The sequence below is a fragment of the Janthinobacterium sp. SUN118 genome, assembly GCF_030397695.1.
GTDB lineage: Bacteria > Pseudomonadota > Gammaproteobacteria > Burkholderiales > Burkholderiaceae_D > Janthinobacterium.
In genome coordinates, this window is the sequence record NZ_JAPUBV010000003.1 from 511,368 (window position 1) to 567,789 (window position 56,422).

51 protein-coding genes (2 of these 51 only partly in view) are annotated in these 56,422 nt (G+C 64.1%); 35 read left to right on the top strand and 16 right to left on the bottom strand.

The window, feature by feature from the left end:
* Positions 1 to 2,146 carry the 3' portion of a heparinase II/III family protein gene (locus tag O0880_RS21425; RefSeq protein ID WP_289888658.1) on the top strand. It extends 92 nt beyond the left edge of the window, so the window shows 2,146 of its 2,238 coding nt (coding positions 93-2,238); the start codon falls outside the window, past its left edge; it ends in the stop codon at positions 2,144 to 2,146.
* 144 nt (positions 2,147 to 2,290) lie between these two features.
* Positions 2,291 to 3,544, top strand: coding sequence for a glycosyltransferase family 4 protein (locus O0880_RS21430; protein ID WP_289888659.1), 1,254 nt, complete (start codon positions 2,291 to 2,293; stop codon positions 3,542 to 3,544).
* A gap of 8 nt (positions 3,545 to 3,552) precedes the next feature.
* Here O0880_RS21430 and O0880_RS21435 read toward each other — a convergent pair whose 3' ends face one another.
* Positions 3,553 to 4,803, bottom strand: a complete 1,251-nt coding sequence (locus O0880_RS21435; protein ID WP_289888660.1) for a hypothetical protein — start codon at positions 4,801 to 4,803, stop codon at positions 3,553 to 3,555.
* Positions 4,804 to 5,279: 476 nt separating this feature from the next.
* On the opposite strand from O0880_RS21435, the gene O0880_RS21440 reads away from it, so the two are divergent.
* The 8 genes from O0880_RS21440 to O0880_RS21475 all read left to right on the top strand — a co-directional run bounded on the left by O0880_RS21440 (position 5,280) and on the right by O0880_RS21475 (position 14,761).
* Positions 5,280 to 6,347, top strand: a complete 1,068-nt coding sequence (locus tag O0880_RS21440; protein WP_289888661.1) for a glycosyltransferase family 4 protein — start codon at positions 5,280 to 5,282, stop codon at positions 6,345 to 6,347.
* Positions 6,348 to 6,444: 97 nt separating this feature from the next.
* A complete protein-coding gene (locus tag O0880_RS21445) occupies positions 6,445 to 7,725 on the top strand; it encodes a nucleotide sugar dehydrogenase (RefSeq protein WP_289888662.1) in 1,281 nt (426 codons plus the stop codon).
* 54 nt (positions 7,726 to 7,779) lie between these two features.
* A complete protein-coding gene (locus O0880_RS21450) occupies positions 7,780 to 8,802 on the top strand; it encodes a DUF354 domain-containing protein (RefSeq protein WP_289888663.1) in 1,023 nt (340 codons plus the stop codon).
* Between the two features lie 74 nt (positions 8,803 to 8,876).
* Positions 8,877 to 9,968, top strand: coding sequence for a Gfo/Idh/MocA family oxidoreductase (locus O0880_RS21455; protein ID WP_289888664.1), 1,092 nt, complete (start codon positions 8,877 to 8,879; stop codon positions 9,966 to 9,968).
* Between the two features lie 47 nt (positions 9,969 to 10,015).
* Entirely contained in the window at positions 10,016 to 10,906 is an 891-nt protein-coding gene (locus O0880_RS21460) for a hypothetical protein (protein ID WP_289888665.1), read from the top strand.
* Entirely contained in the window at positions 10,903 to 12,012 is a 1,110-nt protein-coding gene (gene wecB, locus O0880_RS21465; RefSeq protein ID WP_289888666.1) for a UDP-N-acetylglucosamine 2-epimerase (non-hydrolyzing), read from the top strand. Before O0880_RS21460 ends, wecB begins: the two co-directional genes overlap by 4 nt.
* A gap of 149 nt (positions 12,013 to 12,161) precedes the next feature.
* On the top strand, positions 12,162 to 13,316 hold the full coding sequence (locus tag O0880_RS21470) for an NDP-sugar synthase (RefSeq protein ID WP_289888667.1): 1,155 nt from the start codon (positions 12,162 to 12,164) through the stop codon (positions 13,314 to 13,316).
* A gap of 14 nt (positions 13,317 to 13,330) precedes the next feature.
* On the top strand, positions 13,331 to 14,761 hold the full coding sequence (locus O0880_RS21475) for a mannose-1-phosphate guanylyltransferase/mannose-6-phosphate isomerase (protein WP_289888668.1): 1,431 nt from the start codon (positions 13,331 to 13,333) through the stop codon (positions 14,759 to 14,761).
* Positions 14,762 to 14,764: 3 nt separating this feature from the next.
* Here the strand turns inward: O0880_RS21475 and O0880_RS21480 are convergent, their stop codons facing one another.
* On the bottom strand, positions 14,765 to 15,343 hold the full coding sequence (locus tag O0880_RS21480) for a serine acetyltransferase (RefSeq protein WP_289888669.1): 579 nt from the start codon (positions 15,341 to 15,343) through the stop codon (positions 14,765 to 14,767).
* Between the two features lie 214 nt (positions 15,344 to 15,557).
* On the opposite strand from O0880_RS21480, the gene O0880_RS21485 reads away from it, so the two are divergent.
* The 3 genes from O0880_RS21485 (at position 15,558) to O0880_RS21495 (ending at position 17,947) form a co-directional block, all read left to right on the top strand.
* Positions 15,558 to 16,112, top strand: a complete 555-nt coding sequence (locus O0880_RS21485; protein ID WP_289888670.1) for an FxDxF family PEP-CTERM protein — start codon at positions 15,558 to 15,560, stop codon at positions 16,110 to 16,112.
* A gap of 78 nt (positions 16,113 to 16,190) precedes the next feature.
* Positions 16,191 to 16,769, top strand: a complete 579-nt coding sequence (locus tag O0880_RS21490) for an FxDxF family PEP-CTERM protein (RefSeq protein ID WP_289888671.1) — start codon at positions 16,191 to 16,193, stop codon at positions 16,767 to 16,769.
* A 155-nt stretch (positions 16,770 to 16,924) separates the two neighbouring features.
* Positions 16,925 to 17,947, top strand: coding sequence for a TIGR03790 family protein (locus O0880_RS21495; protein ID WP_289888672.1), 1,023 nt, complete (start codon positions 16,925 to 16,927; stop codon positions 17,945 to 17,947).
* Between the two features lie 54 nt (positions 17,948 to 18,001).
* Here O0880_RS21495 and O0880_RS21500 read toward each other — a convergent pair whose 3' ends face one another.
* Positions 18,002 to 18,742, bottom strand: coding sequence for a PEP-CTERM sorting domain-containing protein (locus O0880_RS21500; protein WP_289888673.1), 741 nt, complete (start codon positions 18,740 to 18,742; stop codon positions 18,002 to 18,004).
* Positions 18,743 to 19,208: 466 nt separating this feature from the next.
* Here O0880_RS21500 and O0880_RS21505 point away from each other — a divergent pair, with 466 nt between their 5' ends.
* The 4 genes from O0880_RS21505 (at position 19,209) to O0880_RS21520 (ending at position 24,428) form a co-directional block, all read left to right on the top strand.
* Complete coding sequence (locus O0880_RS21505; protein WP_289888674.1) at positions 19,209 to 22,205, top strand: ExeM/NucH family extracellular endonuclease; 2,997 nt, start codon at positions 19,209 to 19,211, stop codon at positions 22,203 to 22,205.
* Between the two features lie 10 nt (positions 22,206 to 22,215).
* Positions 22,216 to 22,854, top strand: coding sequence for an NF038129 family PEP-CTERM protein (locus O0880_RS21510; protein WP_289888675.1), 639 nt, complete (start codon positions 22,216 to 22,218; stop codon positions 22,852 to 22,854).
* 192 nt (positions 22,855 to 23,046) lie between these two features.
* The gene (locus O0880_RS21515; protein WP_289888676.1) at positions 23,047 to 23,748 is read left to right on the top strand and encodes a winged helix-turn-helix domain-containing protein; all 702 of its coding nucleotides are present in this window, start codon (positions 23,047 to 23,049) and stop codon (positions 23,746 to 23,748) included.
* Positions 23,745 to 24,428, top strand: coding sequence for a LuxR C-terminal-related transcriptional regulator (locus tag O0880_RS21520; protein WP_071324824.1), 684 nt, complete (start codon positions 23,745 to 23,747; stop codon positions 24,426 to 24,428). Before O0880_RS21515 ends, O0880_RS21520 begins: the two co-directional genes overlap by 4 nt.
* Here O0880_RS21520 and O0880_RS21525 read toward each other — a convergent pair.
* The 3 genes from O0880_RS21525 to O0880_RS21535 all read right to left on the bottom strand — a co-directional run bounded on the left by O0880_RS21525 (position 24,425) and on the right by O0880_RS21535 (position 28,970).
* Positions 24,425 to 24,889: a protease inhibitor I9 family protein gene (locus O0880_RS21525; RefSeq protein ID WP_289888677.1), complete on the bottom strand. Its 465-nt coding sequence runs from the start codon at positions 24,887 to 24,889 to the stop codon at positions 24,425 to 24,427. The genes O0880_RS21520 and O0880_RS21525 overlap by 4 nt on opposite strands.
* Before the next feature lie 128 nt (positions 24,890 to 25,017).
* On the bottom strand, positions 25,018 to 28,170 hold the full coding sequence (locus tag O0880_RS21530; RefSeq protein WP_289888678.1) for a S8 family peptidase: 3,153 nt from the start codon (positions 28,168 to 28,170) through the stop codon (positions 25,018 to 25,020).
* 41 nt (positions 28,171 to 28,211) lie between these two features.
* Positions 28,212 to 28,970, bottom strand: coding sequence for an NF038120 family PEP-CTERM protein (locus tag O0880_RS21535; RefSeq protein WP_289888679.1), 759 nt, complete (start codon positions 28,968 to 28,970; stop codon positions 28,212 to 28,214).
* A gap of 465 nt (positions 28,971 to 29,435) precedes the next feature.
* Between O0880_RS21535 and gspG the strand changes: the two genes are divergently transcribed.
* The 12 genes from gspG (at position 29,436) to O0880_RS21595 (ending at position 39,692) form a co-directional block, all read left to right on the top strand.
* The gene (gene gspG, locus O0880_RS21540; RefSeq protein ID WP_071324820.1) at positions 29,436 to 29,879 is read left to right on the top strand and encodes a type II secretion system major pseudopilin GspG; all 444 of its coding nucleotides are present in this window, start codon (positions 29,436 to 29,438) and stop codon (positions 29,877 to 29,879) included.
* Positions 29,880 to 29,914: 35 nt separating this feature from the next.
* On the top strand, positions 29,915 to 31,120 hold the full coding sequence (locus O0880_RS21545; RefSeq protein ID WP_071324819.1) for a type II secretion system F family protein: 1,206 nt from the start codon (positions 29,915 to 29,917) through the stop codon (positions 31,118 to 31,120).
* Positions 31,117 to 32,823, top strand: a complete 1,707-nt coding sequence (locus tag O0880_RS21550; protein ID WP_289888680.1) for a GspE/PulE family protein — start codon at positions 31,117 to 31,119, stop codon at positions 32,821 to 32,823. Before O0880_RS21545 ends, O0880_RS21550 begins: the two co-directional genes overlap by 4 nt.
* Positions 32,816 to 33,640, top strand: a complete 825-nt coding sequence (locus O0880_RS21555; RefSeq protein WP_289888681.1) for a hypothetical protein — start codon at positions 32,816 to 32,818, stop codon at positions 33,638 to 33,640. Before O0880_RS21550 ends, O0880_RS21555 begins: the two co-directional genes overlap by 8 nt.
* Entirely contained in the window at positions 33,637 to 34,185 is a 549-nt protein-coding gene (locus O0880_RS21560; RefSeq protein WP_289888682.1) for a hypothetical protein, read from the top strand. The genes O0880_RS21555 and O0880_RS21560 overlap by 4 nt, the downstream gene beginning before the upstream one ends.
* Entirely contained in the window at positions 34,182 to 34,766 is a 585-nt protein-coding gene (locus O0880_RS21565) for a hypothetical protein (RefSeq protein ID WP_289888683.1), read from the top strand. Before O0880_RS21560 ends, O0880_RS21565 begins: the two co-directional genes overlap by 4 nt.
* Positions 34,763 to 35,284: a hypothetical protein gene (locus tag O0880_RS21570; RefSeq protein ID WP_071324816.1), complete on the top strand. Its 522-nt coding sequence runs from the start codon at positions 34,763 to 34,765 to the stop codon at positions 35,282 to 35,284. Before O0880_RS21565 ends, O0880_RS21570 begins: the two co-directional genes overlap by 4 nt.
* Entirely contained in the window at positions 35,284 to 37,356 is a 2,073-nt protein-coding gene (locus O0880_RS21575; protein WP_289888729.1) for a secretin N-terminal domain-containing protein, read from the top strand. Before O0880_RS21570 ends, O0880_RS21575 begins: the two co-directional genes overlap by 1 nt.
* Positions 37,353 to 37,853, top strand: coding sequence for a type II secretion system protein (locus O0880_RS21580; protein ID WP_289888684.1), 501 nt, complete (start codon positions 37,353 to 37,355; stop codon positions 37,851 to 37,853). The genes O0880_RS21575 and O0880_RS21580 overlap by 4 nt, the downstream gene beginning before the upstream one ends.
* A gap of 3 nt (positions 37,854 to 37,856) precedes the next feature.
* The gene (locus tag O0880_RS21585; RefSeq protein WP_289888685.1) at positions 37,857 to 38,273 is read left to right on the top strand and encodes a prepilin-type N-terminal cleavage/methylation domain-containing protein; all 417 of its coding nucleotides are present in this window, start codon (positions 37,857 to 37,859) and stop codon (positions 38,271 to 38,273) included.
* Positions 38,274 to 38,278: 5 nt separating this feature from the next.
* Entirely contained in the window at positions 38,279 to 38,968 is a 690-nt protein-coding gene (locus tag O0880_RS21590; protein ID WP_289888686.1) for a type II secretion system protein, read from the top strand.
* A 226-nt stretch (positions 38,969 to 39,194) separates the two neighbouring features.
* Entirely contained in the window at positions 39,195 to 39,692 is a 498-nt protein-coding gene (locus O0880_RS21595) for an FxDxF family PEP-CTERM protein (protein ID WP_071324811.1), read from the top strand.
* Positions 39,693 to 39,824: 132 nt separating this feature from the next.
* On the opposite strand, the gene murJ is transcribed toward O0880_RS21595, so the two are convergent.
* Entirely contained in the window at positions 39,825 to 41,372 is a 1,548-nt protein-coding gene (gene murJ / locus O0880_RS21600) for a murein biosynthesis integral membrane protein MurJ (RefSeq protein WP_289888687.1), read from the bottom strand.
* A gap of 308 nt (positions 41,373 to 41,680) precedes the next feature.
* On the opposite strand from murJ, the gene rpsT reads away from it, so the two are divergent.
* Positions 41,681 to 41,947 (top strand): 30S ribosomal protein S20, encoded by a 267-nt coding sequence (gene rpsT / locus O0880_RS21605; RefSeq protein WP_010395935.1) that lies wholly within the window; start codon positions 41,681 to 41,683, stop codon positions 41,945 to 41,947.
* A gap of 181 nt (positions 41,948 to 42,128) precedes the next feature.
* Here the strand turns inward: rpsT and O0880_RS21610 are convergent, their stop codons facing one another.
* The 3 genes from O0880_RS21610 to O0880_RS21620 all read right to left on the bottom strand — a co-directional run bounded on the left by O0880_RS21610 (position 42,129) and on the right by O0880_RS21620 (position 43,686).
* Complete coding sequence (locus tag O0880_RS21610; RefSeq protein WP_289888731.1) at positions 42,129 to 42,539, bottom strand: DUF192 domain-containing protein; 411 nt, start codon at positions 42,537 to 42,539, stop codon at positions 42,129 to 42,131.
* Between the two features lie 190 nt (positions 42,540 to 42,729).
* Positions 42,730 to 43,014 carry a hypothetical protein gene (locus O0880_RS21615; protein WP_289888688.1) on the bottom strand — a complete coding sequence of 95 codons (285 nt, stop codon included), beginning with the start codon at positions 43,012 to 43,014 and terminating at the stop codon, positions 42,730 to 42,732.
* 108 nt (positions 43,015 to 43,122) lie between these two features.
* Complete coding sequence (locus O0880_RS21620) at positions 43,123 to 43,686, bottom strand: pseudouridine synthase (protein ID WP_289888689.1); 564 nt, start codon at positions 43,684 to 43,686, stop codon at positions 43,123 to 43,125.
* 299 nt (positions 43,687 to 43,985) lie between these two features.
* Here O0880_RS21620 and icd point away from each other — a divergent pair, with 299 nt between their 5' ends.
* Positions 43,986 to 45,239: an NADP-dependent isocitrate dehydrogenase gene (gene icd, locus O0880_RS21625; RefSeq protein WP_071324806.1), complete on the top strand. Its 1,254-nt coding sequence runs from the start codon at positions 43,986 to 43,988 to the stop codon at positions 45,237 to 45,239.
* 91 nt (positions 45,240 to 45,330) lie between these two features.
* Here icd and O0880_RS21630 read toward each other — a convergent pair whose 3' ends face one another.
* Positions 45,331 to 45,534: a cold-shock protein gene (locus O0880_RS21630; protein ID WP_010395943.1), complete on the bottom strand. Its 204-nt coding sequence runs from the start codon at positions 45,532 to 45,534 to the stop codon at positions 45,331 to 45,333.
* A gap of 56 nt (positions 45,535 to 45,590) precedes the next feature.
* Between O0880_RS21630 and O0880_RS21635 the strand changes: the two genes are divergently transcribed.
* The 4 genes from O0880_RS21635 to O0880_RS21650 all read left to right on the top strand — a co-directional run bounded on the left by O0880_RS21635 (position 45,591) and on the right by O0880_RS21650 (position 52,036).
* Complete coding sequence (locus O0880_RS21635) at positions 45,591 to 45,851, top strand: hypothetical protein (protein WP_289888691.1); 261 nt, start codon at positions 45,591 to 45,593, stop codon at positions 45,849 to 45,851.
* A gap of 4 nt (positions 45,852 to 45,855) precedes the next feature.
* Entirely contained in the window at positions 45,856 to 46,158 is a 303-nt protein-coding gene (gene clpS, locus O0880_RS21640; RefSeq protein WP_034751577.1) for an ATP-dependent Clp protease adapter ClpS, read from the top strand.
* Positions 46,155 to 48,455, top strand: a complete 2,301-nt coding sequence (gene clpA, locus O0880_RS21645; RefSeq protein WP_071324805.1) for an ATP-dependent Clp protease ATP-binding subunit ClpA — start codon at positions 46,155 to 46,157, stop codon at positions 48,453 to 48,455. The genes clpS and clpA overlap by 4 nt, the downstream gene beginning before the upstream one ends.
* A gap of 221 nt (positions 48,456 to 48,676) precedes the next feature.
* Positions 48,677 to 52,036 carry a S41 family peptidase gene (locus O0880_RS21650; RefSeq protein WP_289888692.1) on the top strand — a complete coding sequence of 1,120 codons (3,360 nt, stop codon included), beginning with the start codon at positions 48,677 to 48,679 and terminating at the stop codon, positions 52,034 to 52,036.
* A gap of 15 nt (positions 52,037 to 52,051) precedes the next feature.
* Here the strand turns inward: O0880_RS21650 and O0880_RS21655 are convergent, their stop codons facing one another.
* The 5 genes from O0880_RS21655 to prpR all read right to left on the bottom strand — a co-directional run.
* A complete protein-coding gene (locus tag O0880_RS21655) occupies positions 52,052 to 52,759 on the bottom strand; it encodes a LytTR family DNA-binding domain-containing protein (protein WP_289888693.1) in 708 nt (235 codons plus the stop codon).
* Positions 52,756 to 53,811 carry a histidine kinase gene (locus tag O0880_RS21660; RefSeq protein WP_289888694.1) on the bottom strand — a complete coding sequence of 352 codons (1,056 nt, stop codon included), beginning with the start codon at positions 53,809 to 53,811 and terminating at the stop codon, positions 52,756 to 52,758. Before O0880_RS21660 ends, O0880_RS21655 begins: the two co-directional genes overlap by 4 nt.
* 3 nt (positions 53,812 to 53,814) lie before the next feature.
* Complete coding sequence (locus O0880_RS21665) at positions 53,815 to 54,684, bottom strand: alpha/beta hydrolase (protein WP_289888695.1); 870 nt, start codon at positions 54,682 to 54,684, stop codon at positions 53,815 to 53,817.
* A gap of 101 nt (positions 54,685 to 54,785) precedes the next feature.
* Positions 54,786 to 55,709, bottom strand: a complete 924-nt coding sequence (locus tag O0880_RS21670; RefSeq protein WP_289888696.1) for a phytanoyl-CoA dioxygenase family protein — start codon at positions 55,707 to 55,709, stop codon at positions 54,786 to 54,788.
* A 35-nt stretch (positions 55,710 to 55,744) separates the two neighbouring features.
* A protein-coding gene (gene prpR, locus O0880_RS21675; RefSeq protein WP_289888697.1) for a propionate catabolism operon regulatory protein PrpR crosses the window boundary here: on the bottom strand, positions 55,745 to 56,422 show its 3' portion. It continues 948 nt past the right edge of the window; the window shows 678 of its 1,626 coding nt (coding positions 949-1,626); its start codon lies beyond the right edge, outside the window; its stop codon occupies positions 55,745 to 55,747.

A 56,422-nucleotide genomic window follows, 5' to 3' on the forward strand; every position in this document is an offset into this window, starting at 1 on the left:
GGACGCGCTGGTCGTGAAGGCGATGCCGACGAACCGCCAGCTGCAGGTGCAGAACCCGCCAACGTTTACGTGGGCGCCCTACGCGGCAAACACCACATCCTATACGCTCGAGATCCGCACCGGCACCACCGTGGTGCGCACCTACACGAGCAGCCGCAACTGGTATCTGCCCAGCGAGCCGCTTCCAGTGGGCAGCTATACCTGGCGCGTGCGCCCCACCAACAGCTCGGCATGGTCGGATGACCGCGCCTTCGAGATCGCTGGCAGCTCCAAGCAATTTCTTTTGCCGTCCAATGATGTCTTGCGTGCCAATATACTGAAGCGTCCGCGCCCGCGTGGCTTGCCTGCCAGCTTGCCGGCAGCGAGCGCCTGGACCGCTGCCATGAAGGCGGAGCGGGGGGCGGCATTGCAGGGGATGAGCAATGAGGTGGTCCTGCAAACGGCCAATGTCGCGGTGCCGGCCGATGCCAACTGGCCCCTGGTTGCCAGCAGCGTCATGACTGCCGCCTACGCGGCGCAGATGACGTCGGTTCGCAGCTCGATCCTCTTGAACAGCCGCCAGCTCGAGGCGTCCGCGCTGATGTTCCGCCTGACGGGCGAGCAGCGCTTCCTGACGGAGGCCTTGCGGCGCGGCGATGCCCTGGCAGCACTCAATCCGAATGGCCCGACCAGCTACGTCAACCAGGCGCAGGGCAGCCGCTCCATTTCCCTGGCGTTGAGCAAGGCGCTTGACGGCCTCGGTTCCAACCTGGACGCGACGCGGCGTGCCGCCTGGATGGCGACGGTCAAGACGCGTACCGCCGTGATCTACCAGGAACTGCTGACCAGCAATGGTGGGATCGAACAGAAGCCTTACGATGCGTTCACGGCCACCAATATCGGCTTCCTGGCGGCCATTTCCGCGCTGGTGCTGGGCGAAATCCCGGAAGCGACCACGTGGTTCGACTTCTCCGTACGTTATTTCTCGGGCTCCTTGATGGTGTGGAGCGGCCCGGAAGGCGGCTTCTCGGAAGGCACGGCCTACGCGGAGTTCAGCGCGGATAATGCCTTGCAGATTTGGCAGCCCTTGCTGCAGGCCAGCGGCATCGACTTGTTTGCCAAGCCGTGGTCCGCAGGGTTGGCACGTTTCTTCATGGAATTTGTTCCGCCTGGCGCCAAGACGCATATGTTTGGCGATGCCCAGGAGATCGAGCCGGTGTACCGTTTGCTGAAGGCCTATGTGTCGCGCTTCGCCACGCCGGAAGCGGCCTGGTACGTCAAGAACCTCACGGTGAACGAGGATATGCTGACCTTGCTGCAAGCGCCATATCCGCTGCCGGTATCGACCGTGACGGAAACGCCGCGTCCGCCAGCCAATGGCGCCCTGTTCCCCAGCATCGGCTGGAGCGCGATGCACAGCAATCTTGCTGATTTGAAACGCACTTCCGTGTACTTCAAATCCACGCCCTATGGTTCGTTCTCGCACAGCCACGGCAACCAGAATGCCTTCGTCCTGACGAGCGCCAACGTTCCCCTGCTGATCCAGACGGGCTGGTATGACTGGTTCGGTTCGCCCATGCACACGACGTGGTATCGCCAGTCGAAGGCGGCCAATGCGATCACCTTCGATGGCGGCGTCGGCCAGATGGTGGACGGCTACCGCGAAACCCTGGTGCGCAACGGCGCCATCACGGCTTTTTCCACGACACCGTCGGTGGACTACGTGGAAGGCAATGCGACCCCCGCCTATGGCGGCGCGCTGAGCCTGGCGGTACGGCAATTGTGGTACTTGCGCGACAGCGACGCCATCGTCGTGCGCGACAAACTGGCTGCGCCTGCCCAGCGCAGCTTCGAATGGAATCTGCATGCGGCGGCACCCATCTTGGTCGATGGCAGCGGCAATATCTCCATCGTCAACCAGGGCCGCTCGGTATGCATCAAGCCGATAGCCGATCCGGGCGTGCGCTATGAGAAACGCACGGGGCCGCCACCGAAGGCGGGCAGCTACGAAGAGCACGGCGCGCTGGTGCGCACGACCAAGGCCAGCAGTGCCGAATTCCTCGTCTTGCTCGACGTCGGGTGCAAGAACCTGCCCGTGAGCATCACCGCAACGGCGACTGGCAGGCAATTGACGGTCGGCACGCAGAAAATCACCATCGCCAACTAAACCGGACCGGCGCGTCCAGCAAGCCGCTTGCCGTCAAGGCAGGCGGCTTTTTTTACGCCCTGCCCATGGCGGCGCCAGCAGGAAAATCGGTCAATCATGGTATTATTGCAATAAATGCATTGATGTTATGAAGAGGTTCACTTGATGAGTACACCGGTAGCTGCAGCCCAGGACAGTGCTTCGACGCTGCGTCTCTTGCAATTGGTTCCCGAAGCCTTGCCCACGTTCCGCGTCGACGTCACGACCCTGTTTGGCGATTACCTGCCGCGCCATGGCATCGAATGCGACCTGGTCGGCAAGCCCGTGCTGGGCGCCTTGCCGGACCGCGGCGACGGGGTCCGATTCGCGCGCGTCAGGACGAGTAGCGCGCAGGGCGGACGCCTGCGGCGGGAAGGGGCTTTTTTGTTCACCTGCCTGCGGGCCTTGCTCAAGGCGAACCGCGCGAACTGCGACGTCATCCAGGTGCGCGACATGGTGTCGATCGGCTTGCTGGCACTCGTCATTGCCCGCATCAAGGGCATCCCCTTTGTCTTTTGGGTTTCCTTCCTCATGTGCGAGGCGCGCATTGCCCGTGCGCGGGCACAATTGGCGGCGCATGGCGGCTTGCGCAACCGCTTGATATTGTTCAAAGGTTTGTTGGAAGAGCGCCTGCTGTACCGCGTCGTGTTACCGGGGGCGCAACATGTCTTCGTGCAAAGCGCGGCCATGCTGGAGATGATGCTGGAGAAAGGCGTGCCGAAGTCGCGCCTGAGCGCCGTCCCCATGGGCGTCGATACGCAGGCGCTCGCGGCTGCCCCGGTGCAGGCGCAGCGCCCTGACGGTTGGCAGCATGGGCCGTTGATCGCCTATCTGGGAACGCTCGATCCCAGTCGCCAGATTGAACGCATGGTCGAGGCGCTGGCCAGCGTGCGCGCCAGTCATCCTGATGCGCGCCTGTTGCTGATCGGCAGCGCCGGCTCGCCGGCGGAGACGGCGGCGCTGCAGGCGCGGGTGGACGCTTCCGGCCTGGGCGCCGCCGTGCGCATTACCGGCTGGCTGCCATCGCGGCAAGCCTGGGCCTTGCTGGCCAGCGCCGATGCCGCCGTCTCCTATTTTCCCCGTGGCATGATCCATGACACCTGTTCGCCTACCAAGGTGCTGGAATACCTGGCGCTGGGCATGCCCGTGGTGGCCAATGACAATCCGGACCAGGTGCGCGTCCTCAAGGAAAGTGGCGCCGGTTGGCTGGTCGACAGCTCGACACCGGCGATGGCGCAGGGATTGCTCGACATCCTGGCCGATCCGGCGGCGGCGCGTGCCCGCGCGGCCAGCGGCCCGGCGTATATCGAAGCGGCGCGCAGTTATCGCGTGATCGCGGCGGCCGTTGCCGCACAGTACCGCCGCCTGCTGCGGCGCTAGGCGTTGCTTCAGGCGGCGGGGCGCCGGATCACGAAGCGGTGCTTGCCGTTCGCTTGCGCCAGGAAGGGCGCGTTGTGGATGAAGTCCAGCTGCTCAAATGCCAGCGAGGCGCCGATGCGGCGGCGATACTCGTCATCGAGCGCCTGCCTGCCATCTGCCGTGCCATGCAGGTTGATTTCCAGGCGCTGCTCGTCGAACACCACTTGAAACGCGTGGATATGCGGATCTTCACGGAAGAGGTGGGTGAAAAATTCCGAGTGGACGGCCGCGCCGTGCGGGTCGACCACCATGTCATTCTGCCGTCCGCCGACTTCATCGATCAGCGGCAGGCTGCGGCCGCACGCGCACAGCCTGCCCGACATGCGCACCAGGTCGCCCGTATCGCAGCGCGGCAGGAACATCGCGCGATTCGCCATGTCCGTCGATACCAGTCGTCCGTCGGGCAAGATTTCCGCGTGGCTACGCGACGAGATCAGGTGAAAACCGTCGCGGTGCTCGCACTCGAAGGCGGAAACGCCAGCCTCGTTGCAGCCATACTGGCTGTAGCAGGGCACGCCGAAGGCGGCTTCGATGTCGGCCCGCATGGCCGGCGTCAGCACTTCGGCCGTGCACACGATGCCGCGCAGCGCGTGGCGCGGGTGCTTGCCCGATGCCAGCCTGTGCCGGGCCAGCCGGTGGACGGCCGAGGCATAGCCGTACAGCAGCCGGAAGCCGCCCTGGCTCAGGGTGGCGTCATATTCATCCATGCGCGCCGGCGACATGTCGAACGCGGACAGGACGCTGACATTCAGCAAACGATAATAGATGCGCTGCTTGTAGCCGGTGCCAAACAGGGACGAGCCGGCAAGGAAGGCGACCTTGTCGCCCAGCTGGTAGCCGGCCGCCTCCCAGGCAAGGAAAATGCCGGCCCACAGATAGGACTGGGCTTCATTGCCCGTGTAATACACGAGCGGCTCGCCCGTGGAGCCGCCCGTTTTCTTGCGCACGACCTTGCCCTTGTAGTGGGGATTGATCAGCTGTTCGCGATGGGTATTGATAAAGCGCTTGTCCAGCACGGGCAGCGCTTCAAAATGGCTGACGTCGCGGAACAGGGGCAGGGCGTGCCGCATTGCATCAAAGTAGTCGTCGAGCTGGCGGCGTTCCCTGGCCTGCATGGCGGCATGGTCATCGTATTGCCAGTGGCGCAGCGTCTTGAGCAAGCCGATCGAATCGGTGCCGCGTGCCAGGTCGATCAATTTGTAGCGCAACGCTAAAGTCATTCTTGTACTCTCTATTCTTGCGCCGCGCGGGAACGCTGTCCCCACGTGCGGCTGGCTTGCGTGTCTTGGGTCGGGTGTCGCTTGTCTGCATGCCGGATGCGTGATTCTTCCGCGCATGACATGACAATTATTCATAATACAATATTTTTTTGACTGCTGTATGCATTCTGACGTATCGAGGCCAAGATGTCGCGTTCCGCGATTCGATTGAAAAAGTTAATTTTAAAGAAGTATTTTCGTTGTACAATAGTCACTCTTTATGAGCACAACAATAACAATTTTGCTGTGTTGCAAAATGTATCGCGTGCGCGCCGCAGGAATATGTAAGAATGGAAAAAATGCAATGGTTTTGCGCGCGACGATGCGCGGGAACGGTGAGGCCAGGTTTTTATCTGCGTCCTGTGGCACGACATGCAGGCTGCGGCAGACTGCTTGCCCGGGCTTGACATGATGCTTGATAGAAAATTGGGGGCTGGATGAAGGCTGGATGCAAGGTACTGATGGTGGGCACCCATCCTGGCGGCAAGGGCGGCATCGCCACCGTTGTCGCTGTGCTGCAACAACAGGGTTTTTTTGAAGACAACGCGGTGCGCTATATCGCCACGCATGCGCAGGGAAGCGCCGTGCGCAAGCTGGGTACGGCCATCGGCGCGGTGAGCAGGGTGGCCTGGCTGTGCCTGACGCAGCGCCCGGCCATCGTGCATGTGCATTCCGCCTCGCGCGCCAGTTTTTACCGGAAATCATTGATCTTGCTCACGGCGCGGCTGCTGGGCCGCAAGACGATCTTTCATTTGCATGGCGCCGAATTTCGCCAGTTTGCCAACGTCGAATCGGGGCCGCTGGCCCGCTGGTGGATACGCCGTACCCTGGCCAGCAGTTCCGTGGTGGTGACCCTGTCGGAAAGCTGGAGTGGTTTCCTGCGTGAACTGGCGCCGACGGCCCGCCTGCGGGTGGTGGCCAATTCGGTCTCCATGCCGGCGCTGCGGGAGCCGGGGCGGGAAGAGGCGGGACGCATCCTGTTTCTGGGACGTGCTGAAAAGCGCAAGGGCATCTTTGAATTGCTCGATGCCATCGCGCTGCTGAAGCAAGAGTATCCTGAAGTCATGCTGGTGATCGGCGGCGACGGCGACCTCGAGGAGATCGCGCGCACGGTGGAACGCTTGCAGATCGGCGCGCATGTCAGCATTCTCGGCTGGATCGGCACGCAGGAACGCGACGAGCAATTGGCCCGCGCGGCGGTCTTTACCCTGCCATCGCACGACGAGGGCTTGCCCATGTCGATGCTGGAAGCGATGGCCACTGGCAAGGCGATAGTCGTGACGCCGGTCGGCGGCATTCCCGAAGCCGTCGAGGATCAGGTCAATGGCTTGCTGGTGCCGCCTGGCGACGTCGAGGCGCTTGCCGGGGCATTTCGCAGTTTATTGACGGATATCACGCTGCGCCGCCGCATCGGCGAGCGGGCGCGCGCCACCGTCGCCGAGCGTTTTAGCACTGAAGTGGTGATGGCGCAGCTGGCCGGCCTCTACCGGGAGCTGGAAGGATGAGTCAGCTGGATCGGCTTGCCGGTAAAGCGTAAGACCGCTGCCGGAACGGCCAGGTGTATGCCTGGCACATATTTGAATTTTCTTCGAAGGTTTTGTTATGACAACAATTGCAGTGATTGGCCTGGGCTACGTAGGCCTGCCCCTGGTCGTGGAGTTTGGCAAGCTGGGGCGTACCATCGGCTTTGATATTTCCGTCGAGAAGGTTCAGTCCTGCCAGCGCGGCACGGATCCTTCGCGCGAACTGAGCGACCAGCAAATGGCGGCGGCCGTGCAGGCCGAGTATTCGTCCGAGCCGCAGATACTGGCCGAGGCCGATATCATCATCGTCGCCGTGCCGACCCCCGTCGACCAGGCCCACAACCCGGATTTCTCGCCCCTGATCGGCGCCAGCCGCACGGTGGGCCAGTACCTGAAAAAAGGCGCCACCGTCGTGTATGAGTCGACCGTGTATCCGGGCGCGACCGAAGAGGTGTGCATCCCCGTGCTGGAAGAGGTTTCCGGCCTGAAGTGGATGCAGGATTTCTTTGTCGGCTATTCCCCCGAGCGTATCAATCCGGGCGACCGCAAGCATATGTTGACGAATGTCATCAAGGTTGTCTCTGGCGACACGCCGCAGACGCTCGAGCGCGTTGCCGCCATGTATGAAACCATCGTCGAGCCGGGCGTGCACCGCTGCTCCAGCATCAAGGCGGCGGAAGCGTGCAAGGTGATCGAAAACACCCAGCGCGACCTGAATATCGCGCTGATGAACGAGCTGGCGATCATTTTCGACAAGATCGGCATCGATACGTCGGAAGTGCTGAAGGCGGCCGGCACCAAGTGGAATTTCCTGAAGTTTTCCCCGGGCCTGGTGGGCGGGCACTGCATCGGCGTCGACCCGTACTACCTGACGCACAAGGCGGAAATGCTCGGCTATCACCCGCAGGTGATCCTGGCAGGGCGCCGCATCAACGATGGCATGGGCAAGTACATCGCCGAGCAAACCATCAAGAACATGATCGCGTCGGGCAGCTACATCAAGGGCGCCCGCGTGAATGTGCTGGGGCTGACGTTCAAGGAAAACTGCGCCGACCTGCGCAACTCGAAGGTGGGCGACGTCATCCGTGAACTGAAGACCTACGGCGTGGAAGTGTTCGTGCACGATCCATACGCGGAACAGGAAGAGGCGATGCACGAGTATGGTGTGCGCCTGTTCAGCTGGGAAGAGTTGCCGCGCGCCGACGCCATCGTGGCGGCCGTGTCGCACCAGCAGCTGCTCGACCTGCCCGTGGAAGAGCTGCAGCGCAAGCTGATCAAGAGCGGCTGCTTCATCGACGTCAAGGCGTGTTTCGACCAGCAGGCGCTGGAAGAGGCCGGCATCAAGGTCTGGCGCCTGTAAGGGCCGGCGCCGCGCATCGGCGCGGCATTTTTTTTATTGTTGCAAGGGTAATTCATGCGTATCTGGTTTGAACTGACCAACTCGCCGCACATCAATATGTTTGGGGCCATGATCCGCGAACTGGAACGCGAGCACGAGGTCGTGATCACGTGCCGGCCGCTGGCCAATACGGTCGAGCTGCTCGACTTGCATGGCTTCAAGTACACGGTGGTGGGCAAGCACTATGGCGGCCAGCTGTCGGCCAAGCTGTTTGGTTTCCCCGTGCGCGTCTACCAGCTGTGCCGCTTTCTGAGTGGCAAGAAGATCGACGTGGCGATCTCGCAGAGCTCCTTCCATTCGCCGGTGGTGGCGCGCCTGATGGGCATCCGTTCCATCTACATGAACGACAACGAACATGCGGTAGGCAATATTCCCGCGTTTCTATTCGCCAACAGCATCATGGTGCCGGAGTTTCTCGGCATGGATAAACTGAAGAAGCAATGGGCCAATCCGCGCAAGGTCCTGCACTATCCGGGCGTCAAGGAAGGCATTTACCTGTGGGAGCTCGACCAGCGCCTCGGCGCCAAAGCGGTGCAGCAGCGAACGGGGCGCGCGCGGCCCGTGGTGTATATCCGTCCGGAACCCTGGACGGCCCAGTATTACAAGGGCAGCCGCAATTTTCTCGATGAATTGCTGTTGGGCATGAAAGACCGGGTCGACATCGTGCTGTTGCCACGCGGAAAAGCGCAGGGCGAGCATTACCAGGACCCCAAGTTTGCCGGCGTGCGCGTGGTCACCACCGCGCTCGACATCGCCGATATCGCGCCCGACTGCGACCTGTTCATCGGCGCCGGCGGCACCATGACGCGCGAGATGGCGGTGCTGGGCATCCCCACCATTTCCGTCTACCAGGATGCCTTGCTCGACGTCGACCGCCACCTGCTGGAAGTGGGCGCCTTCGAGCACTGGCCCGACCTGACGGCTGCGCAGGCGCTGGCCTACCTGGACAGCGCCACGCAGAAACCACCGAATCGCAGCCTGCTGGAAAAGGGCCGCGCCGCGTATGACCTGGTCAAGCGGCAACTCGTCAACGGCTAAATTTGATCAACAACATCCGGGACGAAGGCGGCACAGGCCGTCATCGTTCCGGCAGCGCTAAAGGACAGGACAATATGATACGCCTCGCAGTAGTAGGCTTGGGCAAGATGGGCTTGTCCCATCACTCCATGATCAATGCACATCCCGGTGTCACGCTGGCGGCCGTCTGCGACGCCACCGGCTACATGCTCGACATCCTGGGCAAATATACGGGCGTCAAGACCTATACGGACTTCGACCTCATGCTCAATGAACTGGAACTCGATGCCGTCATCATCGCCACGCCATCCAGCATGCACGGCAAGATGGTGCTGGCCGCGCTGAACAAGAATATCCACGTATTTTGCGAAAAGCCGTTCTGCCTCGACACCGAGGAAGGCGAGCAGGCGACGCGCCTGGCGGCGGAAAAAGGCCTGGTCAACCAGGTCGGCTACCACTACCGCTTCGTCGGCGCCTTCCAGGAAGTCAAGCGCCTGCTGGACCTGGGCGTGATCGGCGAAGTGACGCATATGCTGGCCGAGGCCTACGGCCCGGTGGTGCTGAAGCCGAAGGGTTCCACCTGGCGTACCCAGCGCTCGGAAGGCGGCGGCTGCCTGTATGACTACGCGGCCCATCCGCTGAACCTGCTGAACTGGTATTTTGGCGCGCCGCGCGGCGTGGGCGGTTCCGTGCTGAACAAGATTTTCTCGGCCGACACGGACGATGAAGTGTTTTCCACCCTGTATTACCCCGATGGCAAGAGCGCCCAGCTGTCCGTCAACTGGAGCGATGAGTCCTACCGCAAGATGTCGACGAAGATCAGCGTGTGGGGCAAGAACGGCCGCATCGCCGCCGACCGCCAGGAAGTCCAGGTCTACCTGCGCGACGCCAGCGGCGCGCCGGAAGGCTACGGCGAGGGCTGGACCGTGCGCAACACCACGGAATTGACGGAACCGGTCGACTTTTACCTGCGCGGCGAGGAATACTCGGCCCAGCTCGATTATTTCGTCCGTTGCATCGTCGACAAGCGCGCGGACGACAATGTCAACTCGTTCGCTTCCGCACTGGCCACCGACCGCGTCATTTCGATGCTGATCGCCGATGCGGAAAAAGGTCCTGGCGTGCTGTCCGGCGATGCCTTGCCGGAACTGCCGAAAAAGAAAAAAGGTTTCTTTTTCGGCCGCTGACATGCCGCGCAGCAGGATTTCGATACGAAATATGAATGGAGCAGGAAATGGATCAACTCGATCGTTTGTTATTTGGTGATAATCAGTTCTTCGGCGTGAATCATATGTCGGAGGAAAAAGCGCGGGCCCAGGCCATGCGCTTCCAGGATATCAAGGCCGTTATCAAGGTGCTCGATAATGCCTACGATGAAGGGGTGAAATCCTTCATGTGCACGACCCATGACCGTATCGCACAGGTGTGCGATCACATGCGCGCCGACCCGGTGCGCTACAAGGACTTCAAATTCATGCCTTGCATGCCGTATGCCCACAAGTATGCGAATGCCGTCACGGAAGACGGCATCATGGGCGCGCTCAAGCGTTTTACGCCCGATGAAGGCTTCCTGAATGCCGCCTTGCGCGGCGGCAAGGCCTTGGCGACCAAGGATATCGAAGGCATCATCACCCTGCTGGTGGATGCGGAAATGAAGATGTTCGCCGGCCTGAATACGCCCGTGATCTTCCTGCAGAACGTGGTGGTCGACCTGTTGCTGGGCCTGGGTTTCAAGGACGCCTTCTCGATCTTCGCCAACCACGTGCGCAAGCGCTACAACGCCGAGCCCGGCTTCATCACGATGAATCTGCCGATGCTGCTCGACGTGCTCGAAGAGCAGGGCATCGACAACCCCATCGTCTGTTCGAACATCAACAAGGTGGGCTTCCGCATGTCCGGCGGCTTCGACGCCTACCAGAGCGCCTTGCGCGACCGCAAGTTCCGCGCGATCGCCATGTCCGTCTTCGCCTCGGGCGCCATCGCTCCCGAAGAAGCGATCGAATGGGTGTGCCAGCAGCCGAACATCGAGTCCATCGTCTTTGGCGCCTCCAGCCGCGGCAATATCCGCAACACGCGCGAACTGGTGGACCGCTACTGGCCGGCGGTGCAGGAGCAGGCATCATGAAGACGATCTACCTGGTGGCCGGCGCGCGGCCCAATTTCATGAAGATCGCGCCCATCGTGCGCGCGCTGCAAGGCCATGCGCGCCTGGCGTTCAAGATCATCCATACGGGCCAGCACTACGACCGCGAGATGAACGACGTGTTTTTTGAGGAACTGGGCATCCCCGAGCCGGACGTCTTCATGGCGGCAGGCGGCGGCTCGCATGCGGAACAGACGGGCAAGATCATGCTGGCCTTCGAGCAGCTGTGCCAGGCCGAGCGCCCGGCCGCCGTGCTGGTGGTGGGCGACGTCAATTCCACGCTGGCCTGCTCGATCGCGGCGAAAAAGCTCGGCATTCCCGTGGCGCACGTGGAGGCCGGCCTGCGCAGCGGCGACATGGGCATGCCGGAAGAGATCAACCGTCTCGTGACGGACAGTATCTCGGACTGGTTCTTCGTCACGGAGCCGAGCGCCGTCGAGCATTTGCGGCGCGAAGGCAAGCCGGAGTCCGCCGTGCACTACGTGGGCCACGTGATGGTCGACAACGTCCTGTACCAGGCTGAAAAACTGGGCCGCGAGGCGCCGCAGCAATTTGAAACGTCGGCCTTCAAGACGGCGCACAGCGGCGCGGGCGCGCGCTATGGCGTGGTGACCCTGCACCGTCCGAGCAATGTCGACAGCGCCGAAGACATGCGCAAGGTGGCGGGCGCCCTGGTCGAGATCGCCGCCGACCTGCCCCTGATCTTTCCCGTGCATCCACGCACGCGCGCCAACCTCGACAAGTTTGGCATCGACCTGGGACCGAACATCACGCTGGTGGGGCCGCAAGGCTACATGGCCTTCCTCGACCTGTGGAAGGATGCGGCGCTGGTGCTGACCGACAGCGGCGGCCTGCAGGAAGAAACCACGGCGCTGGGCGTGCCCTGCATCACCATCCGCGACAACACGGAGCGTCCCGTCACCGTCGACGAGGGCAGCAATGTCCTGGCCGGCACGGATCCGCTGCGCATCGTGGCCGAGGCGCGCAAGGTGCTGCGCGGCGAAGGCAAGCAGGGCCGCCGTCCGCATCTGTGGGATGGCCAGGCCGCGCAGCGCATCGTGGCGCAACTGGACCAGGAACTGGCATAGGCAGCAAGGGATAGGCTGAAAGAGGACTGGACTGGCGCACAGGGCGGACACGGATAGCGCCGCCCATGCGCTCGCAAGACGGCCGATGGCTGGCGGCACGCCAGCCGGACGCCGCATCCACCCCAAACAACGATGGAAAGCGATCGACGATGAAAGCAATGATACTGGCTGCAGGCAAGGGCACCCGCGTGCGCCCCCTGACCTATGATTTACCGAAACCGATGATACCCATCCTGGGCAAGCCGGTGATGGCTTACCTGGTCGAACATCTGTCCCGCTACGGCATTACCGAAATCATGGTCAATGTCAGCTACCTGCATGAAAAAATCGAGGAATATTTCGGCGAGGGGCACCAGTTCGGCGTGCAGATCGGCTATTCCTTCGAAGGCTATACGAATGACGCGGGCGAAGTCGTGCCCGAGCCGCTGGGTTCTGCCGGCGGCATGAAGAAGATCCAGGAATTCGGCAACTTTTTCGATGAAACCACCATCGTGCTGTGCGGCGATGCCTTGATCGACCTCGACATCAAGTCGGCCCTGTTCGAACACCGCCGCAAGGGCGCGCTGGCATCCGTCATCACGCTCGAAGTGCCGTGGGACAAGGTGTCGAGCTATGGCGTGGTGGTCAGCGACGCCGACGGCCGCATCCGCGCCTTCCAGGAAAAGCCGGCGCAAGCCGATGCGCTGTCCAATTGCGTCAGCACGGGCATCTATATTTTCGAACCGGAAGTGCTGGCACTGATCCCCAGCGACCGGCCGTTCGACATCGGCTCGGAACTGTTCCCCCTGCTGGTCGAGAAGGGCTTGCCTTTCTATGCGCAAAAACGCGACTACAACTGGATCGATATCGGCAGCGTCAAGGATTACTGGGAAGTGCTGCAAAGCGTGCTGATGGGCGAAGTGGCCCAGCTGGACGTGCCCGGCATCCAGATCGACGACGGCCTGTGGGTTGGCTTGAATACCAGCATCGACTGGGGCGGCGGCACGCGCATCGAAGGCCCCGTCTACATCGGTTCGGGCAGCCGCATTGAGGCGGGCGCGACGATCATCGGGCCGACCTGGATCGGCCACGGCAGCCACGTGTGCGCGGGCGCCGAAGTGGTGCGCAGCGTGCTGTTCGAGTACACGCGCGTGCTGCCGGGCGTGGTGCTCGATGAAATGATCGTCTTCAAGGATTACAGCGTCGACCGGGCCGGCGAGATGCGGCACGCGTCGCAGTATGACCCCGACGCCTGGGCCAATGCGCGCGACCGGCGCAACCGCCGGCGCGCCGACATGTCCGTGGAATTACGCGCAGTCAAATAACCAGGAGCCCCGACATGAACATCTATCCAGTGATCTTGTCGGGAGGCTCCGGTAGCCGTTTATGGCCGCTGTCGCGCCAGGCGCTGCCCAAGCAATTGTTGCCGCTGGTATCGAGCCAGACCCTGCTGCAGGAAACCGTGCTGCGCGTGCGCGACCTGGGCGCCGTCGGGCTGACGGTCATGCCGCCGCTGCTGGTGTGCGGCAACGAGCACCGTTTCATGGTGGCAGAACAGCTGCGCCAGATCGGCGTGGCGCCGCTGGCCATCCTGCTGGAACCGCTGGGGCGCAACACGGCGCCGGCCATGGCGGCCGCCGCACAGTATCTGCTGGCGCGCGATGCCGATACCCTGATGCTGGTCTTGCCGGCCGATCACCTGATCGGCGACGTGGCCGCGTTTCACCGGGCGATCGCGCAGGCCGCGCCGCTGGCGGCCGCGGGCGCCCTGGCCACCTTCGGCATCGTGCCGACCGCCGCCGAAACGGGGTACGGCTATATCCTGGCCGGCACCGCGGTGCCCGGCTCGGCGCAAGGGCGGCAGGTCGAGCGCTTCGTGGAAAAGCCGGACTTGCCCACGGCCCGCGCCTTGCTCGCCGATGAGCGCTACCTGTGGAACAGCGGCATGTTCCTGATGCGCGCCGCCGCCTGCCTCGGCGAGTTGCAGGCGCTGGAGCCGGCCATGCTGGCCGATTGCGAGCTGGCCGTCGCGCACGGCTGCCGCGACCTCGACTTTTTCCGCCTGGAGCCGGCCGCCTTTGCCCGCTGCCGCAGCGTCTCGATCGACCATGCCGTGATGGAGCACACGCAGCGCGCGGTGGTCGTGCCGGCCGCCATCGGCTGGAGCGATATCGGTTCCTGGTCGGCCCTGTGGCAAGCCTTGCCCGGCGATGAGCATGGCAATGTCGTGCGCGGCGATGCCTATCTCGATGGCGCGCACAATTGCCTGGTACGGGCCGGCAGCCGCATGCTGGCCGTGCTCGGGGTGGACGATCTGGTGGTCGTCGAGACCGATGACGCCGTGCTGGTCGCGCACCGCGACCAGGTGCAGCGCGTGCGGCAGGTGGTCGAGCACCTCGAGCGGCATGCGCGCACCGAGCATGTCCAGCATCGCCTCGTGTACCGCCCCTGGGGCAGCTACGAAGGCATCGACATGGGCGAGCGCTTCCAGGTCAAGCGCATCGTCGTCAATCCCGGCGGGCAGCTGTCGCTGCAGATGCACCATCACCGCGCCGAACACTGGGTGGTCGTGCGCGGCACGGCCCGCGTCACCTGCGGCGAGACTGTCAAATTACTGACGGAAAACGAATCCACTTACATTCCCATCGGCATGACGCATCGCCTGGAAAACCCGGGCAAGCTGCCGCTGCACCTGATCGAGGTGCAGACGGGCAGCTATCTGGGGGAAGACGATATCGTGCGCTACGCCGACGCCTACCAGCGCGCCTGAGGTTCAGGGCACGCGGTGCATCACGTCCGGCGTGCAGCCGCTCTTGACGACCTTGCCCGGGTTGCCTACGACGATGGAATACGGCGGGATGTCTTCCGTGACAACGGCGCCACCGCCGATGCGGCTGCCGCGCCCGATGGTGATGCCGCCCGTGATGATGGCGTGCGGGCCGACCCACACCTCGTCTTCCAGGGTCGGATAGCCGGTCACGCGCTGGCCATCCTTGGCAATGCGGTCGCGGCGGCCCAGCGTGACGCCATGGAACAGCGTGACATTGCGGCCGAGGACGGCGCCCGGACTCATGACCATGCCCCAGCCGTGGGTGAGGGCAAAGCCGGCGCCGATCTGCGCCTTCCACGGAAAATCCACGCCCGCCCCGTTGGCCGCACAGCGATGCACGAGCTTGCAGAAGGGCAGCAACATGGGCCACAGGCCGCCCGCCTGCGATACCGCCTGGCAGAGGCGGGCGGTGGCGACGACACGGAAGGTTCTACTGCGCAAGATTTCCTTGAAGGTCAAGCGCCAGCTGCTGCGGCCAAATACACGATACGTATCCGCCTTTAATGCTGTCCATGTTGTCATGCATTCACCATGCTTCCCATCCTGTTGTCGTTGGCACCGATTATATCTTTACTATGTTTGCACATGCCACGTATCCGAATTTGATGCCATAAAGAAATTATTCATTAAAAAAAGAATAATGAAATAAATTGCTTTATGATATCATTCTCACTGGTTAAATTAATTCAATACTCGTGGGCAACTTATTGCCTGCAATTACGTTTGGTGGAGTCGCATGAAGAAACATATTTGCTCAGTCGTGGCCACCGTGGCATTTGCCGGTGCCGCCCTGTTTTCCCAGGCCGCCGTGGCCGCCGTCGTCGACATCAGCTCCGTGCCGACGGCCGTGACGCTGGCGAATGGCGGATCGCTGACCTTTGGCGACAAGTTCAAATCCGGCAATAAAGACAACTTTTTCAACGATCATTTCACGTTCAACGTGGCGCAGCTCAGCAATGTGAACCTGGTGGTGACGTCGACCAGCACGAGCGCGGCGAATGGCTTGAACCTGACGGGCCTGGGCCTGTACGACAGCGCCAACCACAGCCTGCTGCAGGGTGCGCAGGTATTGACGGGCAAGGATGACAAGTGGACCTTGTCCTTTGCCAACCTGGCAGCCGGTTCCTATTACGTCAAGGTCAGCGGCAACCTCGTTTCGGCTGCGGGTGCCACCTTCAGCGGCAATGGCAGCCTGGTGTCGGCCGTGCCGGAACCGGCAAGCTACGGCATGCTGCTGGGCGGCCTGGGCCTGCTGGGCTTCCTGGCGCGCCGCCGCCAGAAGTCTGCCTGAGCACCGCGGCATCGCTCCCTTTCCGCATTTTTATCCTGCGGCCAGCCTGTGCCGGCCGCTGTTTTCTTGGTGAAAAGTATGAACAAAATTCTCAAATCCCTGTTCCTGGCGATCATGCTGGCCGGCAGCAGCCTGGGCGCGCAAGCGGCCCCCGTCGACATCAGCCACGCGCCCGTCGACCTGACGCAGGACTTGCTCGATTATTCGGGCAGCAACCTGTTCGGTTCGTTTACGCTGGCGCCGGGCCAGCTGGCAGGCGCCGAGCACAATTTCTTCAGCGACAAGTTCCTGTTCACCTTGACTGGTAGCAATGATTTCAGCGGCCTGGCCACTTCCCTGAAGCCGAGCCTGAACTCGGGCCTGACCTTGACGGGCTTCAGCCTGAAAAACGCCGGCGGCATCGTCTTGCAAGGCGCGCTGGACCTGGTGAACTTCACGGCGGCGGACCAGGCCTGGGTCCTGTCGTCCAACGCGGCGCCCCTGGGCGCTGGCGATTACTTCCTGGAAGTCAATGGCTACGTGGCTTCGGCCGCCGGCGGCAGCTATAGCGGCAACGTGTCGGTCAATCCCGTGCCGGAACCGGAAACCTATGCCATGCTGCTGGCAGGCCTGGGTCTCGTGGGCTTCATGGCGCGCCGCCGCAAGCAGCAGGCGTGATGGCCGTGGCGTGAACGGAAAAGCGGAGGCCTCGGCCTCCGTTTTTTTTGGCTCCGTTTCCGGGGCCATGTTCGCGGCTATAATTGCTGGCACTATTGGCGGCCGGCAAACGGCCGTTTTGATCAATCGCACGTGTCTTTTGCCCCGGTACCCCATTGCGTATTTCACTCTGTCTGTCGCTGGCATTGCTGGCCAGTAGCGCCCATGGCGCCGAACCTGCCGCCGCGCCCGGCTTGCAGCCGTCACAATTGGCCATCGTCATCAATGATGCTGAGCCGAACAGTATCGAGGTGGGCGAATATTACCGCCAGGCGCACGCCATTCCTGCCGCCAATGTCGTGCATGTGCATATCCCGAACCGGCCGCGCAAGCTGAGCATGGACCAGTTCGCGCAACTGAAGGAACGCATCGACGGCCAGCTGAAGCCGGGCATCCAGGCCGTGCTGATGGTGTGGAGCGCGCCGTATGCGGTCGAGTGCAATTCGATCACGTCGGCCTTTACCTTGGGATATGACGGCGGACAGTGCGCGAAGAGCTGCGGCGCCGGCAAGGCCAGCACCTACTTCAACAGCAATACGGGCCAGCCGTTCAGCCAGCTGGGCCTGCGTCTGTCGATGTTGCTGCCCATCGATTTTGTCGAAGAGGCCAAGGCGGTCGTCGACCGCGGCACCGCCAGCGGTTTTGCCGTGCCGGCCGCCAGCGCCTATTACCTGAACACGAGTGAAGGCGCGCGCAACAGCCGCGCGGCATTTTTCCCGCCTGCCGGGATGGTGCGCCAGCGCAAGCTGACGATCAAGAACATGAAGGCCGATGTGCTGGAAGGCGCACAGGACATCATGGTGTACCAGACGGGCATGGCGAAGGTGGACAAGCTCGACACCTTGCGTTTCCTGCCGGGCGCCCTGGCCGACCATCTGACCTCGTTTGGCGGCGATTTGCAGGGCACGGCGCAGATGAGCAGCCAGCGTTGGCTGGAGGCGGGCGCGACCGCCAGTTATGGCACCGTCAGCGAGCCCTGCAATTATTGGCAGAAATTCCCCAATCCCACGGTGCTGCTGCGCCGCTACCTGAGCGGCATGACGGCGCTCGAAGCGTACTGGGGCAGCGTCGCCTGGCCCGCCCAGGGCTTGTTCATCGGCGATCCCCTGGCGGCGCCCTACGCCAGCTTCCGTCGCTGACGGCAAGCGGGCATGACGGCAGGCGAAAAAAATGGCTCGTATGAGCCATTTTTTTTATGCCTTGCCGTTGCGGCGGCGGCCAATCCAGCTCAGCAGTCCCAAGCCTGCCAGCAGCATCACATAGGTTTCCGGTTCCGGCACGGGAGGAATCGGCGGTATCACGACGCCATTGCCGCCCGTGTCGATGGCGCCGCCGCCACTGCGGTCGAAGCCGCCGCCGGCGCCGCCGCCGCCGATGCCGCCGCCACCGGCCGGTGGCGCGATGCCGCCGCCCGACGAGACCAGCAATGGCTCATACACGTCGCCGGTGGGCAGGCCGCGGCCAGCGTGATAGCCGCGGCCCTCGATAGCCGGTTCTTCCTGTGCATACACGAAGTCGCGGCTGCCGAAATGGTGTTCGCCGGTGCTGCTCAGCAGGCTGGCGCTGCCGGCGTAGCCTGCATCGACAGGCTGGCCCAGCGCGTTGGCCAGGCGATGGTTATTGCCGGAAAAGGCCGGCGTGCGCAATACCTGGTCGGACTCGCCGACGCCAAATTCGGGTGTCGAGCCGACACCGTCATTGCCGCGCGCGCCAAAGTTGACGAAACCATTCGCCAGGCTGCAGGCGCTGCTTGAACTGTCGGGGTTGAATTCGGCACCCTTGCCGCCGCCATCCGCATTGCCCGCTTCGCAGCGCTTGCTGTCCGCATTGGCCTGGGGCGCCGTGCTTTGCGCCTGGGCCATCCCTGCCGACATGAACAGGGCTGCCGCCATGGCGGCGCAGAGAACGGAATATTGCTTGCTTGGTTTGAACATGGTGTATCTCTTCAGAATGCACCCGAGCGTCGCGCTGGTGCGCTGTCCGTTCGTGATGCGATTAATGTTGCTACCGGTAATGCGACCTTTGTGTGCATGGCCGGATGTGCATTCCAAGAGGCAAGCGAGGCTGGGGCTTGCTCTCATTGTCGCGGTATCGTTGTTGCGAAGCTGGTTGTTGTTATCAGGAACCAAACTTATTTGCCTTAAATATATCACATTTTTCCTGACGGCGTCTTTTTGACTTGCCACACGGCGCCGTATGTTGTTCAAAAAATACGTTTCACCAGGCATCAGAAGAGGCTGATGGGCAAGGTTTTTACGCCGTTCGGATTAATCAAATGTCATCAAGTCGTCATCGTGGACGTTTAATATGCAAATAACAAGTCTGAAATACTTTTGTTAATTGTCGTGCGCCGGCCGACCCGCTTGGACCGGCGCCATTTATTTACCGACCGGGATTCTCATGCACACCTCGTTCTCCCCCTCGCGCGCGCCCCTGCGCCTGACCGTCATGGCCGCCTTGCTGGCCGGCCTGTCCGTGCCGGCCCTGGCCGCTTCCGATATCGTCATCAGCCAGGTATATGGCGGCGGCGGCAATAGCGGGGCCTTGTATACCAACGACTTCATCGAAATTTTCAACCGCGGCGCCAGTCCCGTGAATGTGAACAACTGGAGCGTGCAGTACGCGTCCGCCGCGGGCACCACCTGGGCCGTGACGGCTTTGCCGGCTATCGACTTGCAACCTGGCCAGTATTTGCTGGTCCAGCAAGCCAAGGGGGCGGGGGGAACGGCAGCGCTGCCGACGCCGGACGCCACCGGCAGCCTGGCGATGTCGGGCACGGCGGGCAAGGTGCTGCTCAGCAATAGCAAGACGGCGCAATCGGGCGCCAGCCCGACGGGTGCGGCCGTCATCGACCTGGTCGGCTTCGGCACGGCCAACGGTTACGAAGGCAATGTGGCGCCCGCGCCATCGAATACGCTGTCGATTTCGCGCGCCAATGGCGGTTGCGCCGACACAGACGACAATGGCGCCGACTTTAGCAGCGGCAGCGTGACGCCGCGCAATACGGCATCCGAACGCCACGTCTGCGGCGGCCCCGTGGTGCACCAGATCATCACCAGCTGCCCGGCCAGCCTGGCGCTGGCCGCAGGCAATGGCGGCAACGCCGTGCTGCGCGCCGCCGATGTCGATGGCGTCGTCAATGCCGCCATCCTGACTTCGCCCGCCGTGGCCGGCATCAGCCTGGCCGGTTTCAGCGCCGCCGGCGTGGCCGGCGAGAGCGCCAGCGTCAGCCTGCTGGTGGCTGCGGGCGTACCGGTGGGCAACTATCCCGTCGTTGTGCAGTTCGGCAACGACCAGCAGCAGACGGCCGCGTGCCGGATCGACGTGGCGGTGCAGGGACTGGCGGCCGTCAGCCACACGATTCCGCAAATCCAGGGCAGCGGCGCCACCAGCCCGTACGCCAATTCCGTGCAGACGACGGAGGGTGTCGTCACCCTGAAAGTGGGCACCGGCTTCTTCCTCCAGGATGCGGCCGGCGATGGCGATCCATCGACTTCGGACGGCATCTTTGTCTACACCGGTGCGAACGCCACCACCGTGCAGCCGGGCGAGCTGGTGCGCGTGACGGGTACGGTCTTCGAATACACGCCGTCGGGCGCAAAGAATTCCTACACGGAATTCAAGGACGTGACGGCCATCCTCACGCAAAGCGCGGGCCACAGCGTCGTGCCGGCGAACGTAACTTTGCCGAACGACAACTTGGGCGCCGTGGAAGGCATGCTGGTGCGCTTCACGCAGCCGTTGACCGTGTCGCAAAACGCCTACCTGGGCGCGCGCGGCGAGCTGACCCTGTCGGCGGGACGGCGCGAAGTGCCGACCAACCGCCATCCGGCCGGTTCCGCCGAGGCGCAAGCCTTGATCGCGGCCAATGCGAACAACCTGATCGTGCTCGATGATGGCATCTTTGTCGCACCGCCGACGATACCGTATATCGGCCAGGATGGCACCGTGCGCAGCGGCGACACGGTATCCGACCTGACGGGCGTGGTCGACTTTGGCGCCATCGGCGGTGGCGGCGCGGCCTATAAACTGCAGCCGACGCAAACGCCGCAGTTCTCGCGCGACAATCCGCGCGCCGGCGCGCCGGAATTGGCCGCAGGTAACGTGAAAGTGGCGAGCGCCAACGTGCTGAACTTCTTCACGACCTTTACGAATGGCAACAACGTGTTTGGTCAGACGGGGCAGGGCTGCACCGTCGGTTCGTCGACCACGAAGAGCAATTGCCGCGGCGCCGACAACCTGGCCGAGTTCGTGCGCCAGCGCGACAAGATCGTGGCCGAGCTGAAAGCCATCGACGCGGACGTGGTGGGCTTGATGGAAATCCAGAACAATGGCGAGACGGCCGTCACCTACCTGGTCGAGCAGCTGAACGCGGCCATCGGCGGCCTCACGTACGCGGTGGTGCCGAAGCCGGCCGCCACGGGCACGGACGCCATCCGCGTGGCGATGATCTACAAGCCTGCCAAGCTGGGCCTGGTGGGCGGCGCCCTGTCGGACGCGAATGCCATCAACAACCGTCCGCCGATGGCGCAAACCTTCCGCGCCGGCAATGGCGAGAAATTCTCGCTGATCGTCAACCACCTGAAATCGAAGGGCAGCTGCCCGTCCGGCGGCGGTCTTGATGCGGATCAAAACGACAGCCAGAGCTGCTGGAACGCCACGCGCGTGCAGCAAGCGCAGCGCCTGGTGGGCAGCTTCGTGCCGCAGGTGGCCGCTGCGGCCGGCGACGCCGACGTGCTGGTCATCGGCGACCTCAACTCGTATGGCGCGGAAGATCCGATCCAGGTCATCACGGGCGCCGGCTTCGTCAATGAGCTCGAGCGCTTCGTGCGGCCGTCCGGCATGCCGTACTCGTACGTGTTCGGCGGCCAGAGCGGCTACCTCGACCATGCCCTGGCCAGCGCTTCGCTGAGCCCGCAAGTAGCCGGCGTGGCCGAATGGCATGTGAATGCGGACGAGCCGGAAGTGATCGACTACAACATCGACTCGGCCAAGCCGCAAGACTTGTACAACGCCTTGCCGTACCGCGCCTCGGACCACGATCCCGTCGTCATCAGCCTGGACCTGCAGCCTGCCTACCGCGACATCACGGCTGGCGTGGCGCAGGCCAGCTCGGGCTTGACCTTCAACCGCGTGACGCAAAAGTACACGGGCACCTTCTCCTTCACCAACACGGGCACGGCCGCCATCAACGGGCCATTCCAGGTCGTGTTCGGCGGCTTGCCGGCCGGCGTGACCCTGGCCAACGCCACGGGCAGCCATGCGGGCGCGGCGTATGTCAGCGTCAACGCGGCCAGCCTGGCGCCTGGCGCGACGGCCTCGTTTGCCGTCAGCTTCACTAACCCGTCGAAAGTGACGATCAATTACTCGGCCAGCATCTTTGCCGGCAACTTCTAAGGACCTCATCATGTTTGCATCGACACTCAACCTTACCCTGCGCCGCGCCGTGCTGGCGGCCTTGCTTGCCGGCAGCTCCAGCGTGGCGCTGGCCGATCCGCTCGGCTACCACGTGGAAATCGACACGAGCCAGTTCTCGGGCGCCGGTTTCCTCGACTTCGCCTTCATCGCCGGCAACAGCCCCGCACCGGGCGCGACCGCGACCCTGAGCCAGTTCACGGGCGCCTTTGGCGCGCTGGAAACGCAGGAGGGCAGCGTCAGCGGCAGCGCGCCGGGGACCTTGACCTTCGGCAATAGCGGCGCCTACAACGACTGGTTCCAGAACGTGACGCTGGGCGGCAAGTTCGCCTTCAATATCGTCTTTGGCGGCGACTTCCTGAACACGGCAGGCAATGCGGGCACGACCTTCGGCGTGGGCTTGCTCGACGCCACGGCCACGTCTTACCTGGGCAACGTGAATGGCAACCTGCTGCAGTTCGAACTGACGCCGCTGAACGGTGGCTTGCCAGCGAGCATAGCCGGCAGCACGTATGCGAGCATCGCGTCGATCTCGGCCGTGCCGGAAGCGTCGGAATGGATGATGCTGACGGGCGGCCTGGCGCTGATCGGTTTCGCCTTGCGCCGGCGCCGGGCGGTGACGCCAGCCTAAGCACCGTCTTTCCAGCTTGAACACAGCGCGCCCTCGGCCCGCTGTGTTTTTTTTCGCCATTTATTTGTAAAAACTATAAATCAGGAAACTAAATTGTATTAGTCAGCGTTTTACGCTTGATGCATAGTAAAAACTTGTCGAGCAGTCTAGTTTTTCATGGACGGCCGCCAACTTTTTCCGGAGGATGCATCGATGCCTGGCCATATCCTGGTGCTGGACCCCGCGCCAGCCATGCAAGCGTTGCTGGCGCATAACCTGACGGGCGCCGGCTACCGCGTCAGCTGCGCCCCGGACGCGCGCGGTGCGCTGGCGCTGCTGGCGGCCGCTGCGCCGGACTTGCTGCTGCTGGAATGGGAATTGCCGGACGCTTCCGGCATCGCGCTGCTGCGCCAGGTGCGCCAGGATGGGCTGCTGTGCGACTTGCCCATCATCATGGTCAGTGCGCGCGACAGCGAGCACGACAAGGTGCTGGCGCTCGAGAGCGGCGCCGACGATTACCTGTGCAAGCCCTTCGGTCCCCGTGAAATGCTGGCCCGCGTGCATGCGCTGCTGCGCCGGCGCGCGCCCTCGGCCATGCGCGGCACGGCGGCCACCGCCTTGCGCCTCGATCCGCACACCTTGCGCGTGACGGCAGGCAGCGTGGCCGTCAACCTGGGGCGCGTGGAATTCAAGCTGCTGCATTTCCTCATGGGCCATCCGGGCCGCGTGCATAGCCGCGCGCAACTGCTGGACCAGGTATGGGGCCATGCCGCCTACCTCGACGAGCGCACGGTGGATGCCCATGTGGGGCGCTTGCGGCAAGCGTTGCAGCCCGGCGGCTGCGGCCACCATATCGAAACCGTGCGCGGCAGCGGTTACCGCTACCTGGCAGCCGATGCGGCTGTCTGCGCATGATATTGCTGACGGGACGCGAACAGGAGTATCTGCTGCATGCCATCGTGGGCGCGCATGGCATCGCCGCGCCCAGCGATTTTTTCCTGTGGAGCCAGGGGCCGCTGCAAGCCTTGCTGCCGCACGCCATCCTCGTCTGCGCGCAGCTGGGCGCCGATGGGAGCGTGCTGCGCAGCGAGGCGTGGCATAGCTGCGTGCTCGATGCCGCGCAGTTGCGCGACATCAACGATATACGCGATGGCCAGGTGGCGCGCCTGGCGCAGGCCTGGCGCGCGGGCGGCCAGAAGGCGGCCGTCATCGGGCAGGTCTTGGTGCATGGCAATGCGGCGGCGGGGGGCGGCAGTTTTTTCGCCCTGTTCGCGCTGTCGTCGGCCGATGCAATGCGGCAAACCTACATGCTGGAATTGCTGCTGCCCTGCCTGCATATGCACTGGCTGGCGCTGCAGGACAGCGGGCGCACGTCCATGGCAGGCCCGGCCGCGTCGCGCGCGGCCAGCGCGCGCGAGCTGGAAGTGCTGCATTGGGTGCGCGAGGGAAAAAGCAACGATGAAGTGGGACAAATCCTCGGCATCAGCGGCGCCACCGTGAAAAGCCATTTGCAGCGCATCTATAAATTACTGGGCGTGAGCAACCGCATGCAAGCCGTGTCGCGCGGCATCGCGCTGCGCCTGCTCAGCCACTAGCGCTGCTCCCGCGGCGTGGCCTGCTGCCTTCCATTGTCATTGCCGCCGTCGCTGTGCGTGTATTCGATGGTGCTCAGCGACACCTGCGCCACGTCCGGGCTGGCTCTCAGGCGCGCCACCTCGTCCGGTGTCAGCATGGCCGCGAAGCCGTTCAGGGTCACCGTATAGCGGTATTGCACGGGGGCCTTGGCCACCAGCGCCAGCACGGCGCGCTGGCGCTCTTCCAGGTAAGCCGTGTAGCGGCGCGCCGCCTCGCTGCCCGTGTCCAGGCGCCGGCCCTGGACGAGGGTGGGGGCCAGGCCGGCCACGCCGCCCGTGTACGAGGCCAGCGGCGCATCCGTCAATTGCACGATGTAGGCGTGCCGCGCCTGCTGCGCCGGCTTGTGCTGGTCCGCCTGCGCGGCGCCGGCCATGCTGCTTACGCCGGCGATCGCGGCAAGTATCCAGTGTTTCGAGGGCATGGCATGCTTTCCAGGCGCAGGGGAGGCACCTGTGCTGCCGATTCTACGCCTGTATCTGCGCCGCTACCGGCCGCACATAAAAAAACGCGCCCCGCAGGGCGCGCCGTGTTGCCGTTGGAACGAGGTGCTTACAGCTTGGCGTCCGCTTTCACGTTGCGCAGGCTCGGCACTGCCAGCGGCAGCGGGCTGTTGGTTTCCACCGACAGCACGGTGGTGGAAGCCGCCGCGTTGTTGCCATCAAGGAAGACTACGCCGCCCAGGTAGCGCTTGCCCGTTTCCAGCGCCGACCAGCTGACGCCGGCCGTGGCGCTGCCGCCCACATACACTTTGCCTGGCAGGGTGGCTTTCAGGTTGCCGCCCTTGTCGGCCGTCGTGACGACGGCCGACGACAGGCCGAAGCCGGTCGACGCGCCATTCGCCAGCTCGTAGCCGACCACGCACAGCTTGTAGTTGCCCGCCGCCGGGGTGGTCACGGTGATCGCCTCGTTCGAGCCGGCCGTGGCCGAGGTGGCGACGGTCGCGCCGGCGCTGTTGAGCAGCAGCAGGTCGAGGTCATTGCCGGCGCCTTCCGTGGTGTCGCGGTCGAAGGTTTCGAAGCGCGCCACCACCGTGCTGGCGGGAATGCTGACATTGACCACGCGCACGCCGCTGGCGCCCGCCTTGCAGGCGGTGGCCATCTGCGCCAGCGTTTCCACGCTGCCCGGCACGGCCTGGCTGATGGTTTGCGCGCTGCGCGTCACTTCCTTCAGGCCGCCCGTCGCTGCGCCGACCTTGCCGGCAAAGCCGGTGGACAGGGTCAGCGAACGCAAGCCGCTGACCTTGTCGGACTGCAGCAATGCCGGCGACTGCACCGCGCGGCCCGAGCGGGCCGTGACGGGGCTGCGCACCGTGTGCACGCCGTCGCTCCAGACGAGCGCGCCGTATTGCCATGCGTTGTCCGGCGCCGTGGTGCGCGTCAGGGTCACGTTGAAGGATTTGGTTTCGCCCGGTGCCAGCACCAGGGTGGCAGGCGCCACCGCCACGCTGTAGCCGCTGATCGAGGCGCTGGCCGTGTAGGTGGCGCTGCTGCTGCCCACGTTGGTGACGCGGCGCGTCACCGTTTGCGTGCCCAGTACGTTGGCGATGGTGATCGACGGCACGTTCAGGTTGTAGCCGGCGATCGTGCCGCCCGCGCATTCGGCCGTCATGCCGACGCCGCACATGTATTTCTTGTAGTCGGCCAGGCTGGCGTCGTACACGAGGCCCGGATCCGTGGCCTTGTTCGGCGTCACGTGGCCGGCGCCCTGGCCCCATGGCAGGATGCCGCGCGCGTCGCCGGTCTGGATGTCGGGCAGGGTGGTGCTGCCGGTGGTCATCAGGGCCGACTTGATGGCGGCCGGGCTCCAGTCAGGATGCTGCTGGCGCAGCAGGGCGGCCAGGCCGGCGACGTGCGGGCTGGCCATCGACGTGCCTTGCAGGAAGATGTAGGCTTGCGCCGGCACCAGGCTGCCATCCTGCACGGCGTCGCGCTGCGCGCGCGACAGGGCAGGCGAGCCGCCGGCCAGGATGTCCACGCCAGGCGCCGTGACGTCGGGCTTGAGCAGGTTGGCGTCGTACAGGTTCGGGCCGCGCGACGAGAAGTCGGCCACCACGGGCGCGGCGGGGCCGTTGCCATTGGTGACGAAGCGCGAGATGGCCGCCTTGGCCACGCCCGTTTGCGCCTGGGCATTGATCAGCGCGCCATCGGCGGCGCTCACGTGCACGGCCGGCAGCACGTGCGGGTCGGATACCAGGCCCACGCCCGTGTCGACCAGCACCATGCCGGCGCCGCCCGCTTCCAGCACGGCGACGCCCTTGTCGGTGCGCGCCGTGGTGCCGCGCAGGCAGCTGACGACCTTGCCGGCGACCTTGGCCGGGTCCAGCAGGGCGACGCCGCCATTGTCGCCGGCGCGGTAGCACAGGGCCAGCTTTTGTGCATCGGCGCCGGGCAGGCCCGCGTCTTGCGCGCGGATCAGGGTGGTCGCCGGCAGCGGGTTGTAGTTGAGCGAGGCGCCCGTGTAGCTGGCGCCGTTGCTCAGGGTGACGTTGGCCTGGTTGGCGCGGTTGTGCGTCGAGGCGGCCACCGTCGTGATCCATGGGCTGACGTGGGCTACCGTGTTGGCCGGGCCCGCGTTGCCGGCCGATGCGGCAACGAAGACGCCCGCATTCGAGGCATGCAGGAAGGCTTGCTCGACGGGATCGTTGACGCTGCCGCCGCCGCTGATCGAGTAGTTGATCACGTGTACGCCATCCTGCACGGCTTTTTCGATCGCCGCCACGCTGTCGCCGCCGTAGCAGCCATTTTTCGCGCCCGTGGGCTGGGTGGCCAGGTTGTAGGACCAGCACACCTTGTAGACGGACAGGCGGGCGCGCGGCGCGACGCCGGAAATCGCGCCCAGCGGCGAACCGTTCGCCGTGACGGGCACGCCCGCATTGCCGCCCGCGGTGGACGAGGTGTGCGTGCCGTGGCCGCCTTCGCCGCTGGGGTCGCCCACGGAATCGCGCGGCGACGTGAATTCGCTCCAGTGCTGGATCTTGTCCGTTTCAGTCAGGCGCACGGCGTTGAAGTATTGCGCGCCGAGCAGCTTGTTGTTGCAATGGGCTTGCGTAAAGCCTTCGCCCGCCTGGCAGCTGCCCTTCCAGGCGGCTGGCGCGGCGCCGTAGGCCAGGGTGGCGTTCGGGTCGAAGGTCGGGGTGCCGTTGGCGTCGACCTTGTCCGCATACGACAGGTTTTCCGGCCACACGCCGCCATCGACGATGCCGATGATGATGTCTTCGCCCGCATGCTGCTTGCCGCCCAGTTGGCTCCACAGGCCGCCCGGCTGGTCCAGGCCCAGGAAGGTCGGCGTGTAGTTCGTCTGCAGGGTGCGCGGCTCGTCGGGGGCGATGCTGGCCACTTCGCCGCTGGCCTGCAGCTGGCGCACTTCGGCGTCGGTCAGCAGGGCGGAGAAACCGTTGAGGACGATCTTGTACTGGTATTGCACGGGCGCGGCGGCGACGAGGGCCTGTACCCGCGCCTGTTTCTGCTCGAGGTAGTCGCCGTACAGCTGCACTTCCGCGCTGGCCAGGTCGAGGCGGCCGCCGGCGGCAGGCTGGGTCGCGCCCAGGCCTTCCACCGAGCCGGCGTAGGAAGCGATCGGTTTATCGGTCAGTTGCACGATGTAGGGGCGGCGCAGGTCGTCGGCGTGGGCCTGGAAGCTCAGGCTGGCAAACAGGCTCAGCACGGCGAGCGAAATGGGACGCAAAGCGGGACGGAATGTCATGAGGATTTCCTGTAACGGTAACGGTAGCGTAAGGGGACGAATCAGGCTTGCTGGCGGCGGCGCGCCGCGAAACCGACGCTTGCCAGGCCCAGCAGCAGCATCGCGTAGGTCGATGGCTCCGGTACCGAGGCGACGATATTGTCGAGCGCAAACTGGCCCTTGTTGGTGCTGAAGGCGCTGCAACTGCCGGCCGTGTTGCAAGTGAAGCCGAAGAAGGCCAGCGAGGCGAATTGCTGGCTGCCGAAGTTGGCGCTGGTGTTGTAGTGCTGGAACTGGAAGTTGCCGCCGACGGGGCCGCCCAGCTGATACGTTTCATAGATGGAAGAACCGTTGGCATAGAAGCCTTGCACGCGCAGCAGGCCGGCCACCGCCGGATAGCTGACGCCCTGGGCGTAGCCGATGAAGCTGGCGTCGAAGCCTTGCAGGCTGACGCTGCCGCCCGGGTTCAGCGGATCGAGGTAGACGATGCCGTCGTTGAGCGAGGCATAGTAATTGCTCGTATTGTTGGTCGGGCACGCCATGCCGCAGGCGGCCGGGTCCGTGCCATCGAACACCGCGCCGACCAGGTCGCCATAACTGGCGCCGGCGACATTCGAAGCGCCCGTCAGCAGGAATTTGCCGACTTCCAGCGCGTCGCCATGGCCGACGAACTGGCTATCGAGATTGTCGAAGTTGATCACGTCCGCGATGGCGGCGGGGGCGCAGGCGACGGACAGGGCCAGGATGGCGGCACCAGTCAACTGCTTGGCCGAGAAGGGACTTGCTGCGGAAGCTGCCTTCGAATGCACAATACGAGTCATGAATTTTCCCTTGGTGATTATGTAGGATGCAATATGTTTTGCGTCTTGGGTGTTCTTTGCTGCGCGGACGGATAAGACCAATGCGCAGAAAATTGATTTTTACTATAGCAAAAGAGGCAATTTGATTGTTCGATATTCTTTCAAATTTAATTTGAAAGTTACAAATAATGAATGAATAAAATTCATCACTTACTATGAATTGCTAACCAAGAGTAGATAGTTTCCGCATTGAAAATAGTTGAGTAATTAACCAGCTTGTCATGTGCGCGCGGCACGGCGGCCGTTTCGCGCAGGCTTGATGGTTTCCCGCGCAATTTGTTGTTCACAGTACAAAGAAAAGATTGTATTAACCATAAGCGGCATGGTAGGCTGATGCGCATCGGGCAAGCGCGTGTCGTCCGTGCGTGGCCATCCGCCGCGCGCAGCGACGCAAGATAGTGAAGGTTGGTATTAAGGAGTTACCGGATGCATGCAGCACACAGGCAGAATTTGGCGGCAGCGCGCGGCGCGCGCGGTTTTACATTGCTCGAATTGTTGGTCGTCATCGTGATCATCGGCTTGCTGGCGGCGTACGTCGGCCCCAAGTATTTCGCCCAGCTGGGCAAATCCGAAGTGACGGTGGCCAAGGCGCAGATCGAGGCATTTGAAAAATCGCTCGATACCTACCGCCTGGATGTGGGCCGCTACCCGACCACGGAAGAGGGCCTGGCCGCGCTGCTGGTGGCGCCGCCGGCCGCCGGCACCCGCTGGAACGGTCCTTACCTGAAGAAAAGCGTGCCGCTCGATCCGTGGGGACACGCCTATCAATACCGCGCCCCTGGCAGCAAGGGCGAATATGACATCGTCTCCATGGGCAAGGATGGCCAGCCGGGCGGCAGCGGCGAGAATGCCGATATCAGCTCGCAATAACGCCAGCACCACTTTTCCCTCACGGATACGTCATCATGCAGTTTGAAGTACGCGCGCTCTCGACGGACCAGGCGGTAGCTACCCTGTCGACGTGCGTGATCGACGGTCGCGACGAAGCCGATGTACGCCGCCAGGCCGAAGCGCGCGGCCTGTTCGTCAGCGCCATCCGGCCGTTGCGCGCCACGCCGTTCAGCGCGGCCGGGCGCCAGCGCGCGCGCGCGCTGCCGTTGCTGCTGTTCAGCCAGGAATTGCTGGCCCTGCTCAACGCGGGCCTCGGCATCGTCGAGGCGCTGGAAGCCTTGCTGGAAAAGGAAGCGGCCGCCGCCACGCGCAGCGTGCTCACGCGCCTGCTGGAAGGCTTGCGCGAGGGCAAGCGCTTTTCCGCCGTGCTGGCTGAACAGGCCGAACTGTTCCCCCCCTTGTATATCGGCATCGTCAAGGCGGCCGAAGGCACGAGCGATCTGCCGCGCGCGCTGTCGCGCTATATCGATTACCAGCAGCGCATCGACGCCGTGCGCGCCAAGATCGTCAGTGCCGCCATTTATCCCGCCATCCTGCTGGCCGTGGGCGGCGGCGTCAGTGCCTTTTTGATCAGCTATGTGGTACCGCGTTTCGCCGAGGTCTACCAGGGCGCCGGGCGCAACCTGCCGTGGATGTCGCAAGTGATGCTCAGCTGGGGCCAGTTCGTCACCGAACATGGCTTGCTGCTGTTGCTGGGGCTGGCGCTTGCCGGCAGCGTTGTCTTTACGGCCGTGCGGCGCGTGCTGCGCAATGGCGGCGTGGCGCGCCTGCTGGCAAAGCTGCCCGGCATCGGCGAGCGCGTGCGCATCTATGAACTGTCGCGCCTGTACCTGACCCTGGGCATGCTGTCCGAGGGCGGCATCACCATCGTGCAAGCCATTGCCACCGTGCAGGCGATGGTGTCGCCGCGCATGCAGGCGTCGCTGCAGCTGGCGCGCGGCGCCATCGAAGCGGGCCAGCCGCTGTCGTCCGCCTTCGAACAGCACCAGCTGACGACACCGATCTCGCTGCGCATGCTGCGCGTGGGCGAGCGCACGGGCGACATGGGGCCCATGCTGACCCAGTCCGCGGCTTTTTATGACGGCGAAATCAGCCGCTGGATCGACCGTTTCACGCGCACCTTCGAACCGCTGCTGATGGCCGCCATCGGCCTGATCGTCGGTGCCATCGTGATCCTGCTGTACATGCCCATCTTTGACCTTGCCGGCGATATTTCATGATGCAGACCGCTTCCGTGCCCGTCGTGGCGATCGACCCTGCGCTGATGCAGCGCGCGCGCGGCCTGTGCGAGCAATCGAAGCGCAGCCTGGTCGAGGAATTGCAGCAATTGAGCGGCATCGACGCGCGCCAGGTGGTGCAGGAACTGGCACGTCCGTTTGGCCTGGCCGTGCTGGAGACGGCCGACATGCTGGCCTTCGCGCCCGCGTTCGACCTGCTGCCGCTGTCGCAGGCGCTGGCGCGCCACAGCGTGCTGCTGCGCGCCGGCGACGGCCAGCTGGTGGGCGTGATCGCCGACCCGTTCGACCTCGACCTGCAGACCTGGCTCGCTGCCCGCGCCGGACAGGGCGCGCACGCGCCGCTGGCCATGCGCCTGGCGCTGCAGGCCGACATCGGCGCCTACCTGTCGAAACAGGAAGAATCGGCGCGCGCCGTCGATAACCTGCTGCCTGGCGCCGCCGGCGACGCCCGGCGCGACGGCAAGACGGCGGCCGTGCTGTCGTTTGCCAGCGTCTCGGAAGCGGCCAGTCCCGCCGTCAAGCTGGTCAACTCGACTTTATATGACGCGCTGAAGGCGGGCGCCTCGGACATCCACCTGGAAAGCACGGCCGGCGGCCTGGCCGTCAAGTACCGCGTCGACGGCGTGCTCGATCATGCCACCTCCGTCAACGGCATCGAGGTGGCGGAGCACATCATCTCGCGCCTGAAGGTGCTGGCCGAACTCGATATCGCCGAGCGCCGCGTGCCGCAGGACGGCAGTTTCCGCGTCGAGGCGGGTGGACGCGAGATCGACCTGCGCGTCTCCATCATGCCCAGCATCCATGGCGAGGATGCCGTCATCCGTATCCTCGACAAGCGCGCCATGATCGAAGCGTATGGCGCCCTGACGCTGGAAGCGCTGGGATTTGATGCGCCGTCGCTGGTGGCCCTGCGCACGCTGGCGCAGGAAGCCTATGGCATGCTGCTGGTGACGGGTCCCACGGGTTCGGGCAAGACGACGACCCTGTACGCGGCGCTGACGGAAATCCACAACGGGCGCGAAAAGATCATCACCATCGAAGACCCCGTCGAATACCAGCTGCCAGGCATCCTGCAGATCCCCGTCAATGAAAAGAAGGGGCTGACCTTTGCCAAGGGCCTGCGCTCGATCCTGCGCCACGACCCGGACAAGATCATGGTGGGTGAGATCCGCGACCGCGAGACGGCGGAAATCGCCGTGCAGTCGGCCCTCACGGGCCACCTGGTGCTGACCACCGTGCATGCGAACAATGTGTTCGACGTGTTTGGTCGCTTCACGCACATGGGCATCGATCCGTATGCGTTTGTCTCGGCCCTGAACGGCATCTGGGCGCAGCGCCTGATCCGCACCAACTGCCCCCATTGCGCCACCGACTACACGCCTGACGAGCAGGAGCTGGCCAGCGTGGGCCTGGTGCGGGCCGATGTGTATGACTATCAGTTCAAGCAGGGCAAGGGCTGTGGCGACTGCCGCGGCACCGGTTACAAGGGGCGCCGCTCGATCGCCGAGATCCTCGTGCTGACGGATGAAATCCGCGAACTCATCGTCGATAAAAAACCGATCCGCCAGATCAAGGCGGCCGCCTATGCGAACGGCACGCGCAGCCTGCGCCTGGCGGCGCTGGAGCTGGTGAAGCGGGGCGCCACCACCATTACCGAAATCAAGAGGGTCACCCTGCATGCGTAGAGGCATAGGACATGGACTGCGCCTGGGCGTGGCGGTGGATGGCGTGAGCCTGTGGCGCAGCAGCCGCTGGCGCGCGCCCGCCTGGACGCCGCTGGCCGAGCAGGCCTACGCGCCGGACGACAGCCTGCATGGCGATTTTTCCGCCCTCGGGCAGGCGCTGGAACAGGTGCTGCCGGCTGGCGAGTACGCGGGCTGGCCCCTGTCGGTGGTGCTCGATGACGCGTTGACGCGCCTGTGGCAGGTGGATTTGCCGCAGGGCGCCACGCGCCTGGCCGATATCGAGGCGGCTGCCGCGCTGCGTTTCCAGGCCCTGTATGGCGATGCGCCGGGCCTGTGGCAAAGCAGCGGCGCCTGGGATGCGCGCGCGCCATTTTTTTGCGCCGTGCCGCGCGCACTGCTGGCGCAGCTGACGCGCGTGGCCCTGGACCGCAAGCTGGCCTTGATTTTCATCACGCCGCAATTCGTGCGCAGCTGGAACCGCTGGCAGGGCGCGCTCAAGCCGGGCGCCTGGTTTGGCCAGCTGCAGGCGCAGGCGCTGACCCTGGGGGTGCCGCGCGAAGGTGTGCTGCACGCCGTGCGCACCGTGCCCGTGCCGCATGGCGCCGGCCATTACTGGATGGAGCAGACGTTGGCGCGCGAAGCGCTGCTGCAGGGCATGGACGCGCCAGGCTTGCTGCAGCTGTGCGGCGCGGCGCCGCCCGACTGGCTGGCGCCGCGCGCGCCGGGTGCGTTGATATGCAGCGCGTTCGCCCCGCCAGGCGTGGACGGCGCGTCGTCGCCGGCCGCGCAGCTGGCACTCAGCGGAGGGCGTGCATGACGCATATGGATATCGATTTCTCCCCGCCCAGCTGGCGCCGCAGCATGCACCGCGTGCCGGCGTGGGCGTGGGTGGCGGGCGCGCTGGGCGTGGCGCTGGTCGCCACGGCGGCGTACGGCGGCTGGGCCGCGCTGCAACGCCAGCAGCTGCGCGAAGCGCAATTGCAGCGCGCGCAGCAGCGTGTCGCGGCCGTCATGCAGGGCCAGGCGCCGGTGGTGCCCACGCCGATCGCGCCGGCGCAGGCGGCGGCCGTGAATGCCGCCATCCTGCAGCTGAACCTGCCCTGGCGCGACGTGCAGGATGCGCTGGCCACGGCCACGCCACCAGCCATCGCGCTGCTGGCGCTGGAGCCCGATGCGCGCAAGCGGGTGCTGAAGATCACGGCCGAGACGAAGGGCAGCGACGCCATGGTCGACTACCTTGCGCAGCTCAAGCAGCAGGAGCTGTTCGGTTCGCGCGTGCAGCTGCTGCGCCATGAAATCAACGAACTCGATCCGAACAAGCCCTTGCGCTTCCAGGTCGAAGCACACTGGGGCCAGCCATGACGGGCATCGACCTGAATATGCTGCGGCTGCGCGCGCAACTGCTGCCGCGCCGCGCGGGCGCGCCTGCCTGCATCGCCGTGGCCTTGTGCCTGCTGGGCATTGCGGCCTGGGCCTGGGCCTGGCAGCAGCGCGTCATGGCGACGCAGCTGGAAGCGCGGCCCCTGCCGCAACCCGCGCTGGCCGTGGCGGCCGTCGCGCCGCCGGCGACCGCCAGCGAGAACCTGGCCCGCTTCTATGCCGTACTGGGACCGCAGCGCCATGCGGAGCAGCAGGTCAAGCTGCTGTTCGACCTGGCGGCGAAGAATGGCCTGGTGCTGGCGCAGGGTGAGTATAAAAGCGGCTACGACAAGGCCAGCCGCATCGCCACCTACCAGGTGACGTTGCCGCTGAAGGGCAGTTATGCGGCCGTGTGGCAGTTCGCGCTGCAGGCACTGCGCGCCATGCCTTTCGCTTCGCTCGATGAGCTGAGCTTTCGCCGCGAGCAGATCGCCGACACCAACCTCGAGGCACGCTTGCGCCTGACTTTTTATTTGTCCGATGCGTTGACCGATGCGCCGACGGATGCCGGGGGGGCGCCATGACACCGCGCCACTATCTGATGCTGGCGGCGCTGCTGGGGGCGGGCGCCTTGCTGCTGTTCGGCGAACGCCAGCCCGTGTCCGACGTGGCCGAAGCCGTGGAGCGCGCCGTCGCGCCCGCGCGCAAGCCTGCGGCCAGGCCGGAGGCCGCGCAGCCGGCCATCCTGGCCCTGCTGCCGCGCAGCGAGGTGGCGGGCGAGGATGGCGACACGTTTGGCGGCGCCGATGGCGTCTTCCACAGCCAGAACTGGACACCGCCGCCGCCGAAAATGGCGGTCGTCGCGCCGCCGCCTCCGCCGCCGCCGATGGCGCCGCCGCTGCCGTTCATCTACCTGGGCAAGGCCGCCGCCGAAGGCGCCTGGGAAGTCTTCCTGTCGCGCGCCGATAAAACCTATATCGTGCGCGCGAACACCGTCATCGAGGGCGCCTACAAGGTCGTGACCATCGCGCCGCCCGTCATGACGCTCAATTACCTGCCGTTGAACCAGGTTCAGCAGCTCAACATTGGAGTTTCCGAGTGATGCCTCGTTCCTTTTCCACGGCGCCGTTCCTGCGGCGCGCCCGCCTGGCGTCGCCGCTGCTGTTGCTGTTGCTGGCCGGTTGCGCCGGCCACATGGCGTACCGCGACGGGCGCGAGCTGATCGCGCAAAACCAGGTGCCGGCCGGCCTGCAAAAGCTGCAGGAAGCATTGCAGCAGGATCCCGGCAACGCGCAATACCGCAGCGCCTACCTGCAGGCGCGCGAACAGGCCACGAGCAGCCGCCTGCAGCAGGCCGAGCGCCATGCGCAAGCGGGCCAGGGCGATCTGGCGCGCGCGGCTTTTCTCGGCGTGCTGGAAATCGACGCGCAGAACGAGCGCGCCAACAGCGGCTTGCGCGCGCTGGAACGCGAGCAGCGCCAGGGCAAGCTGCTGACGGAAGCGCAAAAAGACATCGAGGCCAAGCGCTACGACCCGGCGCGCCAGCGCCTGAGCGCCATCCTCACCGAGCAGCCGAACCATGCCGGGGCACGCGAACTGCTGCGCGACGTCGATGAGAAGACGGCGCCGCCCGTGGTGGAGTCGGGCCTGGCCAAATCGTACAAGCAGCCGATCACGATCGAATTTCGCGATGCGCCGTTAAAGCAGGTGTTCGAGCTGATCGCGCGCCGCTCCGGCCTCAATTTCGTCTTCGACAAGGACGTCAAGGCGGACGCGAAGACGTCCATCTTCCTGAAAAACAGCACGGTGGAATCGGCCGTTTACTTCCTGCTGGTGACGAACCAGCTGGAGCAGCAGGTGATGGATGCGAACACCATCCTGATCTATCCGAACGTGGCGGCCAAGCTGAAGGAATACCAGGAAGTACTGGTAAAGACCTTCTTTCTCGCCAATGCGGACGCCAAGCAGATTGCCAACACGCTCAAGACCATCCTCAAGACGCGCGACGTGGTGGCCGATGAAAAGCTCAACCTGGTCATCGTGCGCGACACGCCCGAGGCGATCCGCCTGGCCGAGCGCCTGATCGCGGTGCAGGACGTGCCGGAAGCGGAAGTGGTGCTGGAACTGGAAATCCTCGAAGTCAAGCGCAGCCGCCTGCTGGAGCTGGGCGTGGCCTGGCCGACGAGCCTGACCCTGACGCCATTGAGCACGTCGGGCGGCGCGGGCCTGACCATCAACGACCTGAATAACCTGAACCGGCGCACCATCGGCGTGAGCGACCTGTCCGTCACGGCGAACGCCAAGAAGACGGACGGCGACGCGAACATGCTGGCCAATCCGCGCATCCGCGTGCGCAACCGCGAAAAGGCGAAATTCGTCATCGGCGACAAGGTGCCCGTGATTACCACCACCATCTCGCCGGGCACGGGCGGTTTCGCCTCCGAGTCGATCAGCTACCTGGACGTGGGCCTGACGGTCAACGCCGAACCGACCATCTACCTGAATAACGAGGTGGGCATCCGCATCTCGCTCGAAGTGAGCAACCTGGGCGCGGCCACCATCACCAAGAGCGGTTCGACCCTGTACCAGATCGGCACGCGGCAGGCATCGACCATGCTGCAGCTGAAGGATGGCGAGAACCAGGTACTGGCGGGCCTGATCAACAATGAAGAGCGCAGCGCCGGCAACAAGGTACCGGGCCTGGGCGACATACCGGTGCTGGGGCGCCTGTTCGGCAGCAGCAAGGATGACAGCCAGAAGACGGAAATCGTGCTGTCGATCACGCCGCACCTGGTGCGCACGGTGCAGCGTCCGGAAGCGAAGGAATCGGAATTTTCGGCCGGTACCGAAGGCAGCTTCCGCCGCCGCCCCGACATGGCGGCCAAGGCGCCGACGCAGATGCCGGGCACGGTCATCGTGCGTTCCGGCCCGTCCGCCGTTGGCATGCAGCCGGCGCCGCCGCAGCCGATGATGGTGCCCGGCCAGCTGCCGTCATCGTTGCCGGCACCGCAGCCGCAGCCGCAAACCGTGCCGGCGCCGGAAGTGGCGCCGTCGCCCGAGCCGGCCGCGTCGCCCCTGCCGATATCGTCGGGCCAGCCCGTGCCGCTGCAGATGGCGCCGTTGCCGCTGTCGTCCGGCCAGCCCGTGCCGGTGGCGCAGCCGCCCGCCAAATGAGGCTGGCGCGCGCGCGGTCGTGCGCCGGCGGCCAGGGCGGCTTTTCCCTGATCGAGCTGCTGGTGACCCTGGCCATCCTGGGCGTGCTGGCCACCCTGGTGGTGCCCGTCACGCAGGTGACGGTGCAGCGGCGCCAGGAGCAGGACTTGCGGCGCGCGCTGCGCGAGATCCGCCAGGGGCTCGATGCCTACAAGCGCGCCGGCGACGAGGGCCGCATCGTGCGCGCGCCCGACGCCAGCGGCTACCCGAAAAGCCTGGACCTGCTGGTCGAGGGCGTGCCGGACCAGCGCAACCCGAAGCGCAGCAAGATGTTCTTTTTGCGCCGCGTGCCACGCGACCCGTTCAATATGGATGCCAGCCTGAGCGATGCGCAGACGTGGGGGCGGCGCAGCTACGCCAGCGAGGCGAGCGAACCGCGCGAGGGCGACGACGTGTACGATGTCTACTCCACTTCCAGCAAGACGGGCCTGAACAACGTGCCTTACCGTTTATGGTGAACCATGCCTGCTGATACTCCTTCCCCATGCGATGCCGGGCGCAGTGCCCGGCGTGCGCGCGGCTTTACCCTGATCGAATTGCTGGTGGTGCTCGGCATCGTGGCGCTGCTGCTGACCCTGGCCGTGCCGCGCTATTTCCCCAGCCTCGACAAGGCGAAGGAAACCGTGCTGGCGGATAACTTGCGCAACCTGCGCACCACCATCGACCAGTTCCATGGCGATACGGGGCGCTACCCGGATACCCTGGAGCAACTGGTGGACAAGAAATACCTGCGCGCCATGCCGATCGACCCCATCACCGAAAGCGATGCCAGCTGGATCATCGTGCCGCCGCCCGACGATACGCCGGGCCAGGTGTATGACGTGAAGAGCGGCGCGCCGGGCAAGGACCGCAGCGGCACGCCCTTCGCCGATTGGTAGCGGCGATGCGCCCCTTGCCGTCCCACCCGCTGTGCCGCCAGCATGGCTTCACCTATCTGAGCCTGATCATCGTGGTGGCGATACTGGGCCTGGTGGGGGCGGCAGGGTTGAAGATGGGTTCGCTGTTGCAGCGCCAGGCGGCGGAGCAGGAGCTGCTCGATATCGGCGCGCAGTTTTCCGATGCCTTGCTCAGCTACGCGGCCGCCACGCCTGCCGGCCAGCCGCAACAGCCGCCCAGCCTGGCCGCCTTGCTGCGCGACCCCCGCGTGCCGCACATGCGCCGCCACTTGCGCAAGCTGTTTGTCGATCCCATCACGGGGCGCGCCACATGGGGCTTGCTGTATCAGCCTGGCAGCAATGGCATCATCGGCGTGCATAGCCTGTCGCAGGCCGCGCCGTTGAAAGTGGGCAACTTCGAGGCGCGTTTCGCCGGCTTCGAAGGCAAGGCGCACCTGTCGGAATGGCATTTCATGGTCAGCGGGCAAGCGCCTCTGCCGCCGGCGCAACCCATGAACATGCCACCAGGAACCATTGCGCCTGGCGGCGCAGCCGACGCGCAGCCTGTCGCGCCGGCCCCACCGTTGTTTTCCAGGCCTATTTCCCCACCGCAAGAAGAGCCGGCGCCGGAGCCGCCGCAGCCTGCCGAGCTACCCGATGCGCCTGCCGATGCGGACGAAATGGCAGTCTCGCGATAAAAGTGCGCTGAAATGGCATAGATGTGCCAGCAACTATTTTCCTGCGGAAAGTGGTCGATACTGGCAAATATTTCACCTTGAAAATAGTTATCTCATATGAAACTTCGATAAAATATTTATAAGTATTTTAGTGCATTTATGCTACCATTCTCATCAGTACTTTCGGTACTAAAACTATTGGTGGCCTGCGCATCGCAGCCATAAATTACTTTTTAAGGGATAAGCTATGAAATTGAAATTTATCGCTGCAGGCATTCTGGCAGCAGCATCGTTCAGCGCATCGGCAGCAACGTACGACCTGGGTATCCTGGATCCATCGGGTTCGGACACCCTGTCGGCCATCACCACCAAGTTTGCCGCGAACACCGCAGTTGACGATTTCTGGACCTTCAAGCTGGTCACCCCATCGTCGACCTCGTTTGGCGCACTGCAAACGTTCTCCGTGGTTGAAGGCGCGATCAAGGATTTCTCGGCCACGCTGCTCGGTTACGGCAACCTGACCAACAGCACGGCAGCCGGCATCCAAAGCCTGAGCTGGGGCGGCCAGCTGGCTGCAGGCGAATACACGGTGCACGTCACCGGCCTGACGGGCCTGGCAAAAGCCCAGTACCTGGGTTCCGTATCGGCCCTGCCAGTACCTGAGCCAGAAACCTACGGCATGCTGCTGGGTGGCCTGGCACTGGTGGGCGCCGTCGCCCGCCGCCGCGCAAAGAAAGCTGCTTAAGCTTTCGCCGCAATGAAAAAAACCCGCTTCGGCGGGTTTTTTTTCGTCTGTGCAGTAGGCAGGGCCAGGCGCCAGGCCGCAGGCAGTACGCCGCTATGGCAGGGCGCCGGCTGCGATGCCCCGCGCATGTGGTCAGGCGCTGCGCTTGAAGTCGCGGAAGCGGAAACCGACGAGTAACAAGGTGGCAAAGTAGGCCACGCCGCAGACCGCCACCACCAGGGCCAGGGCGCCGGCCCGCAGCAGCGGATGGGCTTGCATGGCGATCCAGTCGATGCGCATGGCGCCGAAGGCCGCCACGCCGCCCATGACGAGCAGGGCCGGCAGCAGGCGCAGGAAGAACTTGGCCCAGCCCGGCTTGGGCTGGTAAATGCCGCGCTTGCGCAAGCCCCAGTATAGGAAGCTGGCGTTCAGGCAGGCGCCGAGGCCGATCGACAGGGCCAGGCCGGCCACGGCGATGTAGGGCACGAACAGCAAATTCATCAGCTGCGTGGCGATCAGCACGCCGATGGCGATCTTCACGGGCGTGCGGATGTCCTGGCGCGCATAAAACGCGGGCGCCAGCGTCTTCACGAGGATGATGCCGATCAGGCCCAGGCTGTAGGCCACCAGCGGCTGCGTCGACATGGTCACGGATTCGGCCGTAAACTTGCCATAATGGAATAGTGTGGCGATCAGCGGCGTGGCCAGGGTCGCCATGCCGACGGCGGCGGGCAGGGCCAGCAAAAAGGTCAGGCGCAAGCCCCAGTCCAGCAGGGCCGAGTATTCCACCTTGTCGCCGTCCACGTTCGCCTTCGACAGGCTGGGCAGCAAGATGGTGCCCAGGGCCACGCCCAGCATGGCGGTCGGAAATTCCATCAGGCGGTCCGCATACGACAGCCAGGAAATGCTGCCCTCGGCCAGGCGCGACGCGATGCTGGTGTTGATCATCAGGCTGATCTGCGCTGCCGAGACGGCGAACACGGCCGGTCCCATCTTCTTCAGTACGCGGCGCACGCCGCCGTCGGTCAGGCCGATGGCGGGATTGATCGACAGGCGCGGCAGCATGCCGATCTTGATCAGCGCGGGAATCTGGATGGCCACTTGCAGCAGGCCGCCGGCAAACACGGCAATGGCCATGGCGTAGATCGGCTGTTTCAGGTGCGGAGCGAGGAACAGCGAGGCGGCGATGAACGATAGGTTCAGCAGTACCGGGGTGAACGCGGGGATCTTGAATTCGCGCCAGGTATTCAGAATGCCGCCGGCCAGGGCCACGAACGACATGCAGGTAATATAAGGGAACATCAGGCGCGTCATCCACACGGCCGCGTCAAAGGCGCCCGCATCCTTGGTCAGGCCGGTGGCGATCGCATACACGAACCACGGCGCGCCGACGATGCCAATGGCGGACACGAGCAGGGTGGCCCAGACCAGGGTGGTGGCCACATGGTCGGCCAGCTGCTTGCTCGCTTCCTGGCCGTGCTGATTCTTGTATTCGGACAAGATGGGCACGAAGGCTTGCGAGAAGGCGCCCTCGGCAAACAGGCGGCGCAACAGGTTGGGGATGCGGAAGGCAACGATGAAGGCGTCCGTGTAGGCGCCGGCGCCGAAGGCGCGCGCGAACAGGCTTTCGCGCAATAAACCGGTTACACGGGACAGCATGGTCATGCTGGAAATGGCGGCGAGGGTTTTAAGCAAGTTCATGGGGGCAGATTATAGCCGGGGGCGGTACCGTTAAACGCTTAAAATATGGTAACAATTGCTGCCGATTCGCTGCGGATATGCCCTTGCCAGCCCCATTTTCAGGTGATTTTGGCATCACACACGGTTTTTTGATTTGCCCCCGCTTGAAAATATCGCTATAATCGAAGGCTGTACAGAATTCTGTTACGCAGACACTAATGTTTGACAGGCACTGGTTTGGCACACATGGTTCGGCAGACGCACAGAACGCACCGGTTGGCAAACACTAATGTTTGCAAACGCACTTTGACCCTGTTTTAGGAAATTCCATGGCAAATACCGCACAAGCGCGCAAACGCGCTCGTCAAGCAGTTAAGCAAAACGCACACAATTCGTCCCAACGTTCGACCTTGCGCACGGCTATCAAAGCTGCTCGCAAAGCGATCCAGGGCGGCGACAAGGCAGCTGCTGCTGCAATCTTCCAAGCATCCGTGTCGACCATCGACCGTATCGCTGACAAGAAGATCATCCACAAAAACAAGGCAGCTCGCCATAAGAGCCGTCTGGCAGCTGCTTTGAAAGCACTGTCCGCTTAATATTCGCCAGCAGGCAAGCCGCCAAGGTGGCCTTGCCTGTGCCGGTACGCTGGCACTGGTTGAAAAGCAAAAACCCGCAGATTCATTCTGGCGGGTTTTTTCGCGTTGTCCGACGGTTTGTCGCGGTGTCTGCCCTGTCTGGGGTGAGCGTGCACGCAGGGCGCGGGCGCGGCGAGCGGACTTAGCGCGCCGGCGGCAGGTTGCCGATGTTCATGCCCGGCTTGATATTTCGCTGCTTGAACCAGCCCAGGTGCATTTCCAGCGCATAGCGTACGGGTACGGTTTTGCTCGAGCAATGGCTGTCCAGCGTGTGCGGCTGCATGTCTTCGATGTTGACGATCTTGCCGGCCGCATCGATGAAGGCTACCGACAGCGGCAGCGGCGTGTTCTTCATCCACATGCATTGCGTGGCCGGCGCGCCGAAGACAAACAGCATGCCCGCATTGGCTGGCATCCTGTCGCGGTACATCAAGCCTTCCTCGCGCTGCGCTTCCGTGGCAGCCACTTCCGCCTGGATCAAATGCATGCCCGCCGACAATTGCACGCTCTTCCATTGCGGCGTTTGCGCCAGGGCGCCGGCGGCGCCGGCCATCAGGACAAGGAAAAGGCTGTAGCTGCGGCGGGAATTTTTCATGGGGTGGGCGCTGGCAATCGAAGCGGCGATTAAGCCATGCTGGCGCACGCATGGTCAAGCATTGCGCCGGACGATGGCGAAAGCGTGGGGTTGCAGCAACATGCGCGTTGCCGCAACCCGCTTTTCCCTGGCTGGCTGCGGGCCAGGCTTATTTGGTCGGCGTGCCTTCGGCGGTCGCCGGCTGCTTTGTCCGACGCGCCTTCGGTATCAGGCGTTGCGGCGCGTCGGTGCCGGCCGAAGCCCTGGTCCTGGCCGCCGCGGCGGGGCGCGTTGCATCCGTCGAGGCGGAGGCGTCGGTCGATGCGGATGCGGGCGGCTTGGGCGGATGGCTGGCATCGGTGGACGCCGATGCATGCAATTGCGCTCCCGACTGCGCCAGCGCGGCGCTGGCCAGCAGGGAAGCCAGCAGGCCCAACATTGTTTTCATCATCATCTTTCCTTTTCTGTCATGTGAAGGTGAGGATGATTCTATTCCATTATCTAAAAATAAATAGTGCTTATTGGAAAAACCGGCCGGGAAAGGCGGATTTTCTTGTCCCTTTCACGTTTTTCCAATGTTTTCGGCCGGCACTTCGCACCATTCGCCGGGCATCAGCGGGTGGCTGGCCAGGGAAAAGGGGCCGATGGCGCTGCGCACCAGGCGCAGGGTGGGCAGGCCGACGGCGGCCGTCATGCGCCGCACCTGCCGGTTTTTTCCTTCTTTCACGGTGATCGCCAGCCACGACGTGGGCTTGTCGGCGCGCGCGCGGATGGGTGGATCACGCGGCCACAGCCAGTCCGGCTCGGCAATGCGCACGGCCTTGCACGGTTTGGTGATGAAGTCGCCCAGGTCCAGCGGCGCCTGCAGGCGCGCCAGGCTGGCCGCATCGGGCACGCCGTCCACCTGCACCAGGTAGGTCTTGGCTTCCTTGCGGTCGGGATGGCTGATGTCGTGCTGCAGGCGGCCGTCATCGGTCAGCAGCAGCAAGCCTTCGCTGTCGGCGTCGAGGCGGCCGGCCGGGTAGATGCCGGGAATGGACAGATGGTCGGCCAGGGTGGCGCGGCCTTCCTGCGGCGAAAACTGGCACAGGACCTGGAATGGTTTGTTGAAGAGGATGAGGGGCATACGGATGGGCTATAAGTGATGCAAACGATGGTGACGGATGGCTGGCGCCGCAAAAGCATGGCGCCCTGCACGATACTGGTGCATAATGTGAAACACTTGTCTTATGTCTTATAGAAGACTTAAGCTGGCGTTGTGATGGGGCGCTTTGGTATGGCGGCCGTGATGGCCTGGGTGTTCTTTCCCTGCTAAAGTGCGTTGTTGCTGCCATGTTCGGACTTGTTTTTGTAAACTCTGCAACCGCAGAGCGCGTCGCCGGGCCGCCAGGGCTGCCCACGGTGCGTCCCACTTCGGAGATCACGATGTATCAACATATCACTGTACCTGCTGACGGCAAAAAAATCACCGTCAACGCCGATTTTTCGCTGAATGTACCAGATAATCCCATCGTTCCCTTCATCGAAGGCGATGGCACGGGCATCGATATCAGCCCGGTCATGATCAAGGTGATCGACGCGGCCGTGGCCAAGGCCTATGGCGGCGCGCGCAAGATCAGCTGGATGGAAATCTATGCGGGCGAAAAATCGACGAATGTGTACGGTCCCGATGTGTGGTTGCCCGAGGAAACGCTGGAAGTGCTGAAGGATTACGTCGTTTCGATCAAGGGCCCGCTGACGACGCCCGTCGGCGGCGGCATCCGTTCGCTGAACGTGGCCCTGCGCCAGCAGCTGGACCTGTACGTCTGCCTGCGCCCCGTGCGCTACTTCACGGGCGTGCCATCGCCCGTGAAAGAGCCGGAAAAGACGGATATGGTGATTTTCCGCGAAAACTCGGAAGACATCTATGCCGGCATCGAATACCAGCAGGGTTCCGAGGGCGCGAAAAAGCTGATCGATTTCCTCGTCAAGGAAATGGGCGTGACCAAGATCCGCTTCCCTGCCACCTCCGGCATCGGCATCAAGCCCGTCTCGATCGAGGGCACGGAGCGCCTCGTGCGCAAGGCCCTGCAGTATGCGATCGACAACGACAAGCCTTCCGTGACGATTGTGCATAAAGGCAACATCATGAAGTACACGGAAGGCGGCTTCCGCGACTGGGCGTATGCGCTGGCGCAAAAGGAATTCGGTGCCGAGCTGATCGATGGCGGTCCATGGTGCAAGTTCAAGAACCCGAAGACGGGCCGCGACATCATCGTCAAGGATTCCATCGCTGACGCATTCCTGCAACAGATCCTGCTGCGCCCGGCCGAATACAGCGTCATCGCCACCCTGAACCTGAACGGTGACTACATCTCCGACGCGCTGGCGGCGCAAGTGGGCGGCATCGGCATCGCGCCGGGCGCCAACCTGTCCGACTCCGTCGCCATGTTCGAAGCGACGCACGGCACGGCACCGAAGTACGCGGGCAAGGATTACGTGAACCCCGGTTCGCTGATCCTGTCGGCGGAAATGATGCTGCGCCACATGGGCTGGCTGGAAGCGGCCGACCTGGTCATTTCCTCGATGCAAAAGTCGATCGCCTCGAAGCGCGTCACATATGATTTCGCCCGCCTGATGGAAGGCGCGACGCAAGTGTCGTGTTCCGGCTTCGGCGACGTGATGATCGAGCACATGTAATGGCAGGGGCAGGGTGCGCGGCGCGCATCCTGCGGACGAAAAAAAACCCCGTTTGACAACGGGGTTTTTCACATCTGAGGGCCGGCGATGCTTAGGCTGCTTGGATGTTGGAAGCTTGCTTGCCTTTAGGGCCTTGCGTGACTTCGAATTGAACTTTTTGACCTTCTTTGAGGGTCTTGAAACCGTTCATGTTGATTGCGGAGAAGTGAGCAAACAAATCTTCGCCGCCGTCATCTGGAGTGATGAAGCCAAAACCTTTGGAATCATTGAACCACTTAACTGTACCTGTTGCCATAAAAAGAACTTTCAAAATTAAAACAAATCACACGAGCCATAAAAGCAAGAAGCTTCTTGCCCCCTCCTCGACGTCTCACTTCTTATCAAGCTGTATATTACTGCAACAGTCGATACAGCATTGTTGGCGGAATAAATAATGAAGTCAAGCGCTTTTCCACCGATATTGCCAAATTCTTCACGACGACCAAAAAAGCAACTCTTGATTTTGGCGGCAAGGTCGCCATCTGCGCAGTATTAAGAAAACGCGTAAGATTGAAAACAATTGGAAAGGCGCAGATATTGCGCATGACAACCACTGTGAAAGCATTAGAATAAGCGTATGGCAACCAAGCACGACACAGAAACCCTGCTGGAGCGGCAAGTGCTGAAGCCGCCACCGCTCTACCAGGTAGCCTTGCTCAATGACGACTACACCCCGATGGAATTTGTGGTGGCCATCATTCAGGAGTATTTCAACAAGGACCGTGAAACGGCGACGCAAATCATGCTCAGTGTTCATCGCTACGGCAAAGGAGTGTGCGGCGTGTTCTCTAAAGATATAGCGTGTACCAAAGTGGAGTTCGTTTTAACGCATGCGCGCAAGGCGGGGCATCCCCTGCAGTGCGTGATGGAGGAAGTATGATTGCGCAGGAATTAGAAGTAAGTTTGCACATGGCGTTTGTCGAAGCTCGGCAGGCACGGCACGAATTCATTACGGTTGAGCATTTACTGCTGGCACTGCTGGATAATCCCTCCGCTGCTGAGGTATTGCGTGCCTGCGCGGTCAATATTGAAGACCTGCGCAAGACCCTCACCAATTTTATCGGCGATAACACGCCGACCGTGCCTGGCACGGGCGAAGTCGACACCCAGCCGACGCTTGGTTTCCAGCGCGTGATCCAGCGCGCCATCATGCATGTCCAGTCCGCGTCGAACGGCAAGAAGGAAGTCACGGGCGCCAATGTGCTGGTGGCCATCTTCGGCGAAAAGGATTCGCACGCTGTTTACTACCTGCACCAGCAGGGCGTGACGCGCCTGGACGTGGTCAACTTCATTTCGCACGGCGTGCGCAAGGACCAGTCGACGGAAAGCGCGAAAGCGTCGGAAGGCGTGGAAGAGGCGCCCGTCGATGGCCAGCCGAAGGAAAGCCCGCTCGACCAGTTCACGCAAAACCTGAACAAGGCCGCTGCCGAAGGCAAGATCGACCCGCTGATCGGGCGCGAGGACGAAGTCGACCGCGTGATCCAGATCCTGTGCCGCCGCCGCAAGAACAATCCGCTGCTCGTCGGCGAGGCGGGCGTGGGCAAGACGGCCATCGCCGAAGGCCTGGCCTACCGCATCACGCAAAGCGATGTGCCGGAAATCCTGCAGAATGCCGTCGTGTATTCGCTGGACATGGGCGCCTTGCTGGCCGGTACCAAGTACCGCGGCGACTTCGAACAGCGCCTGAAAGCCGTGCTCAAGCAATTGAAGGACAATCCGAACGGCATCCTGTTCATCGACGAAATCCACACCATCATCGGTGCGGGCTCGGCGTCGGGCGGCACGCTGGACGCGTCCAACCTGCTGAAACCGGCCCTGGCGAACGGCCAGCTGAAATGCATCGGCGCGACCACGTACACGGAATTCCGCGGCGTGTTCGAGAAAGACCATGCCTTGAGCCGCCGCTTCCAGAAAGTGGACGTCAACGAGCCGACCGTCGAGCAAACCGTGCAAATCTTGCGCGGCCTCAAATCGCGCTTCGAAGAGCACCATGGCGTGAAATATTCGGCTTCGGCCCTGTCGACGGCGGCCGAGCTGGCGGCGCGCTTCATCAACGACCGCCATCTGCCCGACAAGGCGATCGACGTCATCGATGAGGCGGGCGCGGCGCAACGCATCCTGCCGAAGTCGAAGCAAAAGAAAACCATCGGCAAGGCCGAGATCGAGGACATCATCGCCAAGATCGCGCGCATTCCGCCGCAAACGGTCAACCAGGACGACCGCAGCAAGCTGCAGACGATCGACCGCGACTTGCGTAATGTTGTGTTCGGGCAAGATCCGGCCATCGATGCGCTGGCCTCGGCCATCAAGATGGCCCGTGCCGGCCTGGGCAAGACGGACAAGCCGATCGGCTCCTTCCTGTTCTCCGGTCCGACCGGCGTCGGCAAGACCGAGGTGGCCAAGCAGCTGGCCTTCATCCTCGGTATCGAGCTGATCCGTTTCGACATGTCGGAATACATGGAACGCCATGCGGTCAGCCGTCTGATCGGCGCGCCGCCGGGCTATGTCGGTTTCGACCAGGGCGGCTTGCTGACGGAAGCGATCACCAAGAAACCGCATGCGGTCTTGCTGCTCGATGAAATTGAAAAAGCCCATCCGGACATTTTCAATATCCTGCTGCAAGTCATGGACCATGGCACCTTGACGGATAACAATGGCCGCAAAGCCGATTTCCGCAACGTGATCATCATCATGACGACGAATGCGGGTGCGGAAAGCTTGCAAAAGACGTCGATCGGCTTCACGAATTCGAAGCAGGCGGGCGACGAGATGGCCGACATCAAGCGCATGTTTACGCCGGAATTCCGCAACCGCATCGATGCGACCATCAGCTTCCGCGCGCTGGACCAGGAAATCATCCTGCGCGTGGTCGACAAGTTCCTGATGCAGCTGGAAGAGCAGTTGCACGAGAAAAAGGTCGAAGCCGTGTTTACGGAGAAACTGCGCACCTTCCTCGGCAAGAAAGGCTTCGATCCGCTGATGGGCGCGCGTCCGATGGCGCGTTTGATCCAGGACATGATCCGCAAGGCGCTGGCCGACGAACTGCTGTTCGGCCGCCTCGTCACCGGCGGACGGGTCACCGTCGACCTCGACGACAAGGAACAGGTCTTGCTGGAGTTCCCGGAACCGCCTGACGCGGCGCCGACGGCCGCACCGGAAACGGTGGAAGTGGAATAAGCGCTTCCTGCCCCTTCCGAAAAACCCGCCCACGCAAGTGGCGCGGGTTTTTTTACGCGCCTACCGCTTGCCAGGGAAACTGTGGTGGAAATTACCTTGTTTAAAAATAGGTATTGCTTTTGCTTCAGCTATGCAAGAATCATGATCCGATGTCGGCCATGCCACACTTCCCGCGTCGTTTCGCTTCCATGTCCGCTCATAGCTTGTTGAAAGACTGCTTCATGAAAATGTCCCGTACTCTCGCCTTCCTCCTGTTTTCCGCCGGCCTGCTGGGCAGCGCCGCCGCTGCCTCTGCCGCGCCTGCCGGCAGCTATTTCCGCTTTCCCGCCGTGCGCGGCGACACCGTCGTCTTCACGGCCGAAGGCGACCTGTGGAAAAGCAATATACGCGGTGGCGCGGCGCAGCGCCTGACCACGCATCCCGGTTATGAAACGAATGCGGCGATGTCGCGCGATGGCCAGTGGCTGGCGTTTTCCGCCGCCTACGAGGGGGCGCAGGAAGCGTATGTGATGCCGCTGGCCGGTGGCTTGCCGCGCCGTATCTCGTACGACAATGGCGGCGTGCTGGTGCTGGGCTGGACGGCGCAGGGCGAAGTGCTGGTCAGCACGCAAAATACGGACGGCCCCGCCTCGCGTCGCATCGTCGCCGCCATCGACCCCGTGCAACAGACGCGCCGCGTGTTTCCCGTGGCCGACGCGAATGACGCCGTGCTCGACGATGCCGGCACTACCCTCTATTTCACGCGTTTCGGCCTGGCCATGACCAACGACAATGTGCGCCGCTACCGTGGCGGCGCGCATGCGACGCTGTGGCGCTATGGCCTGGACGGCAAGGCCGAAGCCGTGCCCATGCACACGGATGCCGCCGTGTCGGCTGGCAACAACAAGCGCCCCATGTGGTGGCAGGGCCGCGTCTATTACATCAGCGACGAAGGCGGCAGCGACAATCTCTGGAGCATGCTGCCTGACGGCACCGACCGCCGCGCCCTGACGGCGCACACGCAGTGGGACGTGCGCAATGCGGCGCTCGGCGACGGTCGGATCGTCTACCAGCTGGGCGCGGATTTGCACGTGCTCGACTTGAATGCGCCAGGCACGTCGGCGGGTTCGCCGGCGCTGGCCATCAGCCTGGTGTCCGACTTCGACCAGCAGCGCGCGCGCCAGATCCGCTCGCCGCTCGATACCTTGAGCAATGTCCAGCTGTCCGGCAAGGATGAGCGCATCATCCTCACTGCGCGGGGCCGCGTCAGCATCGCCGGCACGGGCAGCCTGCGCCGCGTCGACATCGCCATTCCGGAAGGCGCGCGTGCGCGCGACGCCGTCTTTTCCAGCGACGAAAAGTCCGTCTTCGCCATCGTCGACACGAGCGGCGAAAATGAAATCTGGAAATTCGCCGCCGACGGCTCGGGTCAGGGCGAGCAGCTGACGACGCAGGGCGACAATCACCGCTGGAAACTGTACCCGTCGCCGGACGGGCGCTGGCTGGCGCACTCGGACAAGAAGGGCCGTTTCTGGCTGCTGGACCTGGCGAACCGGGCCAACCAGCTGATCGACGATGCGGGCAAGGCGGGCGTGGACAAGCACGATGAAGTGCAATGGTCGCCCGACAGCCGCAACCTGGCCCTCGTGCGCGTGGCCAGCGATGCGCAGCGCGAGCAGATCGGCCTGTACAACCTGGCGTCGAAACAGCTGCAGTTCGTCACCAGCGACCGTTATACCTCCGGCTCGCCCGTGTTTTCACCCGATGGGAAGTGGCTGTATTTCATGTCGGCGCGCAATTTCCAGCTGGCCAATGGCTCGCCGTGGGGCGACCGCAACATGGGGCCCGTGTTCGACAAGCGCACGGGCGTGTATGCGCTGGCGCTGCAGCCAGGCAACCGTTTCCCATTCCAGCCCGACGATGAGCTGAGCCGGCCCGGTGTCAAGCCAGCCGAGACGGACGATGAAAAGGCGGCCGAACTGGCGGCGGAAAAAGCGCTGGAAAAGGCCGGCGGCAAGAGCGCCGTGAAGAAGGCGCCGGCCGCCCTGCCGGCCATCGTCATGCCAGGCCTTCCCGAACGGTTGTACGAGGTGCCGCTGCCTGCTGGTAACTACAGCGCGCTGGCCGTCGACGACAAGCGCCTGTATTTCCTCGAGCGGGAAGGCAGCGAGCGCAAATCCAGCCTGAAGACCCTGGCGATCGGCAATACGGGCTCCAAGCCGGAGCTGCTGGTGGCCAATGTGCGCGAATTCGACCTGGCCCAGGATAAAAAGCACCTGTATTACCGTACGGCAGCGGCGACGGGCCCGGGCGAGATGCTCGTGGTCGAGGCGGGCGCCAAGCTGCCAGGCGACCTGTCGAAGGCAAAAGTCAAAGTTGACGACTGGACGTTTGTGTCGAATCCGCGCCTGGAATGGAAACAGATGTTCAACGATGCCTGGCGCTTGCACCGCGATTTCCTGTACGACGCAAAGATGCGCGGCGTGGACTGGAAGGCGGCGCGCGACAAGTATGCGCCGCTGGTCGAGCGCGTGACGGACCGCGCCGAACTCAATGACGTGCTGGGCATGATGGTGGCCGAAGTGGGCGCCCTGCATTCGCAGATCCGTTCCGGCGAACTGCGCCGCACGGAACAGGAAGGCACGCCGGCGGGGCTCGGCGCCGTGCTGGCGCGCACGGGTGCCGGCTACAGGGTCGAGCATATCTACCGCAGCGAGCCGGAACTGCCGTCCGAGCGGGCGCCGCTGTCGCGTCCCGAGGTGGACGTGCGCGCAGGCGACATCATCACGGCCGTCAATGGCAAGGACGTGCTGGGCGCGCGCGACATCAGCGATTTGCTGCTGAACCAGGCCGACAAGCAGGTGCTGCTGCAGGTGACGCGGGGCAACGGCGCGCCGCGCGCCGTCATCGTCAAGCCCGTGACCATGGCAAAACAGACGGCGCTGCGCTATGGCGACTGGGAACTGAGCCGTGCCGAACAGGTGGCGGCCGCCTCGCAGGGGCGCGTCGGCTACCTGCACCTGCGCGCCATGGGACCGAACGACATCGCCTCGTTCGCGCGCGATTTTTATGCGAATATCAACCGCGAAGGCCTGATCATCGACGTGCGCCGCAATAACGGCGGCAATATCGACAGCTGGATCATCGAAAAACTGCTGCGCAAGGCCTGGGCCTATTGGGCGCCGCCCGGCGTGCAGCCGTCGTCGAACATGCAGAACACCTTCCGTGGCCATCTGGTGGTGCTGGTCGATGAACTCACGTATTCGGATGGCGAGACCTTCGCCGCCGGCATCAAGGCCCTGGGCCTGGCGCCGCTGGTGGGCAAGCGCACGGCCGGCGCCGGCGTCTGGCTCAGCGACAATACGCGCCTGCTTGACAACGGCATGGCGCGCGTGGCGGAAAACGGCCAGTTCGGCATCGACGGCCAGTGGCTGATCGAAGGCGTGGGCGTGGTGCCGGACGTGGAGGTGGACAATCCGCCGCACGCCACTTTCAATGGCGGCGACCGCCAGCTGGACGTGGCGCTTGAGATGCTGGCGAAAAAGCTCAAGGAACAGCCGCGGCCTGCATTCCAGGCGCAGCCGATACCGGCGCTGAAGTAAGCGCGCGCCAGCCCGCTACAGGCTGGTGATGGCCTTGAACTGCTGCGCGCGCCGGCGCGACACCTCGACCACGCTGGCGTCGGGCAGGTGCAGGTCGAGGCCATCGGCCGCGTTGGGCGCGACGCTGGCCACGTGCGCCAGGTTGACGATCTGGCGCCGGTTGGCGCGGAAGAATTGCGCGGGAGGCAGGCGTTCTTCCAGCTGGTTCAGGGAGCGCAGCATGAGCGGGCGCTGCCCCGCGAAGTGCACGCGCGCGTAATTGCCTTCCGATTCCAGCAAACGGATGTCGTCGAGCGCGACAAACCAGCAGCGCTCGCCATCCTTGATGAAGACCTTGCGCGGCGCCGGCTGCGCCGCCTGCACGCGCGCGTCGACCTTGACCAGCGCCGCCGCCAGGCGCGCCGCCTGCACGGGCTTTTGCAGGTAATCGAGGGCGCTTACTTCGAAGGCTTGCAGCGCGTACTGGTCGAAGGCCGTGCAAAAGATGACGTCCGGGGCCGCGTCGAGGGCCGCCAGCAGGTCGAAGCCCGAGCCGCCCGGCATTTGCACGTCGAGCAGCAGCAGGTCGGGCTGCAGCTTGGCGATCTGCGCGATGGCTTCGGCGGCGCTGGCCGCCTCGCCAACGATGTCCACTTGCGCATGCGCGGCCAGCAGGCGGCGCAGTTCGGCGCGCGCCAGGCGCTCGTCATCGACCAGCAGCACCTTGAGTGGCGGTGCGTTCATGGCTGCTCCGGCAGGGACATGGTGGCGTACACCCAGCCCGCCTGTTCGCGCAATTCCAGGCCGGCGTCAGCGCCGCAGGCCAGCTGCAGGCGCTGGCGCGCATTGCGCAGGCCGACGCTGGTGGACCTGCCGGGTTGACGCAGGGCGCCCGTGTTGGCCACCTCGATCTGCAGCATCGCCACGCCCCCTGCGGGACTGGCGCGCCGCGCCGCGATGCGGATGTCGCTGCCGTCCTGGCTGGTTTCCACGCCATATTTGACGGCGTTTTCCACCAGCGTCTGCAGGGACATGGGCGGCACGCCTGTCGCTTCCAGTTCCGCCGCGATGTCGAAGCTGACGCGCAGGCGCGATTCGAAACGTATCTGCTCGATTGCCAGGTAGGCACGTACGGCGTCGAGTTCGGCCGCCAGCGGCACCGTCGCGTGTTGGCCCGATTGCAGCGCGTGGCGCATCAGGCCGGCCAGCTGGTCGATCATGTTCGCGGCCGCGTCGCGGTCTTCGAAGATCAGCGCGCGCACGCTATTGAGGCTATTGAAGAAAAAATGCGGATTGACCTGCGCCTGCAGTGCGCGCAGCTCCGCTTCGCGTCCATGCAGCTGCAGGCGCAGGGTTTCCGCTTCCAGCCGGTTGACGCGGCGCAGCGACAGCGCGGCCGAATAAAACACCGTCCAGGCGAGGAATACGCCGAACCAGAACAGCAGCGCGCCAGGCAGCCAGGCGATGCCGTGCAGGACATCGGGCGGATACATGACGTGGAAGGCGATCACCACGCTGGCCGTCTGGACGGCCGCCAGCAGGAACAGCGACGGCAGCACGCGTTTCCAGCGCAAGCCGTTCGCCGCCCAGCCGCGCCGGCGCAGGACGCCGTGCCACAGGTGCGACAGCAGCAGGCCGCCCAGCGAGCCCCAGCAGGCGATGGTGGCGACGATGCGCAGCTCCGAGGAGCCGCCGTACACGCTGTTGAACAGGGCCAGCGCGCTCCAGCCGGCCAGCTGGAAGGTCCAGTACCAGTTGATCCGGGCCAGCAGCGAAGGGCGGTGGAGTGGCGTCATGGCTTAGCGCAGGAACTGTTCGATGCGGCCGAACATCCAGTCCGGCTGGTCGTACATGATGAAATGGCGCGCCGTGTCGGCCAGCGCGACCTGCACGCCCGGCAGCTGCGCATACTGCTGCTGGAAGGTCGCTTCGATGGCGGCGCGCGGCGCGTAATCCTTGTAGGCGATCCAGGTGCCCAGGACCAGCGTGGGCGAGGTCACTTTCGCCACGTCCTGGCGCAGGTCGCTGGCCATCAGCGTGCCCATGGCCTGGATCACGGTTTCGCGGTCCGAGCGCTGGCCCCAGCCGATGATGCGCTCCACGTCGGCCGGCGCGCTGGCCATGCTGGCGACGGTGCGGCGCTGGCTGGCGCTGGCGCTGGCCGCGTCCTGGGCCCGCATGGCCGCCTGCATCTGCAACGACATCGCTTGCAGCTGTTCTTGCGTGATGCTGGGCAGTTGCGTCGCGCCCAGGGCCGGCAGCGAGTCGACGATCACCAGCTTGCCCGTCTGCGCCGGATGGTCAATGCCCATTTTCAAGGCCAGGAAGCCGCCCAGGCTATGTCCGATGATGGCCGGCCGGCCCAGTTTTTTTTCGGTGATGTAGTCGGCCAGCTGCTGCTCCGCCTGGGCCAGCAAGTCGCCGCCGATGGGCGCCACGCCGGCAAAGCCGGCCAGGGTCAGCACATGGCATTGGCGCGCGCCTTGCGGGCCGCACAGGCGCGCCACCGTGCCTTGCCACACGTCACCCGACGAGGCCAGGCCGGGAATCAGGATGACGGGACTGCCCTGGCCCGTGACGTTGACGGTGAATGCGGTGGGCGTCGCCGCCTGGGCGGCGCTGGCCAGCAAGGCGCCGAGTAAAAACAGTTTTTGCATCGTTCGTTTCATGATGTGTTACCTCCTTGGCATGATGCTAGCGGCGCGCGCGGCGCCGCGCCAGCACGGCGGGATGAGCGGTGGCAGGCGAGGATGAGTGGCGGCGCCGGCGCTCAAATCCACTCTTCCTGGTCCACGCCCTGGTCCGGGAGGTAGGTCAGGTACTGCACCATGCGCGGCAGCGCGCCGCGGTTGGCGGTGGCGCAGTGGGGCAGGGCCTGGTGCCAGATGATGAAATCGCCCGCGTCGCCCGCGACGGGCACGGGACGCAGGTTTTCTACCGCCCATTCGCGGGGCTGGCGATCCGGCGGCACGCTGTCGAGCCATGGCCCGAGGCGGTGCTGGAAGCCGGGCACGCAGTGAAAGGCGCCATGGTCGGCCGGGCAGTCGCTCAGGTAGAGCATGCCCTGCAGCTTGAAGGGCACGGGCAGGCGCAGGCTGACATCCCAGTGCAGTGCGCTGCCGAGGAAACGGTGGCTGGCCGTCTCGGGTGGATTGAAGCTCACCTTGTCGATGGAGGGGTAGATGGCGCTGCTGCCATACAGCTGCTGGTAGGCGCGGCGGATGCGCGCGCCGTGGCGGTTCGCCTCCAGCGCGGGATGGTCGGAAAACTGCAGCATCAGTCCGCGCTTGCCGGGGTGCGGCTGGTACCACGACGCCGTATCGTCGGCGCTGGCGCCAAGGTAATCCCAGATGGCCTGCCGGGCGGCCAGGCATTGTTCGCGCGGCACTGCGCCGCGCAGCACCAGGTAGCCATGTTCCTCGAAGAAGCGCAGGTCGCTGGCGGACAGCAGGTCTGCATGTCCGTCCGCGGCGTGCGACGGGCGCACCCGCGTGCGCGCGGCCAGCCAGCCCTGGAAGGCGTCCAGCGATGGCTGCTGCTGGTGAAGGAATTGCAGCGCGTCTTCCAGCGAAATGCCCAGCCCATACAGCGCCCTGATTTCACGGTTGTCGTTCGACAGCGCCCTGGTGCCGGGCGTGCCGGGGGGCGTGGTGCAATGCTGCCATAAGCGGTGCAGGGAAAGCCAGTCGTCCATGGTGTCCAAGTGGTGGCAGGGGGAAGGAGGAGGTGTCAGCCGGCGCGCAGCCGGCGCCATAGTGTCGTGCGGCTGATGCCCAGGTAGCTGGCGGCGGCATCGCGGCGTCCACCGAAGCGCGCCAGCACGGCGCTGGCGCTTTCGTCTGCCAGGCGCGGCGGCGCGGCGGTTGCTGGCACTGGCGCAAGCGGCGCCGCGATTGAGCCTTGCGCCAGCTCGGGCGCCACGCCCAGCACGAAGGCGGGCGTCAGCGCCTGCAGCGGTTCGGCGGCGAGGAACAGCGCCAGCCGCTCGGCCAGGTTGCGCAGTTCGCGCACGTTGCCGGGCCAGTCGTAGCGGCGCAGCAGCGGCGCGCACGCCTGGACTTCCGCGTGCAGGTTCGGATGCGGGCGGGCGCCCAGCGCCGCCAGCGCGTTTTTCAGCGACCATTCGGCCAGGCCGGGAATGTCGCTGGCGCGTTCGCGCAAGGCCGGCAGATGCAGGCGCAGCACGGCCAGGCGGTAGAACAGGTCGGCGCGGAAGCGGCCTTCGCGGATGCGCTGCTCCAGGTCGCAGTGCGTGGCGCTGATGATGCGCACGTTGATGGCGATGGGCCGCGTGCCGCCCACGCGCACCACCTCGCGCTCCTCCAGCACGCGCAGCAGGCGCGTTTGCAGGGCCAGCGGCATTTCGCCGATTTCATCGAGGAACAGGGTGCCGTGGTTGGCCGCTTC

What these genes read in the sequence shown, in the direction of transcription:
- O0880_RS21655 (WP_289888693.1), bottom strand. Translation starts at nt 52,759, where the DNA reads ATGAACGCACCGCCACTCAAGGTGCTGCTGGTCGATGACGAGCGCCTG.
- O0880_RS21550 (WP_289888680.1), top strand. Translation starts at nt 31,117, where the DNA reads ATGATGCAGACCGCTTCCGTGCCCGTCGTGGCGATCGACCCTGCGCTG.
- O0880_RS21545 (WP_071324819.1), top strand. Translation starts at nt 29,915, where the DNA reads ATGCAGTTTGAAGTACGCGCGCTCTCGACGGACCAGGCGGTAGCTACC.
- clpS (WP_034751577.1), top strand. Translation starts at nt 45,856, where the DNA reads ATGGCAACCAAGCACGACACAGAAACCCTGCTGGAGCGGCAAGTGCTG.
- O0880_RS21480 (WP_289888669.1), bottom strand. Translation starts at nt 15,343, where the DNA reads ATGACAACATGGACAGCATTAAAGGCGGATACGTATCGTGTATTTGGC.
- O0880_RS21590 (WP_289888686.1), top strand. Translation starts at nt 38,279, where the DNA reads ATGCGCCCCTTGCCGTCCCACCCGCTGTGCCGCCAGCATGGCTTCACC.
- icd (WP_071324806.1), top strand. Translation starts at nt 43,986, where the DNA reads ATGTATCAACATATCACTGTACCTGCTGACGGCAAAAAAATCACCGTC.
- O0880_RS21570 (WP_071324816.1), top strand. Translation starts at nt 34,763, where the DNA reads ATGACACCGCGCCACTATCTGATGCTGGCGGCGCTGCTGGGGGCGGGC.
- O0880_RS21650 (WP_289888692.1), top strand. Translation starts at nt 48,677, where the DNA reads ATGAAAATGTCCCGTACTCTCGCCTTCCTCCTGTTTTCCGCCGGCCTG.
- clpA (WP_071324805.1), top strand. Translation starts at nt 46,155, where the DNA reads ATGATTGCGCAGGAATTAGAAGTAAGTTTGCACATGGCGTTTGTCGAA.
- O0880_RS21565 (WP_289888683.1), top strand. Translation starts at nt 34,182, where the DNA reads ATGACGGGCATCGACCTGAATATGCTGCGGCTGCGCGCGCAACTGCTG.
- O0880_RS21515 (WP_289888676.1), top strand. Translation starts at nt 23,047, where the DNA reads ATGCCTGGCCATATCCTGGTGCTGGACCCCGCGCCAGCCATGCAAGCG.
- O0880_RS21430 (WP_289888659.1), top strand. Translation starts at nt 2,291, where the DNA reads ATGAGTACACCGGTAGCTGCAGCCCAGGACAGTGCTTCGACGCTGCGT.
- O0880_RS21505 (WP_289888674.1), top strand. Translation starts at nt 19,209, where the DNA reads ATGCACACCTCGTTCTCCCCCTCGCGCGCGCCCCTGCGCCTGACCGTC.
- murJ (WP_289888687.1), bottom strand. Translation starts at nt 41,372, where the DNA reads ATGAACTTGCTTAAAACCCTCGCCGCCATTTCCAGCATGACCATGCTG.
- O0880_RS21630 (WP_010395943.1), bottom strand. Translation starts at nt 45,534, where the DNA reads ATGGCAACAGGTACAGTTAAGTGGTTCAATGATTCCAAAGGTTTTGGC.
- O0880_RS21660 (WP_289888694.1), bottom strand. Translation starts at nt 53,811, where the DNA reads ATGACGCCACTCCACCGCCCTTCGCTGCTGGCCCGGATCAACTGGTAC.
- O0880_RS21435 (WP_289888660.1), bottom strand. Translation starts at nt 4,803, where the DNA reads ATGACTTTAGCGTTGCGCTACAAATTGATCGACCTGGCACGCGGCACC.
- O0880_RS21620 (WP_289888689.1), bottom strand. Translation starts at nt 43,686, where the DNA reads ATGCCCCTCATCCTCTTCAACAAACCATTCCAGGTCCTGTGCCAGTTT.
- O0880_RS21575 (WP_289888729.1), top strand. Translation starts at nt 35,284, where the DNA reads ATGCCTCGTTCCTTTTCCACGGCGCCGTTCCTGCGGCGCGCCCGCCTG.
- O0880_RS21490 (WP_289888671.1), top strand. Translation starts at nt 16,191, where the DNA reads ATGAACAAAATTCTCAAATCCCTGTTCCTGGCGATCATGCTGGCCGGC.
- O0880_RS21450 (WP_289888663.1), top strand. Translation starts at nt 7,780, where the DNA reads ATGCGTATCTGGTTTGAACTGACCAACTCGCCGCACATCAATATGTTT.
- O0880_RS21530 (WP_289888678.1), bottom strand. Translation starts at nt 28,170, where the DNA reads ATGACATTCCGTCCCGCTTTGCGTCCCATTTCGCTCGCCGTGCTGAGC.
- O0880_RS21525 (WP_289888677.1), bottom strand. Translation starts at nt 24,889, where the DNA reads ATGCCCTCGAAACACTGGATACTTGCCGCGATCGCCGGCGTAAGCAGC.
- O0880_RS21535 (WP_289888679.1), bottom strand. Translation starts at nt 28,970, where the DNA reads ATGACTCGTATTGTGCATTCGAAGGCAGCTTCCGCAGCAAGTCCCTTC.
- O0880_RS21500 (WP_289888673.1), bottom strand. Translation starts at nt 18,742, where the DNA reads ATGTTCAAACCAAGCAAGCAATATTCCGTTCTCTGCGCCGCCATGGCG.
- O0880_RS21595 (WP_071324811.1), top strand. Translation starts at nt 39,195, where the DNA reads ATGAAATTGAAATTTATCGCTGCAGGCATTCTGGCAGCAGCATCGTTC.
- O0880_RS21455 (WP_289888664.1), top strand. Translation starts at nt 8,877, where the DNA reads ATGATACGCCTCGCAGTAGTAGGCTTGGGCAAGATGGGCTTGTCCCAT.
- O0880_RS21615 (WP_289888688.1), bottom strand. Translation starts at nt 43,014, where the DNA reads ATGATGATGAAAACAATGTTGGGCCTGCTGGCTTCCCTGCTGGCCAGC.
- O0880_RS21520 (WP_071324824.1), top strand. Translation starts at nt 23,745, where the DNA reads ATGATATTGCTGACGGGACGCGAACAGGAGTATCTGCTGCATGCCATC.
- O0880_RS21670 (WP_289888696.1), bottom strand. Translation starts at nt 55,709, where the DNA reads ATGGACGACTGGCTTTCCCTGCACCGCTTATGGCAGCATTGCACCACG.
- O0880_RS21610 (WP_289888731.1), bottom strand. Translation starts at nt 42,539, where the DNA reads ATGGCCGGCGCCGCCGGCGCCCTGGCGCAAACGCCGCAATGGAAGAGC.
- O0880_RS21460 (WP_289888665.1), top strand. Translation starts at nt 10,016, where the DNA reads ATGGATCAACTCGATCGTTTGTTATTTGGTGATAATCAGTTCTTCGGC.
- O0880_RS21445 (WP_289888662.1), top strand. Translation starts at nt 6,445, where the DNA reads ATGACAACAATTGCAGTGATTGGCCTGGGCTACGTAGGCCTGCCCCTG.
- gspG (WP_071324820.1), top strand. Translation starts at nt 29,436, where the DNA reads ATGCATGCAGCACACAGGCAGAATTTGGCGGCAGCGCGCGGCGCGCGC.
- O0880_RS21560 (WP_289888682.1), top strand. Translation starts at nt 33,637, where the DNA reads ATGACGCATATGGATATCGATTTCTCCCCGCCCAGCTGGCGCCGCAGC.
- O0880_RS21510 (WP_289888675.1), top strand. Translation starts at nt 22,216, where the DNA reads ATGTTTGCATCGACACTCAACCTTACCCTGCGCCGCGCCGTGCTGGCG.
- O0880_RS21485 (WP_289888670.1), top strand. Translation starts at nt 15,558, where the DNA reads ATGAAGAAACATATTTGCTCAGTCGTGGCCACCGTGGCATTTGCCGGT.
- O0880_RS21555 (WP_289888681.1), top strand. Translation starts at nt 32,816, where the DNA reads ATGCGTAGAGGCATAGGACATGGACTGCGCCTGGGCGTGGCGGTGGAT.
- rpsT (WP_010395935.1), top strand. Translation starts at nt 41,681, where the DNA reads ATGGCAAATACCGCACAAGCGCGCAAACGCGCTCGTCAAGCAGTTAAG.
- O0880_RS21585 (WP_289888685.1), top strand. Translation starts at nt 37,857, where the DNA reads ATGCCTGCTGATACTCCTTCCCCATGCGATGCCGGGCGCAGTGCCCGG.
- O0880_RS21440 (WP_289888661.1), top strand. Translation starts at nt 5,280, where the DNA reads ATGAAGGCTGGATGCAAGGTACTGATGGTGGGCACCCATCCTGGCGGC.
- O0880_RS21580 (WP_289888684.1), top strand. Translation starts at nt 37,353, where the DNA reads ATGAGGCTGGCGCGCGCGCGGTCGTGCGCCGGCGGCCAGGGCGGCTTT.
- O0880_RS21665 (WP_289888695.1), bottom strand. Translation starts at nt 54,684, where the DNA reads ATGAAACGAACGATGCAAAAACTGTTTTTACTCGGCGCCTTGCTGGCC.
- O0880_RS21470 (WP_289888667.1), top strand. Translation starts at nt 12,162, where the DNA reads ATGAAAGCAATGATACTGGCTGCAGGCAAGGGCACCCGCGTGCGCCCC.
- wecB (WP_289888666.1), top strand. Translation starts at nt 10,903, where the DNA reads ATGAAGACGATCTACCTGGTGGCCGGCGCGCGGCCCAATTTCATGAAG.
- O0880_RS21475 (WP_289888668.1), top strand. Translation starts at nt 13,331, where the DNA reads ATGAACATCTATCCAGTGATCTTGTCGGGAGGCTCCGGTAGCCGTTTA.